This window comes from Bradyrhizobium campsiandrae, assembly GCF_014529705.1.
Classification (GTDB): domain Bacteria; phylum Pseudomonadota; class Alphaproteobacteria; order Rhizobiales; family Xanthobacteraceae; genus Bradyrhizobium; species Bradyrhizobium campsiandrae.
In genome coordinates this window covers 1-56034 of sequence record NZ_JAANIH010000036.1, presented here as the reverse complement: position 1 = coordinate 56034, position 56034 = coordinate 1, and the positions used below count along the sequence as shown (strand labels likewise).

The window sequence follows — 56034 nt, the reverse complement described above, 5'->3', positions numbered from 1 at the left end:
TGGGAGGCCGGACTTTCGGCCAGCCAGATCGCCGCTGAGCTTGGGAATGTCACCCGCAACGCCGTGATCGGCAAGGTGCACAGGCTCGGCCTGTCCGGCCGCGCCAAGAGCCCGTCATCAGCAGCTCCCCGGCCGCGCAAGGCGCGTCCCGCGCAGCACATGATGCGGGTGAGCCGCCCCATCGCGCGCGGCAACACCGCGCTGGCGCAGGCCTTCGAGGTCGAGGTTGAGGCCGAACCCGTGACCTACGACAACGTGGTGCCGATGAGCCAGCGGCTATCACTGCTCGAATTGAACGAAGCGACCTGCCACTGGCCGGTCGGCGATCCCTCGAGCCCGGATTTCTTCTTCTGCGGCGGCAAGGCGCTCTCCGGCCTGCCTTATTGCGCCCAGCACTCGCGCGTGGCGTATCAGCCGGCAGCCGATCGCCGCCGTGCACCGGTCAAGCCGGGCACGCGCTGATTGCAGCTTCAAACGACATCGTCCCGCGACAAGTCGGAACAAATAAGGAAAAGCGCGCCTCGGGGCGCGCTTTTTTGTCGTGCTTACGTGCAGCTCAATCAGCTTTACGTCTGCTCGGCCTTCGCGAAGCGGTCATCGAGGGCGTAGCCGGCGCCGCGAACGGTGCGGATCGGGTCCTGCTCGCGGCCGAGATTGAGCAGCTTGCGCAGGCGGCCGATATGTACGTCGACGGTGCGCTCGTCGATATAGATGTCGCGGCCCCAGACGCTGTCGAGCAGCTGCTCGCGCGAGAACACGCGGCCGGGATGTTCCAGGAAGAACTCCAGCAGGCGATATTCGGTCGGGCCGAGATCGATCGGCCGGCCCGAGCGCGCCACGCGGCGCTTCTCGCGATCGAGCTCGATGTCGCCGAAGGCGAGGACGGTTGCGAGCCGCTCGGGGCTGGCGCGCCGCAGCAGGCCCTTCACGCGTGCCAGCAGCTCGGGCACCGAGAACGGCTTGACGATGTAATCGTCGGCGCCGGTCGCAAGTCCCCTGACACGCTCGCTCTCTTCGCCGCGCGCGGTCAGCATGATGATCGGCAGCTGCTTGGTGTCGGACCGCGTCCGCAGGCGCCGGCACAGCTCGATGCCCGAGAGCCCCGGCAGCATCCAGTCGAGCACGATCAGATCGGGGATGTGTTCCTTGAGGCGGGTGTCGGCATCGTCGCCGCGCATCACCGTCTCGACGTCATAGCCGTCGCCCTCGAGGTTGTAGCGGAGAAGCTCGGTCAGAGCTTCCTCGTCCTCAACCACCATAATGCGTGCGCCCATGGGGTCGTCGCTCCTTAAGTATTCGGAATCGTGGTGGCGAAGGTCGTCATGTCACCCTTCGGCCGCTTGTCGGTGATGGCTTGGCCTTCGATCATGTAGAACACGGTCTCGGCAATGTTGGTGGCGTGGTCGCCGATCCGCTCGATGTTCTTGGCGCAGAACATCAGATGGATGCAGAACGAGATGTTGCGCGGATCCTCCATCATGTAGGTGAGGAGCTCGCGGAACAGCGAGGTGCAGATGGCATCGACTTCCTCGTCGCCCTTCCACACCGCCATCGCCGCCGGCAGATCGTGCGCGGCATAGGCGTCGAGCACAGACTTGACCTGCTGCTGCACGAGGTCGGTCATGTGCTCGAGGCCGCGGAACAGTTTGAGCGGATGGAAATCCGTCTCCAGCGCCGCGACGCGCTTGCCCATGTTCTTGGCGAGGTCGCCGATCCGCTCGAGATCGGTCGCGACGCGCATGGCGCCGACGATCTCGCGCAGGTCGATCGCCATCGGCTGGCGGCGCGCGATGGTGAGCACGGCGCGCTCTTCGATCTTCTTCTGCAGCGTATCGAGCTCGGCGTCGGTGGTGACGACGCGCTGACCGAGCGCGACGTCGCGGCGGATCAGCGCGTCGACGGAATCCACGATCATGCGCTCGGCGATTCCGCCCATCTCGGCGACCAGGCGCGTGAGCTCCTGGAGGTCGGTATCGAAGGCTTTTGCGGTGTGTTCGGAAGCCATGTCCTGCCTCTCCTCAGCCGAACCGGCCGGTGATGTAATCCTGCGTGCGCCGGTCGGACGGCGACGTGAAGATCTTGCTGGTGTCGTCGAACTCGATCAGTTCGCCGAGATACATGAAGGCGGTCTTGTCGGAGACGCGCGCCGCCTGCTGCATGTTGTGGGTGACGATCGCGATCGTGTAGTTCTCGGACAGTTCCTGGATCAGCTCCTCGACCTTGGCGGTCGAGATCGGGTCGAGCGCCGAGCAGGGCTCGTCGAACAGGATCACCTCGGGCCTGACAGCGACGGTGCGGGCGATGCAAAGGCGCTGCTGCTGGCCGCCGGAGAGCGACAGGCCGGAGGCATTGAGCTTGTCCTTGACCTCGTTCCACAGCGCGCCACCGCGCAGCGCCTTCTCGACGCGGTCGTCCATCTCGGATTTCGAGATCTTCTCATAGAGACGGATGCCGAAGGCGATGTTCTCGTAGATGGTCATCGGGAACGGCGTCGGCTTCTGGAACACCATGCCGACGCGGGCGCGCAGCAGATTGAGGTCGAGCTTGGGGTCGAGAATGTTGGTCTGGTCGAGCATCAGCTGACCGGTGACGCGCTGACCCGGATAGAGGTCATACATCCGGTTGAAGATGCGCAGCAGGGTCGACTTGCCGCAGCCGGACGGGCCGATGAAGGCCGTGACGCGGTTGGTGCCGAGCATCAGATTGATGTTCTTCAGCGCGTGGTGCTCGCCGTAATAGAAATTGAGGTTGCGCACCGTCACCTTGGCCGGCGCCTCCGGCAACGGCTGCTGCGACGCCAAATGAGCGTTCGAACTCACGGATACGGACAGATCGGTCATTTTGCGGTCCTCTCGGCGCCGAGGATGCGGGCGCCAATGTTCAGGGCAAGCACGGTGAGCGTGATCAGCAGCGCGCCGCTCCAGGCCAGCTGCTTCCAATAGGCGTAGGGGCTCTGGACGAAATTGTTGATGGTCACGGGCAGATTCGCCATCGTCTTGTTCAGCCCGAGGCTGAAGAACTGGTTCGACAGCGCGGTGAACAGCAGCGGCGCGGTTTCGCCGGCGACGCGGGCGGTTGCGAGCAGCACGCCGGTGATGAGACCGGAGCGGGCGGCACGATAGGCGATCCGCTTGATCACCAGCGAGCGCGGCAGGCCGAGCGCGGAAGCCGCCTCGCGCAGCGCGTTCGGCACCAGCAGCAGCATGTCCTCGGTCGTGCGCAGCACCACCGGGATCACGATCACGGCGAGCGCGAGCGAGCCTGCGATCGCCGAGAAGCCGCGCATCGGCACCACCACCGCGCCGTAGATGAACAGGCCGATGATGATCGAGGGTGCCGACAAGAGGATGTCGTTGATGAAGCGGATCACGGAGGTCAGCTTGTCGTTACGGCCGTACTCGGCGAGATAGGTGCCGGCGAACAGGCCGAGCGGCGCGCCGATACCGACGCCGATTATTGTCATGATCAGCGAGCCGACGATGGCGTTGCGCAGACCGCCTTCGGTCGAGCCCGGTGGCGGGGTGTCGGCGACGAACAGCTCGAGGTTCAGGCCGGCGATGCCGTTGTAGAGCAACGTGAGCAGGATCAGCGCGAGCCAGGTGACGCCGAAGGCGGCAGCCCCGATGCAGAGCCCGCGGACGACGATGTCCTTGCGGCGGCGGCGTGCGTAAATCGGGTTCATGTCACTTCCCCGCCTTCTTTTCCAGCCGCAACAGCATCAGCCGCGCGCCTGCGAGCACGAAAAACGTCAGCACGAACAGGAGCAGGCCGAGCAGGATCAGTCCGGACTGGTGCAGGCCGTCGCTCTCGGCAAACTCGGAGGCGATCGCCGCCGAGATCGTGGTGCCCGGCGCGAAGATCGAGGACGAGATGCGGAACGAGTTGCCGATGATGAAGGTCACCGCCATGGTCTCGCCGAGCGCGCGACCCAGCGCCAGCATGACGCCGCCGATGATGCCGACGCGGGTGTAGGGGATCACCACGCTGCGCACGACTTCCCAGGTGGTACAGCCGACGCCATAGGCCGCCTCTTTCAGCACGGGCGGCACCGTCTTGAACACGTCGACCGAGATCGAGGTGATGAAGGGCAGCACCATGATGGCAAGGATCAGCGCCGCGTTGAACAGGCTGAGATAGGACGGCGGGCCGGCAAAGATCGCGCCGAGCACGGGGACGCCGTCGAAGATCCGGATCATGAAAGGCTGGAACGTGTTGGCCAGGAACGGGCCGAGCACGAAGAATCCCCACATGCCGTAGATGATCGAGGGAATGCCTGCGAGCAGTTCGACTGCCATGCCGATCGGGCGGCGCAGCCATTGCGGGCAAAGCTCGGTCAGGAAGATCGCAATGCCGAGACCCACGGGAATCGCGATCAGCATCGCGATGAAGGAGGTGACGAGCGTGCCGTACATCGGTCCGAGCGCGCCGAGCACGGGCGGATCGGCGGACGGCGCCCAACGCTGCGTCCACAGGAACGCGAAGCCGTATTCCTTCATCGCCGGGAAGGCGCCGACGATCAGCGAGATGATGATGCCGCCGAGAATGAGGAGCACCGAAATCGCGGAAAGCCGCGTGATCCAATAGAAGGTGACGTCGCCGAGCTTGAACGCGCTCAGGGCCTTGGCGCGATCGTACGGGCCGGCCTCGTCGATTACATCGCTCTGAACAGCCATCTCTGCCACGCCGATCCCCTGTACGAAGTCATATACGCTTTTTGTTGGGTTCAAGCCCCGGACCCAGCACGTCACCGGTCCGAGGCCTGGTGTTTGTCGGTCCCGGCTCTGCGGTGCGGCATGGGATGCCGCACCGCCTCCGGGACAGGAGAGGAGAGCGCTTAGCTCTTGATCTCGGCAGCCCAGGTCTTCTCGATCAGCTGAACGACGCTGTCGGGCATCGGGATGTAGTCGAGCTCTTCAGCCGCCTTGCCGCCGTTCTTGAAGGCCCAGCGGAAGAACTTGATGGCTTCCTGCGAGGCCGCCTTGTCGGTGGCCTCCTTGTGCATGAGGATGAAGGTCGCCGCCGTGATCGGCCAGGACTTGTCGCCAGGCTGGTCGGTCAGGATGACGTAGTAGCCGGGGGCCTTGGCCCAGTCGGCGTTGGACGCCGCCGCCTGGAAGGCTTCGACGGTCGGCTGCACCGGCTTGCCGGCCTTGTTGACGAGGCCGGTGTAGGTCAGCTTGTTCTGCTTGGCATAGGCGTACTCGACATAGCCGATCGAGTTCTTGGTCTGGCTGATGTTGCCCGACACGCCTTCGTTACCCTTGGCGCCGACGCCAACCGGCCACTCGACGGCGGTGCCTTCACCGACCTTGCTCTTCCAGTCGGCGCTGGCCTTGGAGAGGTAGTTGGTGAAGTTGAAGGTGGTGCCCGAGCCGTCCGAACGACGGACCACGGTGATCGCCTCCGACGGCAGCTTCACGTTCGGATTGAGCTTCTTGATCGCGGCGTCGTCCCATTTGGTGATCTTGCCGAGATAGATGCTGGCGAGGGTCTCGCCGTCGAACACGAGTTCGCCAGCCTTGACGCCCTCGATGTTGACGACGGGAACGATGGCGCCCATCACCATCGGCCACTGCACGAGGCCGTCCTTCTCGAGCTGCTCGGCCTTGAGCGGCGCGTCGCTGGCGCCGAAGGTCACGGTCTTGGCCTGGATCTGCTTGATGCCGCCACCCGAGCCGATCGACTGGTAGTTCAGACCGTTGCCGGTCTCCTTTTTGTAGGCGTCAGCCCACTTCGAATAGATCGGGAACGGGAACGTCGCACCGGCACCGGTGATATCGGCAGCAAAGGCTGCCGTCGTCGTTGCGGCGACCAAGCCGGCAGCGACGATCGTCTTGAGGAAATTCATGCTGGTCTCCATACAGGGGAGCGAAGCGCCATCCGCGCCCGATCGCGCTCCCCGTGCCGCCCCTTTAGGAGCGGTCAGCTGAGCTTTTACGAAGGTTTCGTGACAGTCGGATGACAGGCCCAAGCAACTGAAATCGCTTGATTTATCGCCTACACTAAAGTCTTGGCCGGGGGAAAACAGGCGGTGAAAGTGGCGCCCTGTTTGGGCACGCTTTCGATCAAAAGACGGCCGCGATGACGGTTAAGAATATGTTTCACCAGCGATAATCCGAGGCCGGTTCCGCCCTGTGAACGACTGTCGCCGACGTCCACCCGGTAGAAGCGTTCGGTCAGCCGCGGCAGGTGCTCGGGGGCGATGCCGGGGCCGAAATCGCGCACCATGACCCGCACTTCCTGAGTTCCGTCGGTCACCGGCGTGGCGGTCAGCGACACAATGACGCGCCCGCCCGAGGCGCCGTATTTGAGCGCGTTCTCGATCAGGTTTTCGAACAGCCGCAGCAGCTCCTCCCGATCGCCCGCGATCATCACCGGGGCGTCGGGCAGATGGGTCTCGACCTCGACCTGGCGCTCGCGCGCCAGCGGCTCCAGGCCGTCGGCGACCTGACGGATGATCGGCAGCAGGTCGACCAGGGTGTCAGGCCGCACATGGGCCGACAGCTCCACCCGCGACAGCGACAGCAGGTCGTCGATCAGGCGCGCCATGCGGGTCGCCTGATTGTGCATGATGCCGAGGAAGCGCTCGCGCGCCTTGGGATCGTCCTTGGCCTGGCCCTGCAGCGTGTCGATGAAGCCGGAGAGCGCCGCCAGCGGCGTACGCAATTCGTGGCTGGCATTGGCGACGAAGTCGGCGCGCATCTCCTCGACCCGGCGCAGCGGCGTCTGGTCATGGAAGGTCATCAGCATGCATTTGTCGGCGCCGCCGAAATTGGTCGGCACCGGCACCGGGGTGATGATCAGCTCCATCCAGCGATCGACCGGCACATGGTCGAGGTAGGTGGCGCGCCGCGGCTCGGAGGTCGCAATGGACTCGCGCAGCGCGGTGATGATCTCCGGCGAGCGCAGCGCGAATTGGGCGAGCTCGTTCTTGCGCAGCGCCGGCGCGAGCTGGGCGGCGGCGGCATTGAGATGGATGACGCGGCCGGCGCGGTCGAGCAGCACCGCCGGATCCGGCATCCCGGCGACGACCGCGGCCACGGCCGCGCTCTCGACCGGATTGACCCGCCTGACGTCCTCGCGCGAGGCAGCGGTATCATGCAGCCGCCACGGGATCAGCGCCGCCGCCGCGATGCAGAGAAACACCGATGCTGCCCGGACGGCCGACAATTCGCCGAGCGAGACCACCACCGACAGCGCCAAGGCGGCCGCGATCAGGATGACGGTCGAATGCCTCAGCCGGTCGGACCAGGGCTGCGCGGGGGGAGACGATGGGGCATCGATCGCCATCGTGGCGGACTTCTCCTTAAGGGCTGGCGCCGGTCAGGCACCGCTGTCGCTGCGCTTTCTCACATAAGCGGCCTCAGGCGGTGGACCTGGATCGAGCTTGAGCGCCGCCTGCTGCAGGCGCTTGGATCGGGCACCGATGATAACCTCGCGAAACGTCAGCAGGATTACAGAGATGACGAAAGGGGAGAGATAATAGAGGACCCGGAACAGCAGCATGCCCCCGAGCAGCTCCTCGCGATCCATCTGCCAGAGGCCAACCAGCATGGCGGCATCGAACACGCCGAGCCCGCCGGGCGAATGGCTGGCGAAGCCGAGCAGCGTCGCCGAGACGAAGATGACAGCGACGACGACGAAGCCGAGATTGGGCTCGTCGGGAACCAGCACATACATCGCGAGCGCGCAGAAACCGAGATCGATGATGCCGATCGCGATCTGGAGCAGCGTCAGCGGGCCGCCGGGCAGTACCACGGTCCAGGGGCCCCGTCCGACCACCCGGGGCTGGGTCCAGACCCAGACCACATAGCCGACCAGCGCGGCGAGGATCATCATCGCCAGCGTACGGTTCAGCCAGGGCGGCAGCTGGTCGATCGCGGCGGCCGCCTCCGGATGATAGGAAATGCCGAGACCGAGCACCGCGGCATTGCCGAGCCAGAAGGTGAGGCCGGCGAGAAAGCAGATCTTTGCGACGTCGATCGCGTTGAGGCCATAGGCCGAATAGATGCGATAGCGCACCGCGCCGCCAGTGAAGACGCTGGCGCCGACATTGTGGCCGATTGAATAGCTGGTGAAGGCCGCGAGCGCGTTGATGCGATAGGGCACGTGAGCATGGCCGATCGCGCGCACGGCAAACCAATCGTAGAAGGTCAGGGTGAAATAGCCCGCGCTGACGAACAGCGCCGCCATCGCAATCTGGCTCAGCTCGGTGCTCTTGATCGCCTCGATCACCTCGTTGCGATCGATACCGCGCAGCATGTGGTAGAGCACATAGCAAGCGATGCCGATGACCGCGACGCTGATCACAACTCCAAGCTTATGCAGGATTTGCTTCTGGCGCAGCAACGTCATCGCCCTGCGTATGGCTTCCAGCATCTAGACCTCGAACAACGCTTCAGCGGCCGGGGTGGCCGGCGAACAGGCGGGTGACGCACAGGCACTCAACGAACAAGCCGTCGACGAACAAGCATTCGACGAACCCTTGCCGCCGGCCCCGGCATCGCGCATGCCCCCCGTCCCTCCACTAGCGCGTTTTGCGGCGGAGTGGAATTCGCCAATGTGAACAAAATCACGTGCCTTCAATATTTTAGGCAGGTCTGCGGCCTCGTGATGCACTGTTTGGCGCTTTCGGCGGCAAGCTCGACGCGAATCTCCACGGCAATCCTGCGCAGCCGCCGTGAAGTTTTGATGATTTCGACCGGACAATGTTCCGTCACGCCTTAAGTCGAAATCAATCTATGGGCTGCATCCGCCCCTTGAAAGAGGGGCAAGCGGGGCTGTCGTTCACGGTCTTCCGATCTGCCGAACACCCCGCCGCCGATGGTCAGGGTGCATGGCAACATCACAGAACGGCCGCGGGTTGGCTGCGCGAGACCACCCAATAGCGCAGCCACGCCCCGATGGTGCAGCCGACGAGGTAACAGGCCAACATGACCAGGCCGAGGTCGAGCCAGTAGCCGAAGCGGCCCGGGACGACATGGGCAAGCGAGGCCGCGACCAGGCCCGCGACAAGCGCCGCAAGCCAGCGCGCGGTGACCTTCGAGGTGCCGTTGCCGCGCTGGACCACCGAGATCCAGCCCATGCAAAAGCCGAGCAGAACCGAGCCGATCAGCCAACCCATGTGAAACGAGACGAGATAGGGCATCGTCACCTCACCAGAAATTCGATGCGGCGGTTTTGCGCCTTGCCGTCGTCGGTGTCGTTGCCGGCGACAGGCTGCGTGCTGCCGTAACCGACTGCGGAGAAACGGTCCGCCGGCAGGCCTGCCTTGACCAAATAAGCGATCACGGCCTCGGCGCGCTTTTCAGACAGCGCCTGGTTGAAGGCATCCTCGCCGTCGGCATCGGTATGGCCGGCAACCTCGATATTGGTGGTCGGGCAACGCAATGCCGTCTCGATCAGATGGTCGAGAATGCCGGCCGAGTCGGGATCGATGTCGGCGCGCTTGCTCTCGAAGCGGATCTTGCCCTTGGCCAGCAGTTCCGAGAACAATTGCTGGCAGACGGTGCCGTCGACCGGCCCCGCCGCGGGCTTCACGGTGATCTCGGGCTTGTACTGCCAGGTCTTTGGAAAGTCCTTGCCGAGGCCGGCGCGGATGTCGTTGGCCGCGCCCTCGTACAGCGCATCGCCCGACAGCTTGACCTCGCGATCGGAGACCACGAGCGTCCCGGTCGACAGCCGTGACAGCGCGCCGAGCGCGGCCACCACGGCGGTGTTGAAGGAGCCGGGCGCGCCGATGCTGGCCTTGAGATTGTCGACCACCTTCTCGCCAAAGAATTTTCGCGATGCGCTGGTCGCGATCGCGGCGTGAACGTTGTTGTCGGGCACATAGCCGGTCAGCGTCACGGTGGCGGCAACCGGATCCTTGTAGGCCTGGAAGATGTAGGGCGGCGCCTTGATCTCGTTCGCGGCGATCGAAAAACCCTCGGGCAGGTTCTTCAGCGCCGCCGCAATCGCCTCGCGGCCGCCGAGATCCCGCGCCATGCCTGACAGGGTAACCTTGGTGTCCGAGATCGTGATCTTGCCGTCCTTCAGCTTGCCGATCTGGTCGAGCAGCAGCATCGCCGCAGCCTCGAACCGCGGGGGCGCGCCGCGCGCCAGGCCCATCTGATCGGCGACCTCGCTCCCGGCCACCTCCTTGCGTGCCGCCTCGGTCAGTCGCGCCTTCATCGACGGCAGCGGCGCGGAGCCGGACAGCGTCACCCGCACCACGTCACGCTCGGCATTCCAGACGAAGGGCTTGGCTTCGGGAACCAGGCGGGTCCGGTCATCGACCAGCCGCACGCCGGGAACCATCTCGACCGTCAGCACGGCGTCACGGCGCCCCTCCTCTGAGAAGGCATCCGCCGCCAGGCTGACGTCGCGGCCGTCGACCGCAATCCGGGTCTTGTCCAGCACGGTGTCCTTGAGCGCAGCCGAAGAGCGGGCCGACAGGTCGGCCTCGACAGGCAAGGTGTTATTCCAGGCCGCAAATCCCCACATGACGGCCAGGGGAATCAGCCCCGGCCACCATTTGCTGGCCCACCTGAAAAGCTTCTGCATTCGACGACCCGAACTCTGGAACCGGAGACAAAACAAACCCTTGGCAGGCTGTCAAACCGGAAATGGGGCCCTTTCGGGGACCGCTCGTGGACAATTGGAATAACTTTTTCTTCAAGGGTCATTCCTTAAGTTGGGGGCGGAATGCCCAGGGGCGGCCGGCCGGTCATGAGACAACTCCGTAACAACGTCATTCGCGCCGGGCTGGGTGCACTTTACTTCAGCGGGGCGCATCATCTGCTACGTCCGCTGCTGTCGGGCGTCGGCGCCATCTTCATGCTGCACCATGTCCGGCCGGCCCGTGAGGGCGCGTTCCAGCCGAACCGGCATCTGGAGGTCACCCCGGACTTCCTGCGCGTGGCCCTGTGCCATTTGCGCTCGCGGGAGATCGATATCGTCAGCATGGACGAACTGCACGAGCGGCTGGTCCAGGGCCGCTTCGGCCGCCGCTTCGCGGCCTTCACCCTCGACGACGGCTATCGCGACAACAGGGATCATGCCCTGCCGGTGCTGCGCGAATTCGACGCGCCCGCGACCATCTACGTCGCCAGCGACTTCGCCGAAGGCACCGGGCGGCTGTGGTGGACGGCGCTGGAGGCCGTGATCGCCAAGGCCGAACGGATCGAGGTCAGAATCGGCGATTCCGCGCTGCGGCTCGATGCGACGACGCCCGTTGCAAAGCAGGCGGCGTTCGATCGCCTGCACGACTGGCTGCGCGCACTACCGGGCGAACACGATTTGAAGCGCGAGATCGAAGCGCTCTGCGCCGCGCATGGTGTCGACATGGAAGCGCTGTGCCGCAGCCTCTGCCTGTCCTGGGACGAGCTGAAACGGCTTGCCGCCGATCCGCTTGTTACGATCGGCGCCCACACCATCAGCCATTGCAATCTCGCCAGGCAGAGCGAGGAGATCGCCGCGCAGGAGATGGCCGCGAGCCGGCTCCGGATCGAGCATGCACTGGAACGCGAGGTGCTGCATCTCGCTTATCCCTATGGTGACCGCGAAGCGGCAGGGACGCGCGAATTCGCGCTGGCCGCATCCGCCGGCTTCAAGACCGCGGTGACGACACGGCCCGGCATGCTGTTTGCCGAGAACGCCGGCCACATGACCGCGCTGCCGCGCGTTTCGCTCAACGGAAATTACCAGGATGCGCGCATCCTGCCGGTGCTGACCTCGGGCGCCGCGACCGCGATGTGGAACGGCTTTCGCCGGATCGCGGCAGCGTAGCCTCACCCACAGCTGTCAGACCCCCCTCCCACCATTCCTTGACTCCCCTCCCCCCGGCGCTCAAAACGTCGCCAACCCAGGGGACGCGTCAAGGGAGGCACCATGTCCAACGATCTGTTTTCACTCAAAGGCCGTATCGCTCTCGTGACAGGCGGCTCGCGCGGCATCGGCAAGATGATCGCGGCCGGATTCCTCGGTGCCGGAGCCGCGAAGGTCTACATCACCGCGCGCAAGGCCGGTCCCTGCGAAGCCACCGCGAAGGAGCTATCGGCGCAATATGACGGCGAGTGCATCGCGCTGCCGATCGACATCTCGACGGTCGAAGGCTGCAACAAGCTCGCCGGCGAAATCATCAAGCTGGAGCCCAAGCTCGACATCCTCGTCAACAATGCCGGCGCGGCCTGGGGCGCGGAGTTCGACGAATTCCCCGAAAGCGGCTGGGACAAGGTGATGGACCTCAACGTCAAATCGCTGTTCTTCCTGACCAAGGCGCTGGCCAAGCCGCTGCGCGCGGCCGCCTCGCACGAGCGGCCCGCCAAGGTCATCAACATCGCCTCGGTCGACGGCATCTTCGTCAATCCGAGCGAGACCTATTCCTATGCCGCGAGCAAGGCCGCGGTGATCCATCTGACGCGGCGCATGGCGACCAAACTGATCAAGGACAACATCAACGTCACCGCGATCGCGCCGGGCGCGTTCAAATCCGACATGAACCGCGCCGCGCGCGACCATTCGGACGAGGTGGCGAAACGGATTCCGTCGCGGCGCATCGGCACCGACGAGGACATGGCGGGCGTCGCGATCTATCTCGCATCGCGCGCGGGGGATTACGTAGTGGGCAACACCATCGCAGTCGATGGCGGCGTGGTGTACGCGAATGCCGGGCTGGAGATCGCGGGGTAGGCGCCGGGGTAGCGCAGCCGCCTCAAACTCCGGTGTAGTCCCGGCGCAGGCCGGGACCCATACCGCGGAATCCATCGATTGCGATCGGTAGAAATACCGAACGGCAAATCTTCGCCAAACTACTTCCTGTGATTATAGGTCCCGGCCTTCGCCGGGACGACAGCGGAGTGGGAGCAGCGTCGCGCCCTTACGACTCGATCTTCACGTATTCGAAATCGCCCGGCTTGTTGTCGATGCCGACCTTCGGCGGCGAGATCCAGGAGGCGAACTGGCCGACCTCGGTGACGGGCTGCATCAGGGAGGTGATGAAGTCGCCGTCGCTGGCCGAGGGCAGCCAATCGTCCCTGCGCTTTGCCCAGGTGGCGTCGTCGATCAGAATGCCGTCGGGAGTCGCATGCACGTCCTTGAACTCGCCGATGTGCCGGTGGAAGGCGACGTTGGGCAGGGCCAGCTTGAAATCGTAGCCGGCGCTCGAGATCACCTTGTTCCAGCGCAGCATGCCCTTGACGCAATCCTGGCTGTAATCGTCGCGCAGGCGCATGTTGAGCGCGGTCAGCGCCGGCTCGTCGACCAGCTTGATCTCACCATTGATCAGCTTGAGCACCGGATAGGTCGAATTCTTGAGCTGGTGATCGTCCTCGATCTGGGTCTCGTGATAGCGGCCCTTGATGCCGGCGTTGAAGGCGTTGGCCGCGTTGGTCGAGACCTCCGAGCCGAACAGGTCGAGCGACAGCGTGTAGTGCAGGTTCAGCTTCTTCTGGATGGTCGGCAGATCGATGACGCCGAGCGCGCGCACTTTCGCGATGTCGGTCGGATCGGTGATGCCCGCCGCCTTCATCGCATCGCAGGTGCGCTGCACGACGCGGGTGATGCCGGTCTCGCCGACGAACATGTGGTGCGCTTCTTCGGTCAGCATGAAGCGGCAGGTGCGTGACAGCGGATCGAAGCCGGATTGCGCAAGGCTGTGCAGCTGCATCTTGCCATCGCGGTCGGTGAAGTAGGTGAACATGAAGAAGGACAGCCAGTCCGGCGTCGCCTCGTTGAAGGCGCCCAGCATGCGCGGCGCATCCGCATCGCCGGAGCGGCGGCGGAGCAGATCGTCGGCTTCCTCGCGGCCGTCGCGGCCGAAATATTTCTGCAGCAGATAGACCATCGCCCAGAGATGGCGACCTTCCTCGACATTGACCTGGAACAAATTGCGCATGTCGTAGAGCGAGGGCGCGGTCTTGCCCAGATGGCGCTGCTGCTCGACGGATGCAGGCTCGGTGTCGCCCTGGATCACGATCAGGCGGCGCAGCATGGCGCGATGCTCGCCCGGGACCTCCTGCCAGGCCGGCTCACCATAGTGCTCGCCGAACGGCACGGCGCGATTTTCTTCCTGCGGCGCAAGCAGAATGCCCCAGCGATATTCGGGCATGCGGACATAGTCGAACTTGGCCCAGCCGCGCGGATCGACGGAATAGGCGGTGCGCAAGTACACCAGCGATTCCTGGAAGCCTTCCGGGCCCATGTCGCTCCACCAGTCCATGTAGCCGGGATGCCAGCCTTCCAGCGCCTTGAGCACCTGGCGGTCTTCGGCGAGATTGACGTTGTTCGGAATCTTGGTCGAGTAGTCGACGTTCATGATGTTCATGTTCATGGCCGCTTCTCCCTAAACTCGGGTCATATCGAATTTCGGCTTCTGGCCGCTGCCGTAGCGGCGCAACGCGCCTTCCTCGCCGACCGCGTTCGGGCGCTGGAAGATCCAGTTCTGCCAGGCGGTCAGGCGCGCGAAGATCTTTGATTCCATCGTCTCGGGACCGACGAAGCGCAGGCTCGCTTCCATGCCAGTGAGACTGTCGGGCGAGAAGCTGGCGCGCTCCTCGAGAAACACGCGAACCTCATCGTCCCAGTCGATGTCGTCGAGGGCGAAGGTGACGAGGCCGAGTTCTTCCGCCTGCTCGGCATCGAGCGCAGTGCCGAGCGTTGCTTCTGCGCGCTCGACATCGGCAGGATCGGCCTGGAAGCGCGACTCCAGCCGCGTCAGACCATGGCTCATCGGATAGGGGCCGAAATTCATCGCGGAGAGTTCGATCGACGGCGGCGGGCGATTATCGCCCTGGCGCGTCCCGATCAGCATGTAGGAGCGGTCGGCGGCGAAGACGAGCTCGGCCAGCGTGCCGGCAAAGCAGGAGCCGGGCTCGACCAGCGTCACTAGCGTGCGCGAGGTGACGTCGATGCGCTTCAAGACGCGCTTCCAATAATGCCTGATCTCGTTGACCAGCCAATGCGACTTGTTGGCTTCGAGGAAGGCGTCGGATGCAAGCACATGAGCGCGCTCGCCATGGCTCTTGAACACGAGCATCGCGATTTCGAGCTCGTTGATGCGCAAATGCAGGATGGCATCGTCGAGCTCGCGCGCCACTTGCAGCGGCCAGAACGACGCGCCCTGCGCCATCATGCCGTCGATGTCGGCAGGCGGCGCGGTCTCCGGCGCCTTGATCGAGATCGTGGCGATGCGGGCGGCGCGATCGATGTCGACGCTGACGAAGCCGTAGCGGAGGCTGGTTTCGTCGATCACGCGCTTGAGCGGGGTCAGTGCGACACCCTTGCCGCTGCCGGCGCGCTTCGATTTGCCGGCGAACTCCCTGGCGCGCTCGGCGATCCTGGCCTCGAGCTTGGAGTTCGGCGCGATCTCGTCGACCAGGCGCCACTGCACGGCGCGCTTGCCCTTCACGCCTTCCTCGATGGTGCAGAAAAAGTCAGCGTGGTCGCGGCGCACCTTGCGCTTGTCGACGACGCGGGTGAGGCCGCCGGTGCCCGGCAGTACCGCGAGCAGCGGCACTTCCGGCAGCGCGACAGCGGACGCGCCGTCATCGGCGAGGATGATGTGGTCGGTGGCGAGCGCCAGCTCATAGCCGCCGCCGGCGGCGGACCCGTTCACGACCGTGATGAAGCGCTGGCCGGAATGCTGGGACGAATCCTCCATGCCGTTGCGGGTCTCATTGGTGAACTTGCAGAAATTGACCTTGTGGGCGTGGGTCGAGCCGGCGAGCATGCGGATGTTGGCACCGGCGCAGAACACGCGGTTCTTGGCCGAGCGCATCACCACCACCTTTACTTCGGGATGCTCGAAGCGCAGCCGCTGGATCGCGTCGGCGAGCTCGATGTCGACGCCGAGATCGTAGGAATTGAGCTTGAGCAGATAGCCCTCGAACAGGCCGCCATTCTCGTCGACGTCCATGGTCAGCGTCGCGACGTCATCATCGACCGCCAGCTTCCAATGCTTGTAGCGGGACGGTTCGGTCTGGAAATCGATGAATGTCGCGCCGCCTGCGAGGCGCCGATCTTCCCCGGCCATGGGCCACCCTTGAGCTCGTCTTGGTTTTAACGTTAGATGCACAATAGTGCATCTACTCCTGCACGTCTAGCCCATATCTGGGCTTTGTATGCACTTTGCTTCATCCGGATAACCACTCGCACAGGCGCCGAGGGATTATGCCGCCTGAAGCCCGCGATCATCCCGCAGGGCGGCTTTTGCAAATTGCGCGATCGCCTCCAGCGTCACATCAGGCGCTTCACGATGCGGGGAATGCCCGGCGCCGGGAATGATTTTCAGATCGACCGGGCAGTAACACTCCTCCTGCGCGATCTCGACCTGGCGCAGCGTCCCGTACTGGTCATCCGCGCCTTGCACCACGATGACCGGCACGCGGATATAGGCGAGATATTCCGAGATGTCCCAATCGCGGAATTTCGGATCGAGCCAGGCGCCGTTCCAGCCATAGAAGGCGTTATCGACATCCTTGTGCCAGCGCGCGAGCTTTGCCCTGAGGTCGGTGGTCTCATAGGTCGTCTTGATCGCGGCGATTGATTTGACAGAAATGTCCTCGACGATGAAGTGGGGCGCGATCAGCGCGATGCCTTGCAGGCGATGATCCTGATGTGAACCGGCATAAATCGCCGCGATCGAGCCGCCGTCTGAATGGCCGAGCAGCAGGCCGCGCTTGAAGGGAATCAAGTCCAGGACCTTCGGCAGCATTTCGAGCGCTTCGCGCTGCATGTAGTCGAGCGGACGCGGCAGGGTGACGGGGCTCGACTGACCGTAGCCCGCGCGCGAATAGGCGAAGATGCCGGCGCCGGTCGCCTGCTGCAGCTTCTCCGGGAAGTCACCCCACAGGCCGACGGAGCCGAGGCCTTCATGCAGCATGACGATGGTGGGGGCGTCGGCCGATTGCGGCGCCAGCCAGATATATTCGAGGCTGGCGGCGCCGATGTTGAGGAGGCCGGTGGGGGCGAGGTTGGTCATGATTGCGCTCTTCTCTCTCCATCGTCATGCCCGGGCTTGACCCGGGCATCCACGTCTTTCCTCGATTGCTGTGGCACGTGGATGGCCGGGACAAGCCCGGCCATGACGAGCCGTTGCTAGTTCGCCCCTTCCCGCAGCTTGAACCGCTGGATCTTTCCGGTCGCGGTCTTGGGCAGCGAATCCACCACGTCGATCCAGCGCGGATATTTCCACGGGCCGATCTTCTGCTTGACGTGCTCCTTGAGCATCTCCTGCAAGTCCGTCGGCTTCGCACCCGGGCGCAGCACGACAAAGGCCTTCGGCTTCAACAGGCCTTCCGGATCGGCCTCGGGTACGACGGCGGCCTCCAGCACCGCGGGATGCGTGATCAGCGCGCTCTCGACCTCGAAGGGCGAGACCCAGATGCCCGAGACCTTGAACATGTCATCGGCACGGCCGCAGAACGTGTAGCGCCCCTCGGTGTCGCGGACATATTTGTCGCCGGTGCGGGTCCACGGGCCCTCAAACGTGCGGCGGCTCTTGTGGCGCTGATTCCAATAACCCTCGCCAGCCGAGGGCGCATCAACCAGGAGCTCGCCGACCTCCCCGACAGCAACCTCCTGCCCGGCCTCGTTGACGAGCCGCACCGCATAGCCCGGCACCGGTTTGCCGGAGGAGCCGTATTTGATGTCGCCGGGCGCGTTCGACAGGAAGATGTGCAACAGCTCGGTCGAACCGACGCCGTCGAGAATGTCAACGCCGAACCGCGCCTTCCAGCTGTTGCCGACGGACTCGGGAAGCGCCTCGCCGGCCGAGGTGCAGATGCGCAAGGCCTTGCCGGCGCGCTCGCTCTTCATCGCCTCGTCGTTGAGCATCGCCGCGAACAGCGTTGGCACGCCATAGAAGATCGACGGATTGTAGCGGTTCATCAGGTCGAACATGCGCGCCGGCGTCGGCCGCTCGCTGTTGAGGATCACGCTGGCGCCGACCGACATCGGGAAGGTCAGCGCATTGCCGAGACCGTAGGCGAAGAACAGTTTTGCCGCGGAGAGGCAGACGTCGCTCTCGCGGATCCCGAGTACCTGCCTGGCGTAGGTGTCGGCGGTCGCCTGCAAATTCGAATGGATGTGGCGCACGCCCTTGGGCATGCCGGTCGAGCCGGACGAATAGAGCCAGAACGCGGGCTCGTCCGGATGCGTCGCGGCGGTCGTGAACTGGTCGCTCTCGCCTGTGATCTCTTCCGCGAGTTGCTTGTGGCCGTTCTGCTTGGTGCCGGAAACCACGACATGCTCGAGATCAGGCATGCGGCCGACGACGTCCCTAATGACGGGATAAAGCGCTTCGGACACGAACAGCACGCGCGCGCGGCAGTCGGCGAGGATGTAGGCGTATTGATCCGCGGTCAGCAGCGTGTTGAGCGGCACCGGCACGATGCCGGCGCGGATCGCGCCCAGGAATACGATCGGGAAATCGACCGTATCGAGCATGATCATCGCCACGCGCTCCTCGCGGCGGACGCCGAGCCGGCGCAGCATGTTCGCCGCACGGCGGCTCTCGCGCTGGAGCTCGCCATAGGTGAGCCGCGAGACGGTGTCGTCGAAGGCGAGCTTGTTGCCTCTCCCTTGCTCGACGTTACGGTCGAGCAGCCAGGTCACCGCGTTGTAGGATCCCTCGCTCACGGTCGTTTCCCCCGAATTTAGAATTATAATTCATAGAAAGACACTGCGACAGCTTGCTGTCAATGCTATCTGGCACTATGTTTCATTAAAACGCGCCGCAGGACACCTGTAAAGAAGGCTCATGACCGACAGTCCCGACGCCGAATCCCGCTTTCTCGAACAGCTCGGCCAGCGCGTGCGCACCATGCGCGCGCTGCGCGGCATGTCGCGCAAGGTGCTCGCCAAGGTATCGGGGATTTCGGAGCGCTACATCGCGCAGCTCGAGAGCGGCAAGGGCAATGTCTCCATCGTGCTGCTGCGCCGCGTCTCCGACGCGATGGGCGCGCATCTCGAAGATCTGTTGCCTTCACCTGATCCGACGCCGGACTGGCAGATGTTTCGCGACCTCTTGCGCAAGGCGACGCCGGCGCAGATCGCGCAGGCCAAGGATGTGCTGGCCGGGGGCAGCGCCACCGCGCCGCGACGTGCGCCGTTCTGCGGCATCGCGCTGATCGGCCTGCGCGGCGCCGGCAAATCGACGCTCGGCCGGATGCTGGCGAAGAAGATCGGCTGGAGCTTTGTCGAGCTCAACAAGGAGGTCGAACAGCAGAACGGCCTCTCGGTCGCCGAGATCATCGCGCTCTACGGCCAGGAAGGTTTTAGGCGCATGGAGCAGGCGGCGCTGCAACAGCTGCTGGCACGCAACGAGCTGATGGTGCTGGCGACCGGCGGCGGCATCGTCTCCGAGCCTTTGACCTTCGACCAGATCCTGACCTCGTTCTACACGATCTGGCTGAAGGCCGAGCCTGAAGAGCACATGGCCCGCGTTCGCCGCCAGGGCGACCTGCGTCCGATGGCGGATGATCGCTCCGCGATGGCGGAGCTGCGCAACATCCTGCTCAGCCGCGAGCCGCTCTATTCGCGCGCGACGGCGGTGGTGGATACCGCCGGCCTTTCCATCGACGCTGCGGCCGCGCGGCTGATCGACGCGGTACGGCCGGTGCTGCAGAACGAAGCGCGCAGCTTTGGGCTGCGGAGCGTGGCGCTGTAGAAATGGCCTCCGGCGACGTCACCATCACGATGTTCGAGCGGATCGGCGGCCGTGCCACGATCGACGCCCTCGTCGACCGTTTCTACGACCGCATGGACACGTTGCCGGAGGCGAAGATCATTCGCGCCATGCATGCGGACGATCTCGGCCTGATCCGCGACGTGCTCAAGCGTTATCTCACCGAATGGACCGGCGGCCCGAAGCTCTACACTCCCGAGAAGGGCCATCCGCGGCTGCGCCAGCGGCATATCGGCTTTGCCATCGGAGACGCCGAACGCGATGCGTGGCTAAAGTGCATGCGCGGCGCGATGGAGGAGACGGTCACTGATGGCGCCGCGCGGCAGGACCTCGACAAGGCGATATCCGGCCTCGCCGACTGGATGCGCAACCGCTAGCACCACTCACAACAATTGCGATCGCACCGCCTCCGCGCCCTCGCGCAGCAGCGGCAGGAAGCGGTCGATCAGTTCCTGCGCCGGCACGCGGTCGACATGGGCGCCCATGTTGATGGCAGCGACGATCACATCGTCGTACCGGCGCACCGGCACCGAAATCGAACGGAAATGCGGCTCGGCTTCGCGGTCAACCAGCGAATAGCCCTGGGCGCGGTCGGCGGTGATGCGCGCGAGCAGCGCCCTGGGATCGGTCACCGTCTGCGGCGTCAGCGTTTCGCGCTTCATCGCCTCGAGGCGCACGAGCAGATCGCCATCGCCCAGCTGGCCCAGCATGGCGCGGCCGACCGACGTGCAGAATGCCGGCAGCCGGTAGCCGATCTCCAACCCGCCGGAGAACATCCGCGCCGGGCTGCTGCGGGCGACGAACACCACGTCGTCGCCGTCGAGCACCGCGAGCGAGGCGATTTCGTTGGCCGCGGTCGCGGTGCGATCGAGCACGGGCTGCAGCACCGCGACGAGCTGGTTGGAGCGCAGGTACGAGGCCGCCAGCGTCAGCACATGCGGCGTCAGCGAGAACAGCTTTCCGTCGCCACTGACGTAGCCGCCGCGCTGGAGCGTGAACAGCATGCGCCGCGCGGTGGCACGCGGCAGCTCGGCGGCGCGGGCCAGATCGCTGAGCGTCATCGGGCCTGCATTGATGCCGAAGCATTGCAGCAGCCTCAGGCCGCGATCGAGCGCTTCGACAAAATCCGTCGCGCGCTCGTCGGGCTCGTTCCGCTTCAGCTTGGGCATGGCTCGGGAAGGTCCTTGCAAAATAGTGCTTGCCGCTGCTTCAAGGCATGTCATAATTCGCCCATTCGTTCAATAGGCGAACAAAACCGCTCTCCAGAAAAGGACGCGACCGCCATGATGAGCCAGGAGCAGAACGATCTGATCACCCGCACCGGGCCTAAGGACCCCTGCGGCAAGCTGATGCGGAGCTACTGGCAGCCGGCGGCCCTGGTCGATGAACTGGAAGGTGCACGGCCGATTCGTCCCGTCAAACTGCTCGGCGAGAATCTGGTGCTGTTTCGCGATGAGAAAGGACGCTATGGCCTGATCGACCGTCATTGCGCGCATCGCGGCGCAGACCTTGCCTTCGGACGGCTCGAGCACGGCGGCCTGCGCTGCGCCTTCCATGGCTGGCTGTTCGACGCATCAGGCCAGTGCATCGAGACGCCAGCCGAGCCGAAGGATTCAAAGCTCTGCCAGAACATCCGCCAGCGCTCCTATCCGGTGGTGGAGAAGAGCGGCATCCTCTGGGCTTATCTCGGTGAAGGCGAGCCGCCGGCCTTTCCGGAGATCGATTGCTTCGTCGCGCCCGGGACGCACACCTTCGCGTTCAAGGGCCACATGGCCTGCAATTGGCTGCAGGCGCTCGAAGTCGGCATCGATCCCGCGCACGCCTCCTATCTGCATCGCTTCTTCGAGGACGAAGACACCTCGACCGCTTACGGCAAGCAATTCCGCGGCGCTTCCGCCGGAAGCGACCTGCCGATGACGAAGATTTTGCGCGAATACGACCGCCCGATCATCAATGTCGAGCACACCGAATACGGCCTGCGGCTGATCGCGCTGCGCGAGATCGATGCGGAGCGCACTCATGTACGCGTTACCAACCAGCTGTTCCCGCACGGCTTCGTCATTCCCATGAGCACGGAGATGACGATCACGCAGTGGCACGTGCCCGTCGATGACGAGAACTGCTACTGGTACGCGATCTTCACCAGCTACACGACGCCCGTCGACAAGAAGAGGATGCGCGACCAGCGGCTCGAACTCTACGAATTGCCGGATTACATCTCGCGCAAGAACAAAGCCAACGATTACGGCTTCGATCCGCACGAGCAGCAGACCGCGACCTATACCGGCATGGGCAACGACATCAACGTCCACGACCAGTGGGCGGTGGAATCGATGGGCGCGATCCAGGACCGCACCAAGGAGCATCTCGGCTCGAGCGACAAGGCAATCGTGCAATATCGCCGGCTGCTGCGGCAGGAGATCGAGAAGGTCCAGGGCGGCGAGAAGCCGATGCTGTTTCTGGACGAGGCCAACGCGCGCAGCATCCAGGGCCCGGCAACCATGGACGGGATCGGGCCGACGCGCGGCTGGGAGACCTATTGGATGGAAGTCGACGTCAAGCGCCGCCGCGGCGCGCCGTGGACCGCGCCGGTGCCGAAGGAGATCGCCGATAACGTGCATCGGCTGACGGCGGCGGAGTGATGGCCTTGGTACCGGTCTCTCCACCGTCATTGCGAGCGCAGCGAAGCAAGCCAGGAATGCATCCGCGGAAAGATTCTGGATTGCTTCGTCGCAAGAGCTCCTCGCAATGACGGAGAATGTGGCAGGTGTCTTGCACATGTCGGACAGCGGTGATTGAGGAGTAGATGAGGTGACTTTCGTCGCGCGTCATGCGCTGTGGTCGGATGAGCAGGCGGACGCGGCAGCGCGGATGCGCCGCATCGTCGAGGACAAGAACCTCGAGGTCATCCGCCTCGCCTTCCCCGATCAGCACGGCATCCTGCGCGGCAAGACCATCATCGCCTCGGAAGCGATCGCAGCGCTGGAAAGCGGCTGCTCCATCACCACCACCATGCTCGCCAAGGACACCTCGCACCGCACGGTATTTCCGGTGTTCACGTCGGGCGGCGGCTTCGGCATGAAAGAGATGGAAGGCGCGGCCGACGTGCTGATGGTCGCTGATCCCACCACGTTTCGCGTGCTGCCCTGGGCGCCGACGACGGGCTGGGTGCTGTGCGATCTCTATTTTGGCGACGGCCGCCCGGTGCCGTTCGCGACGCGCGGGCTCTATCGCAAGGTGCTTGATGAGCTTGCTGGCCGCGGCCACGATTTCGTCGCGGGGCTCGAGGTCGAATTCCACATTTTCAAGCTGGACGATCCGCATATGCGCCCCGAGGACGCCGGCCAGCCCGGCACGCCGCCCTCGGTGAGCCTGCTCAGCCATGGCTATCAATATCTCACCGAGCAGCGCTTCGATCAGATGGAGCCGGTGCTGGAGATCCTGCGCCGCGACATCGTCGCGCTCGGGCTGCCCCTGCGCTCGGTCGAGGTCGAGTTCGGACCGAGCCAGTGCGAATTCACCTTCGCGCCCAGGAAGGGCCTGGAGCCGGCCGACAACATGGTGCTGTTCCGCTCGGCCGTGAAGCAGATTGCGCGCCGGCACGGCTATCACGCCACCTTCATGTGCCGGCCGAAACTGCCGAATGTGTTCGCCAGCGGCTGGCACCTGCATCAATCGATCGTCTCGCGCGCGAGCGGCGACAATCTGTTCATGGCCAGGGAGACCGGCCAGCCGCTCAGCGAGTTCGGGCGCGCCTATCTTGCCGGGCTGCTGGACCACGCCCGCGCAGCGACAATGTTCACCACCCCGACCATCAACGGCTACAAGCGCTACCGCTCCTATTCGCTGGCGCCGGACCGCGCGATCTGGGGCCGCGACAACAGAGGCGTGATGATCCGCGTGCTCGGCGGCGCAGGCGATGCCGCGACGCGCCTCGAAAACCGCGTCGGTGAACCCGCAGCCAATCCCTACCTCTATATGGCCGCGCAGATCCTCTCGGGCCTCGATGGCGTCGACCGCAAGCTCGATCCCGGCCCCTCCGCCGACACGCCCTACGAGACCAAGGCGCCGCTGCTGCCGAAATCGCTGCGCGACGCGGTCTCGGCGCTGAAGGACGACCCGTTCTTCCGCGACAAGTTCGGCGCCGAGTTCGTCGACTATTACACCCATATCAAGAACGCCGAGATCGACCGCTTCCTGTCGGAGGTGACCGATTGGGAGCACCGCGAATATTTCGAGATTTTCTGATCACGGGGCCGAAGGCGCCTTGGGCTTCTGCCTGAGGTACAGATAGGTCGGCACGAGACCAAGCGCGACGATCGCGACCATCACCCACCATCCGCGCTGGAACGCCACGAGGCGCTCCGGCAGCGTCGACGGCGAGCCGATGATGGCGACGAAGATCGCGACGCCGACCGCAAGCGCGGCCTGACGGATCATGTTGATCACGCCGGAGCCGGTCGCGAATGACGAAGGTGGCAGGCTGGCGGCGCTGACGCCCATCAAGGTCGGGAACGTCAATCCGACGCCGATGCCGGTCGGGATCATGCCGAGGATCACAAAGGCCGGATGCGGCTCGGGCCCGATCAGGGTTGCCCAGGCGACCAGACCGGCCGCGAACACCACGATTCCTGCGGTGACGACCGGCGCGGCGCCGAACCGCGCGATCAGGCGCCCGGCGAACAGCAGCGAGGTGATCGGCACCATCAGCGGTCCCGGCGCGATCGCGAGGCCCGTCTGCAACGCCGACCAGCCCCAGGCCGTCTGCTCCCACAGCGCGACGGAAAGCAGCATGGCGCCGAAGGCGGCCGAATAGGGCGCCATCACCAGAGCGGCGCCGGTGAATGGACTATTGCGAAACAGCGCCAGATCGATGAAGGGATTTTCGAGGCGGAAGCAGCGCCAGACGAACACCGCCAGCAGGATCGCGGCGGCCGCAAAGCTGTAGCCGATCGCCGGCGCGCGCAGGCCCCAATCGCTGACCTTGACGATGGCGAAGACGAGCGCGCCGATGCCGGCCGTCACCAGCAAAGCGTCGAGGAATCTCGGGCGGGGTGCGTCATGGCCCTCGATCTCCGGAAGCTTCCACCAGCCGATCACCAGGGCAATGAGGCCGATCGGCACGTTGACGAAGAAGATCCAGCGCCAGTTGACGGCGACCAGCACACCGCCGACGACCGGTCCGAGCGCTGCGGCGAGGCCGCCGATCGCCGTCCAGGTCCGCACCGCGCCGCCGCGCTTCTCCGGCGCGAACACCGCCAGCAACAGACCGAGCGAGGTCGGCGTCATCAGCGCGGCGCCAGCGGCCTGTACGAGACGGAACGCGGTGAGAATCGCGACATTGTTGGCGGCAGCGCACGCCGCGGAGGCGACGGTGAAGAGGCCGACGCCCAGCAGGAAGCTGAGATTGCGGCGGTGGCGCTCGGCCAGCCGGCCGAAGAACACCAGCAGCGCTGCATAGGCGATGGCGTAGCCGTTCAGCACCCACGACATGTCGTCGAGCGAAGCGCCCTTGAATTCCTGCCCGATGCTGGGCAGCGCGACATTGACGATGAAGAGGTCGAGATTGGCAAGGCAGATGCCGACGCAGACGATTGCCAGAACCATGTTCGGCGATGTCGCCTTGCGGGGCTTTGGCGGCTGCGCGAGGTCGTCAAGCGGCATCGCGCGCACAAAGGCGCCGCGGTCGAGACTGTTCATGGACTATGCCTTTTCCGTCGGAGTTCTGGTGCGGTCGACCGTCAGCGAGGGATCGCCGGCGATGCCGGCGAGAACGTTTCGCAGCTCGGCGGCAGCACGCTTGCCGAACCCATTTTCGAATGTCTCCTGCGCCGCGAGCCAGAGCGGCCGCGCATCGGCAAGGCGCGTGCGCCCCGCCCGTGTCAGCTTGACCAGGCGGCTCCGACGATCGACCTCATCGCGCTCTAGCGTGACCAGACCGTCGCGCTGGAGCGGGCGCAGGTTCTGGCCGATGGTGGACTGGTCGATCACCAGCGCCTCGGCGAGGTCGCCAATCGACGGCGGAGCGTCGCCGCGGCGATGGATTTCGGTGAGAAGGGCGTATTGCGTGGAACGGAGGCCCGAGGGCTCCAGGGCAGCGTCGTAGAACAGCGTCATGTGCCGCGATGCCTTGCGCAAGGCCGCGCAGTTACAACGGTTTCGTTCGACAACAGGCAGCTCTTGCTCAGCCATCACGCCCCATTATCGGGATATCCCGATATTCTGATAGAAGGGATATCCCGATAATTTGGAAGCGTCAACGGGCGTATTTCACTCACGTCTCACACCCCCGTGAGGCGGTTTCGCCGCGCCCCGTCCGACGACATCGAGACGCGGCCGGATGAAGCCATTTTCCGCACTCCTCGAAAAACCCCGGAAAGATGCGGGGGCTAGCGTACGTGTCCATGATCAACAATGGAGTTCGATCATGTTGGGTCAATTGTTCAGTCTGATCTATCGCCTGTCCTGCCGGACCACCCTGATCGAAATCGGCACACACCGTCTCGCCCGCTGACGGCCCGCAAGTCAGGTCAGACGGATTGACCGAATGAAGGGGATTTTCATGCGCAAGCTGATCCTGATCGCGACATTGTCGCTGTTGGCGAGCCAGGCTTATGCCGGCGGTTCGCGGAGCCTGAGCCTTGCCGCGACCAATGCGAGCCAGGCGGCCGAGCAGCCGGCGACGACGGCTCCGCCGCAGGCCACGCAGGCTCCGACCGAGGCGCCGCCCGCAAATGTGCAGACGGCGACGACCACGCCGGCTCCAACGCTTCCGGCCACGCCAACGCAAACCGCTACCGCGCCGGTCGCGACGCTCGCTCGGCCGATTGCCGAGACGTCCAAGCCGAAGCATCACGAGCCGTCTACCGAAGCACGCGTAATCCGCGAGTTGCATCGGCACGGGATTTATTGGTGAGAGCCGTCGCTCTTTCCTCATTGCGCGCGTAGCGAAACAATCCAGACTGCCACCGCGGAGAGATTCTGGATTGCTTCGTTACGCTCGCAATGACGTGGAGAGCGAGGGCTAAATCCCCAAATATTTGTGTTGCAGATCCGGCTCGGCCATCAGCTGGTCCGACGTGCCGCTCCACACCGTCTTGCCGCGCTCGATGATGAAATGGCGATCGCAGATCCGGGCGAGGTGGTCGACGTTCTTGTCGACGACCAAAATCGATTGGCCGCGGCTCTTCAGCAACGACAGGCAGTTCCAGATCTCTTCGCGGATCAGCGGCGCGAGGCCTTCGGTGGCTTCATCGAGGATCAAGAGCTTCGGATTGGTCATCAAGGCGCGGCCGATGGCAAGCATCTGCTGTTCGCCGCCGGAAAGCTGGTTGCCCATATTGGCGGCGCGCTCGGCGAGCCGCGGGAACAGAACGTAGATCGCAGCGAGCGTCCAGGGATTGGCGCTGCCGAAGCGATCGGCGGCGGCGGCGACGAGATTTTCGCGCACGGTGAGGTTCGGGAAGATCTGGCGCCCCTCGGGCACGAGCCCGATGCCGAGCTTGGCGATCCGGTACGACGGCAATTGCCGCACGTCCGTGCCCGCAAAGCGGATCGCGCCCGATCGTGCCGGCGTCAGCCCCATGATCGAGCGGATGGTCGTGGTCTTGCCCATGCCGTTGCGGCCCATCAGCGAGACCATCTCGCCCGGCTTGATCGACAGCGACAGGCCGAACAGCACCTGGCTGAGGCCGTAGCAGGTCTCGATGCCGTCGACGTCGAGCAGGGTGTCAGCCATCGTTGCTTCAGCCATGGTGTGTCACCACATGCTGGTCGCCGAGATAGGCGCGCTTGACGTCCTCGTTGGCGCGGATCGCGTCGGGATCGCCGGAGGCGATGACGCGGCCATAGACCAGCACCGAAATGCGGTCGGCCAGCGCGAACACCGCCGGCATGTCGTGCTCGACCAGCACGATCGAGACCTCCTTGCGCAGCTCCTGCAGGAGTTTTACCATGCCCTGGGATTCGGTGACGCCGAGACCGGCCATCGGCTCGTCGAGCAGCAGTATCTTCGGTTTGCTGGCGAGTGCGACCGCGAGCTCGACCTGGCGCCGCTCGCCATGGCTCAGCTTCGACACCAGCACATCGGCGCGATGGGCAAGACCGACGCGATCGAGCGCGGCATGCGCGGCATCGCGGAGGCCCTTCTCCTTGCGCGCATTGGCGAAGAAGCGGAACGAGGTGCCAGCATGCGCCTGCGCCGCCAGTGCGACATTGTCGGCGGCGGTGAAGTCGAGCAGCAGCGAGGTGATCTGGAACGAGCGGGCGAGGCCCAGCGCGCAGCGGCGATAGGCCGGCAGGTAAGTGATATCGCGGCCACCCAGCGAGACGCTTCCCGCGTGCGGCGCGAGATGTCCGGTCAGCTGGCTGATCAGCGTGGTCTTGCCGGCGCCGTTCGGGCCGATGATGGCGTGCAGCTCTCCCGCCGCGACGTCGAGCGAGACATTGTCGGTCGCGGTGATGCCGCCGAAGCGACGCACCAGCTTTTCGACGCGGAGCAGAGGTTCAGCCACGACCGACCCTCCCGAGCAGGCCCATGATGCCGCCACGGCCAAACAGCACGATCAACAGCAGCAGCGGGCCCATGATCAACGCCCAATATTCGGTGATCTGCGACAGGACCTCTTCCAGCAGCAGATAGACCACCGCGCCCATGACCGGGCCGAACAGCGTGCCCATCCCACCCAGGATCACCATCACCATGAGGTCACCGGAGCGGGTCCAGTACATCACGGCGGGGCTGACGAAATCGGTGTTGTTGGCGAGCAGCGCGCCGGCGAGGCCGCACATCGTCCCTGAGATGACGAAGCAGACCAGCTGGTAGCGCTTGGCCGGAAAGCCGATCGCCTGCATGCGCTGCTCGTTGGAGCGCAGGCCCTGCACGACGAGACCGAAGCGCGAATTGACGATACGCCAGATCAGGAAGATCACGCCGAACAGGCAGGCCAGGCAGAGATAATAGAACTGCGTACGGTTGCCCAGGTTGATCAGGCCGGAGAAATCGCTGCGCTTGTAGACGGTGAGTCCGTCATCGCCGCCATAGCGCGCCAGACCCGAGGCGACGTAATAGGCCATCTGCGCGAAAGCGAGCGTGATCATGATGAAATAGACGCCGCGGGTACGCAACGACAGCGCGCCGATCACGAGCGCGTAAGTAGCGGAAGCCGCGAGCGCGACCGGAAACTGAATCCAGCCGGAGCCGACGCCTTCCTGCGCGAGCATGCCCACGGCATAGCCGCCGATGCCGAGATAGGCGGCGTGGCCAAAGCTCATCATGCCGCCAAAGCCCATGATGAGGTTGAGGCTGGCCGCTGCCAGCGCCAGGATCACGATGCGGGTGAACAGCGTCAGGATGAAGATATTGCCGGACAGATACGAATAGAGCGGCAGCAGCGCGAGGCCCGCCAGCATCAGGGCCGTGACGATCTTGCTCACGCTCAAACCCTTCATCGACGCAGGCTCTTCATCGGCGATGGGCCGGAAACAGCCCCTCCGGCCGCACCACCAGCACGATCGCCATCAACAGGTAGATCAGCATGGAGGACAGTGCGGGCGCGGCGGTGGAGGCAGCGGCGCCGCTCAAGACCTGCCGCAGCAGATTGGGCAGGAAGGCGCGGCCGAGCGTGTCGATCATGCCGACGAAGATCGCGGCCAGGAAGGCGCCCCGGATCGAGCCGATGCCGCCGATCACGATGATGACGAAAGCGAGGATCAGGATGTTCTCACCCATGCCGATTTGCACGGTGAGGATCGGCGCCTGCATCAGGCCGGCAAGACCGGCGAGCGCCGCGCCAAGGCCGAACACCAGCGTGTAGAGCAGCTTGATGTTGATGCCGAGCGCGCCGATCATCTCGCGGTTGGAGGCGCCGGCGCGGATCAACATGCCGATGCGGGTGCGCATCACGCCGAGATAGAGCAGGAGGGCCACCAATAGCGCCACGATGATGATCGCAAGGCGATAGGCGGGATAGTGAATGCCGGGCAGGATCGGCACCGGCACGGTGAGCCAGGCCGGCAGCGGCAATGCGAGACCGGCCGGCCCCCAGATCAGCCGCACCGCTTCGTTGAAGAACAGGATCAGGCCGAAGGTCGCGAGCACATGATCGAGATGGTCGCGGCCGTAGAGATGCCGCAGCGCGCTCATCTCCAGCACGATGCCGAGCACGAGCGTCGCCCCTAACGCCAGCAGCGCGCCGAGCAGGAAGCTGCCGGTCCACGCCGCGAAGGTCGCGGCGAAATAGGCCCCCATCATGTAGAGCGAGCCGTGCGCGAGGTTGACGAGATCCATGATCCCGAACACCAGCGTCAGGCCGGCGGCAAGCAGAAACAGCAGCAGGCCGAACTGCAATCCGTTCAGGAACTGTTCGACGACGAGCAGCATCAGAACTCTCTCAGGCGCACGCGGACACGCGCCGATGTTCGAACACAGTCGCCATCAGTCAAAGAGCTCCCCCTGCCTCTCCTCGAGGCGGAAAAATGGGTAATGGCAGTATCGTTCCGAGGCAAGAGTGATTCCGCGCAGGACATGCACTTTGTTGCATGCCGATGCATGCGATCGAACTGGCCTTGCGAAGCCAGCCTTGGAGTGCCGCGTTGCAAGAACGCTGCCGCGCAGGGTGGGGCAGCCTGTCGCACCCAGACGATGACCCTCCCCCCGTTGTCGGGGAGAGGATGCGTGCGAACGGGAATGAACGATCGATCCGTCTAGTGCGACGTGACCTGGCGCAGGAGATTGTCCGGCTCGTTGAGCTCACTGTTGGCCGTCGAGGCCTCCAGCGCCGCCATTCGGAACAAATAAGCCAGCGTCGCCAGTCCGGTGTCTTCGGCCATCTGCGCCAGCTCGAGCGCCATGTCGGACATGTAGCCGAGATTCTCGTCCTTGGTTTGCGCCATGATCTGGCTGTCTCGCATCAGGTTCGACATCTCAGGCGCTCTTTCGTTGCGCGGCGGTGCGGCCGCAGAGGTTGGCACGGGCGATGCAATCGAGACGCGGTCCGTCTTGATGGACGACGCTCTTCATCCCGATACGGTCGCGGACGACGTTGAGCGATTCCTGGCGGACCTCGATGGTCGCGGCCATGGTCCAGGAGTTCTCGATCAACGCCGGCAATCCCAGTGGGGTGACGACGAAGCCGATGTCGTGGAAACGGGGCAGCCACCATGTTTCCATCACCAGAGAGAGCCGCTCGATGCCCTGATCGAGGCAGAACTCCTGCGCCGCCGCCATCAGTTGTAGGTTGAACGCGCCATCGCGGCGCTCGCGCGTGACGAAGAAGCGTGACCATTCCCAGATCTGTGGGTCAGCAGGACACCCCCGCACCGCAGCAAGATGGGGAAACACCTCGCTGATCATGGTCGGCTTGGTGGTCGGATACAGGCGGGAGCCACCCAGCACGCGGCGATTCTCGAGAGCCAGCAGATAGATCGCATCCTCATTATCGTAGGCGTCGATCTCGCGGCTGTCGGGCTTGCGCAGTCCCTCCCATTTCCGCTCTTCGACGAAAATCTCGTGACGGATGCGGAAATGCTGCTCGAGAACGTCTTCATAGAGGTGCCGATTGACGGCAGAAATGACATGAATCATGAGGTCCCCCTTAGTTTGAAATAGGGGCAGCCTCAGCGAAAACGGACAGATCGACTATTGGGAAATTTCCCAGTAGGCCACAGCCTTCAGGGATTGATGATTCTCTGGCGGATTGCGATCGCAACCGCATGCGTCCGGTTGACGGCACCGAGCTTGCGCGCCGCGGTTGCAAGATGCTCTTCCGCCGTGCGTTGGGTGATGTTCAGGATTTCGCCGATCTCCCAGGCCGACTTGCCCTGCGACGCCCAGGCGATCGCCTCGCGTTCGCGCGGGGTCAGGCGCGCCGACGGATGCGGCGACGGCGCAAGCAGACGGCGGATGTGATCGAAGCCATACATCGCGATCAGATGCAGCGCCGGCTTGCTGCGGACGTTGAGATCGAGATGGACGCCTCCGAGCGAGACGCCGGCCTCATAGCCGGTCAGCCCGTGGATCGGCACGACGAAGCCGCGCGACATGCGGAAATCGGCAGCGCGCCGCATCACCTCGACCGCACCCGGCTCAAGCTCGGCATCATAGGGCGCTTCCGACCATTCGAACGGATTGACCGTCTGGCGGCACTTGCGGATCACGGGATCAACGCGATCGTAGCTCTTCGCGGTGTAGAGGCTGAACCATTCGGCCGGCCATTTCTTGGCCAGCACCATCTGGGAAAAGCGCTGATCGGGATTCGGCAAGCCGGTGACGATGATGTGCTCGAAGCCGTAGCGGCCGAAGGTGAGTGCGAGCGCGTCCATCGTGTCCGGGACCCTGTCATAGGTTCCCAGCCCTTCGATGAAGTCCAGTGCTTCGCGGCCATAATCCACGGCGGACATCGGTGCGTTTCCTGCCCTCGCCGCCTCCGTATAGCACGTCTTGGGGCGCTGCCTCAATTCATCGGGTCCGTAATTTCCCGGTGTGCCGCCGGCACCGAGATTTAATCTACTTGTGGAAGAATTGACGTCCGGTTACACCTAAGACGTCTAAAGCGGGAAAACCACGATGGAAGACGAGAACATCGCCCTCAACAGCGTGCTCGGCCTGGAATTGAACCGCGTGTTTTTCGCCGTCCGCGATACGGCAAACAAGCAGAAGATCATCGAGTTCGCGCGGGACGTGCTGCAAAGCGAACGCCCCAAGCTCGTCGAGAGCGCTTCGCCGGAGAGCCCGGCGAGCTAGAACGCACATGCAGCAGACGGCGCCGATGCGACAAATCGCACGACGATGCGCTTCCATTTGAATCCGCTGATTTGCGCCCAATCAATCCGGCCGTTGCTTTTCCTTCTCCCCTTGTGGGAGAAGATGGCGCGAAGCGCCGGATGAGGGGTTGCTTCCGCAAACGCCTGGTTGAGTTCGTGGAGAGAGACCCCTCACCCGTCCCGTCCCTCGTGCGGCGAGCACCCCCGTCTCCCAAGGGGAAAGGGTAAGACAGCGGCACCAAGATCGTCTCTCGGGATATCCTGCTCATGATGACGTTGCGCCAGGTTGAAGTGATCCGTGCCGTGATGGTGACGGGCACCATTGGCGGTGCCGCAAAACTGCTTAACGTCTCGGCGCCGGGGATCAGCCGCCTCGTCAAATACACCGAGCGCTCGCTCGGCATCCGCTTCTTCCAGCGCCAGAATGGCCGGTACTTCCCGACACCGGAAGCCGAGAACATCTTCGAGCAGATCAACGGCGTCTACAAGAAGGTCGACGACCTCTCGGAGATCATCTCCAAGATCGGTCGCGGCGGCTTGTCGGAGCTGCGCGTCGGCTCGGTGCCGAGCATCTCGCAGGTGATGGTGCCGCGCGCGATCGAGCGCGTCCGCCGCCGTTACCCTGATCTCGGCATCGACATCAACATCCTCAAGCTCGAGGAAGCCATCGACTATCTCATGCTCGGCCGCGGCGAGTGCGTCGCGATGAGCTACCGGCTGGAGCATTCCGGGCTCGACTTCATGCCGCTCGCCTCGGGCGAGCTCTATTGCATCGTGCCGCCCGGCCACGAGCTGGCCGGCCGCAAGCAGGTCTCGGCCGCCGAGATCACCCGCTATCCACTGATCGGCATCGATCCCAACGATCCCTACGGCCGGATCATGGCCGAGATGTTCGCGCGCCATAAGCTCGACTACAACATCACCATCCGCGCGCGGTTCGGCACCACGGTCTGCGCGCTGGTCAAGGCTGGCCTCGGCATCGCCATCATCGACCAGTTCACGGTCGCCCACGGCGGCTATCCCGGCATCGAGCTGCTCAAGATTGCCGAGCCGACCCGGTTCGACACCTACATCGCGGTCAAGCGCGGCGCGCCGCTGTCGCTGCATGTGGAGTATTTCATCGAGTCCCTGCGCGCCGAGATGCGCGCGGTCGAGCCGTCCCGCAGCAACGGCAAGGCCGCGCCCGGGCGCGCGCGGAAGAAATAACATTATGTTAGGTTTGCTGGATAAAAGGGTAATTGTGTTAGGCGAGGGAAAGGCTATCGTCCCCGCTTGGACTTGCGTGAATTTCGCGGCTAATGGCCGGAAATCGGGGTACTCACCAGGCGATCGTCGATCATGTCAAATCGCGGACCTGCCGCATCCAAGAAAGTCCTGACCGGCCTGATCGGCGCGCCGATTGCCCATTCGGCCTCCCCTGCCATGCATGAGCGCGCCGCCGAGGCGCTCGGCCTGCGCGGCCATTACCAGCTCATCGAGGTCGCCGGCGCGGATGCGACCGGGCTCAGCATGATGCTGGAGGGCGTGCGGCGGCTCGGCTTTGCCGGCGTCAACGTCACGTTCCCCTACAAGGAGGCGGTGGTCCCGCTGCTCGACGAGCTCGCACCGGCTGCCGCGAGCATGGCCGCAGTCAACACCGTCGTCGTCAAGGACGGCCGGCTGATCGGCCATAACACCGACACGACAGGCTTTGCGCGTGCCGTCAAGCCGCTGCTGGCTCCTGCCGGAAACGCGGTGGCCGTCATCGGCACCGGCGGCGTCGGCAAGGCCATCGCCTTTGCGCTGGCAAGCCTGAAAGTGGCTGACCTGCGCATCTTCGATAGCGAGCCGGCGCGGGCGGAAAAACTCGCCGTGCTGCTGGCCACGCATGGCGGCGCGCGGGTCGCTAGATGCGTCGAGGACGCACTCGACGGTGCGACCGGCCTCGTCAACGGCACGCCCGTCGGCATGCTGCCGAACCGGGACACCCCGGTCGCGGCTTCGCTGCTGCGCGAAACCCTGTGGGTTGCGGACGCCGTCTATTCGCCGCTGATCACACCCTTGCTGGCCGCGGCGCGCGCCAAGGGCGCGCGGATCATGACCGGGCGCGAGCTTGCGATCTACCAGGCCGCCGACGCCTTCGAATTGTTCACAGGCCTTGCCCCGTCGACCGAAGTCATGGGAGAGGCTTTTGACGCCGTGATGGCCGCGCGCAGCGCCGCCTATCAGGCGGCTTGAGGCGAAGCGGCCGGACACAAGGTCGCTTGCAAAGATGAAACGGGAGGAGAGGATGATGAAATCGACGCTATTGGTGGGCGCGCTGCTCACCGCAATGACGACCACGGGCGCCTTCGCACAGGCGATCAAGCTCGCCGACGTCGCCGAGCTCTCGGGCGGCGGCGCCACCGTCGGCACCAACTGGAAGAACGGCATCGACCTCGCGATCGAGGAGATCAACGCCAAGGGCGGCATTCTCGGCCGCAAGCTCGAGGTCACCCATGCCGACTCGCAATCGAACCCGGGCGTGGCGCGCGCGCAGGTGCAGAAGGCACTCGACGCCGAGCCCTATGTGCTGCTCGGCCCTGGCTATTCCGGCTCGGTGAAGGTCACGGCCCCGCTCGCCGCCGAAGCCGGCATCGCCCAGATCATGGGCGGCGAAGCCGCCGAGTTGACGCAAGCCGGCAACAAGTTCCTGTTCCGCACCTCGTTCGGCCAGCAATCCTCGATGCCGAAGGTCGCAAAGTACATCCACGACGACATGAAGGCGAAGTCGGTCGCGGTGGTCTGGGTCAACAACGACTTCGGCCGCGGTGGCCGCGACGTCGTCATCAGGGAGCTTGAGCGCCTTGGTTCGAAGGTGGTCGCCGATCTCTCCACGGAAGCTGGTCAGGCCGATTTCGCCGCCGACGTCGGCAAGATCAAGGCTGCCAATCCCGACGCCGTGTTCGTCTACCTGAATGAAGAAGAAAGCGCGCGCATCCTCAAGGAGCTGAAGCGCCAGGGCGTCACCGCGCCGCTGATGGGCGAGACCACGTTGATCGGCCAGAAGGTGATCGAGCTCGCTGGCGATTCAGCCAATGGCGCGCGCGGCCATGTCGGCCTCACCACCGATGCGCCCGTCGACCTCATCAAGGGTTTTCGCGACCGGTTCTCGAAGAAGTACAACTACGTTCCCGATCATAACGGGTTGAAGGGCTATCTCGCCGTCTACATGGTGAAGGCCACCACCGAGAAGATGGGCAAGGTCGATTCCAAGGCGTTCGCCGACTCGCTGCACGGCCTGACGATCAGGGCAGCCGACGAGCCCGGCATCCTGATGGACGTCAGCTTCGATGCGAACGGCGACATCGATCGCCAGAGCTTTCTGGTCGAGGTGGTCGAAGGCAAGCAGGTGGTGAAGCAGGTGCTGCCGAAGGTGAAGTGAGTACTGCGGTCTTTCAGCTCTCCCCGCGCCTGTCTCGCCGAAGCTTTAGCGAAGGCGGATGCGGGGAGAGGAAAGAGGGGAAGATGTCCAACCTATTCGACCTTCTGGTCGCGGGCCTTGCCACCGGCGCGATCTATGCGCTGGTCGCGGTCGGCTTCACGCTGCTGTGGCAGACCTCGCAGACCATCAATTTCGCGCAAGGCGAGTTCGTGATGCTGCCGGCGTTTTTGATGCTGGCCGCGATGCATGTCGGCGCGCCATTCTGGCTCGCGATCATCCTCGGCATCCTGCTCTCGATGATCCTGCTGGGCCTCGCCTTCAAGCTGCTGCTGGTCGACCCGATGATGCGCCACGGCGTGCTGCCGCTGGCGATCGCGACCATGGCACTCGCCATCGGCATCAAGGAAGCCGTCAAGCAGTTCTTCAGCGCTGAGGCTTCGCCCTTCCCATCGATCGTGCCGACCGGCGATGTTTCCGTGCTCGGTCACGCCGTGTCGCTGCAAAGCATCGGCGTGTTGGTCGTCGCGATCCTGGCCGTCTTCGGCCTGACCACGCTGCTCAACCGCACCTCGCTCGGTCACCAGATGCAGGCGGCGGCCCAGAACCCGACAGTCGCGCGCATCATCGGCGTGCCGGTCGAGCGCATGATTTTGCTGACGTTCCTGATCAACGCCTTCCTGGTGGCACTGGCCTCGCTGCTGATCACGCCAATCTATCTGGCAAAATTCTCGAGCGGCGAAGTGCTGGGCCAGGCCGCTTTCATCGCGGCGATCGTCGGTGGCTTCAACCAGGTGCGCGGCGCCATTGCCGGTGGCCTCTTGATCGGCGTGCTGGACAATCTCGCGGCAGCCTATGTCTCGACGCAATATCGCGCCGCCGTGCCGATGATCTTCCTCATCGTGGTCATCCTGTTCCGACCGCAAGGATTGCTCGGCCGTGCCGAGGAGCGCACGGTATGAACGGCTTCGCCAGACCGTTGAAGATCGCGCTCGGCCTCATCGTCGTCGCCGGCCTGATCATCGTGCCCATGAACTTCAACCGCTATGGCCTGTTCATCCTGAGCCAGTGGGCGGTGATGACCATCGCCGCGATGGGTCTCAATCTCACGCTCGGCTATGCCGGCCAGGTCTCGCTGGCGCAAGGAGCGTTCGTCGGCATCGGTGCTTATGCCGGCGCAATCATGACCACGCATGGCTGGCCGCTGCCGGTCGCGGTCCTGGTCGCGATCGTGCTCAGCTTCGGCGTCGGCTGGGTGCTCGGCTATCCCGCGCTGCGCGTGCAGCACCACTACCTTGCCTTCGTGACGCTCGCCTTCTCGACGCTGGCCTTCCTGGTGTTCCGCAACGAGAGCTGGCTCACCGGCGGCATCTACGGCATCTCCAACATCCCGCGGCCTCACATCTTCGGCATCGCGACCAACAAGCCGCTGCCGTTCTACTATGTCTGCCTCGGCTCGCTCGCGATCGTTTCGCTCGCCGTCTGGTGGCTGATCCGCTCCCCCTGGGGCCGCGCCTTCGTGGCTTTGCGCGAGAATCCCTTGCGCGCGCAATCGCTCGGCATCGACACCCGCCGCTACACGCTGATGGCGTTTGCGATCGGCTCGGCGCTTGGCGGCGTCGCCGGCGCGCTCTATGCGCCGCTGACGCAGTATATCGACCCTGTGCCGTTCAACCTGTCGCTCTCGCTCGACCTGCTGATGATGGTGATCGTCGGCGGCGCTGGCTTCTATTTCGGTCCGTTCCTGGGCGCAATGATCGCGGTGCTGCTGCCGGAATGGCTGCGCTTCACCGAAGGCTATTATCTGATGCTCTACGCGATCGCGGTGATGGGATTGCTGATTTGGTCGCCGACAGGCATCCTGGGGATTCTCGACCGCCATATGGCCGCACGGCGCACCAAGGCAGCCTCGGCGTTGCGCGCCGTCGCCAAATCCCGCCTGGAGACGGCGCAATGAGTGCGGTGCTCGAAGTTACCAATATCAAGAAGAGCTTCGGCGGCATCAATGCGGTCGACGGCGTCTCCTTCGATGTGTGCGAGGGCGAGATCCTCGGCCTGATTGGCCCGAACGGCTGCGGCAAGTCGACCTTGTTCAACTGCATCCTCGGCCAGCTCACGCCCTCAGGCGGCGAGGTGAAGCTCGACGGCAAGGTCGTCACCGGCTTGCGCCCATCGGAGCTCAACAAGCTCGGCGTCAGCCGCACCTTCCAACTCTTGCAGGTCTTTCCAAAGCTCTCGGTTCGCGAGAACCTGATCCTCGCGGGGCAGGAGCACCAGGGCAACATGGCCTCACGCCTGGTTGGCCGCTCCGACGCCGGACTGACCGATGCCGCCGACCAGATGATCGGCTTCTTCAAGCTCGATCATCTGGCCACGGAACCTGCCGGCGGCCTCTCCTACGGCCAGCAAAAGCTGCTCGACGCCGCCATGGCCTTCATGGGCGGCCCGCGCCTGGTGCTGCTCGACGAACCTGCCGGCGGCGTCAACCCGTCGATGCTGGCGGATCTGAAAGAGCGGCTGGTTGCGATCAACCGCGAGAAGAACGCCACTTTCGTGGTGATCGAGCACAACATGGAATTCGTGATGTCGCTATGCTCGCGCGTCATGGTGATGGCGGAAGGCAAGGTGCTGGCGATGGGACGGCCGGATGAAGTGAGGAAGAACCCGGCCGTGATCGAAGCCTATTTGGGACATTGACCATGAGCGATCCGATCCTCTCGGTTCACCATCTCGTCGGCGGCTACGGCAAGATGACGATCCTGAACGGCACCACATTCTCGGTGCCGCCGGCGACCATCACCACCATCATCGGTCCCAATGGCGCCGGCAAGTCCACCGTATTCAAGGCAATCTTCGGCCTGCTCAAGCTGCGAGACGGCAAGATCAGTTTTGCCGGCCGCGATGTGACGAATTCGAGCCAGCGCGCGCTGCTCAATGCCGGCATCTGCTACGTGCCGCAGGGCCGCAATATCTTCCCGGAGCTCTCGGTCCGCAGCAACATCGAGCTTGGTGGGGTCTCGGCCGGGAAAGGCATCGATCTGCCCAAGCGGATCGAGGCAGCGCTTGATCTGTTTCCGGCACTTCGGCGCAAGTCGGCGCAGCAAGCCTCGACGCTGTCGGGCGGCGAGCAGAAGCAGCTCGAGATCGCCCGCTCGCTGCTGCTCGAGCCGAAGCTCGTCCTGATCGACGAACCCTCGATCGGCCTGTCGCCGCTGATGGTGCAGCAGACCTTTGATATCCTCAAAAGCCTGCGCGACCGCGGCGTCACCATCCTGTTGATCGAACAGAACGCCCGCTCGGCGCTGGAAATCTCCGACATCGGCATCGTGCTCGAGCTCGGCCAGACCCGCATGGTCGACAAGGCCGAGCGTATTTTGAACGACCCACGGATCGGGCAACTGTTCCTTGGGGGCGCAATGGAGGACAACGCAGCATGACCAAGCGCTCGATCGCAACCGTGTCCCTTTCAGGCGCGCTGGACGAAAAGCTGCGCGCCATCGCATCCGCCGGATTCGACGAGGTGGAAATCTTCGAGAACGACCTGCTGTCGTTCGGCTCAAGCCCGCGCGAGGTTGCGCAGCTCTGCAAGGACCTGAACCTGAGAATCTGCGCGTTCCAGCCGTTCCGTGATTTCGAGGGCATGCCTGAGCCGCAGCGCTCGCGCAATTTCGCTCGCGCGATGCGTAAGTTCGATCTGATGCAGGAGCTCGGCACCGATCTGCTGTTGATCTGCTCCAACGTCTCCCCGGCCTCGCTCGGCGGCATCGACCGCGCCGCCGACGATTTCCGCGAGCTGGGCGATCACGCCGCCAAGCGGGGCTTGCGCGTCGGCTACGAGGCGCTGGCCTGGGGCCGGCACGTCAACGACTATCGCGACGCCTGGGAGATCGTGCGCCGCGCCGATCATCCCGCGATCGGCGTCATCCTCGACTCCTTTCATGCGCTAGCGCCGGGCTTCCCCGTGCGCGCCATGGCCTCGATCCCCGGCGACAAGATTTTTCTGGTGCAGCTCGCCGACGCGCCAAAGCTCGAGCTCGACATCCTGTCGTGGAGTCGGCATTTCCGCTCCTTCCCCGGCCAGGGCGATCTGCCGGTCGGCGACTTCATGCAGGCGATCGCGGCGACCGGTTATGCCGGGCCTTGGTCGCTGGAGATCTTCAATGATCAGTTCCAGGCAGGCTCCGCGGCACAGACCGCGGTCGACGGCCTGCGCTCGCTGATCCTGCTACAGGACCAGCTCGCACCCGATTGGCCCAAGCTCGTCGGCGAGCCCCTGGCGCCAAAGGCCAAAAGCCGCGGCACCGGCTTCATCGAATTCGCCGTCAACGAGACCAAGGCCGGCGAGCTCGCACAGCTGTTCTCGCAGCTCGGCTTCCGCAAGACCGGCGAGCATCGCAGCAAGGCTGTGGAGCGCTGGTCGCAAGGCAAGGTCGAGCTCGTGATCAACTCCGAGACCGACGGCTTTGCGCATTCGCATTACGTCACGCACGGCCCCGGCGTCTGCGCCATCGCGCTCGATGTCGACAATGCCGGCCTTGCCATGCAGCGGGCCGAGACGCTGAAGGCGCGCACCTTCTACCAGCCGGTCGGGCCGGGCGAGCTGGAAATCCCGGCGATCCACGGCGTCGGCGGCAGCCTGCTTTATTTCCTCGATCAAGCCGGCAAGAACTGGGACACGGATTTCGAGCCAGTCGCGAGCGAGGCAAGTGCGGATGCGCTGCTCGCGGTCGATCACATCGCGCAGTCGATGCCCTATGACGAGATGTTGTCCTGGCTGCTGTTCTACACCGGCATCCTCGACCTCAAGCGCTTGCCGCAGATGGAGATCGCGGACCCCCGCGGCCTCGTGCAGAGCCAGGCGCTCATCAATGGCGACCAGAGTCTGCGCTTCGTCGTCAACGGCTCCTCCGCCAACCGCACGCTGCCGGCGCGCTTCATCTCGGAATTTTTCGGCTCAGGCGTCCAGCACGTCGCCTTTGCCTGCGAAGACATCTTCGCCACCGTCGCCGCGATGCGCGCCCGCGGCGCCGGCTTCCTCGATATCCCTGACAATTACTACGACGATATCGAAGCCAAATACGACCTCGCCCCCGATGTCATGGCCAAGCTGCGTGCCAACCACATCCTCTACGACCGCGAGGGCGACGGCGAGTTCTTCCAGGTCTACACCCACATTTTCGACGAGCGTTTCTTCTTCGAGATCGTCGAGCGGCGGAGCTACCAGGGATTTGGCGCGGCAAACGCCGGCATCAGGCTGGCCGCGCAAGCCCGCGAGGTCCGGCCCGCGAGCATGCCGAGAGTGTAGACTGCAACCACGCCGTCATTGCGAGGAGCGAAGCGACGAAGCAATCCAGAGTTTTCCCGATGAGGGATTCTGGATTGCTTCGCTTCGCTCGCAATGAGGGAAGAGAGAGCGTCACCTCACTTCATCGGGCACTTGTCGTGGAAGCGGTCCTGATCGTCGGTGACGATGGTGGCGACGGTCTTCAGCGTGAGTTCGCCGCCGGCGCCCTTCACCACGTCCTGCAGATAGAAGTTCTGGATCGGGATGTGGTTGTTGCCGTATTTGAACGCGCCGCGCAGCGATTTGAAGTTGGCCTTTTCCATCTCTGCCTTCATCGCATCCTTCTTGGCGGTGTCGCCGCCGACGGCCACCACCGCGCTGTTGATGAGCTGCGCTGCGTCATAGGCCTGCGCGCCGTAGTAGCTCGGGCGGGCGCTCGGATATTTCGCACGGTAGTCGGCCACAAACTTCTTGTTCTGCTCGTTCGGAAGATCGTTCACCCACTCCTGTGCGCCGGGCACCCCGAACGCATTCTCCTTCTGTAGCGGCAACGTCGTCTCGTCGACCGTGAAGGCGGTATAGAGCGGCATGGTGCTCTTCATGCCGGCCTGGACATATTGATTGAGGAACTGCGCGCCGGCCGCACCGGGATAGAACACGAAGATCGATTCGGCGCCCGAGGCGCGGGCCTTCGCCAGTTCGGCGGAGAAGTCGAGCTGGCTCGGCCAGACCGTGTATTCCTCGCCCTTGACCTCGCCCTTGAACGTGCTTTTCAGGCCCGCAAGCATGTCCTTACCTGCCGCATAGTTCGGGCCGATCAGGAACACGCTCTTGACGCCGTTCGCATTCATGTAGAGGCCCATGGCGGCCGGCGTCTGGTCGTTCTGCCAGGAGGTCGAGAACACGTAAGGGCTGCACAGCTCGCCCGCGAGCTGCGACGGGCCGGCATTGGCCGAAATCAGGAAGGTCTGCGAATCCACCGCGGTCTTGAGCGAGGCGAGCAGCACGTTCGACCAGATGTAGCCGACGAGGAAATCGACCTTGTCTGACTGCACCAGCTTCTCGGTCTTCTGCTTGCCGACATCAGGCTTCTGGCCATCGTCCTCGTAGATCACCTCGACCGGCTTGCCGCCCATCTTGCGTCCGAGGTGATCGAGCGCGAGCTCGAAGGAATTGCGCATGTCGTTGCCGATCACGGCGGTCGGGCCGCTGAAGGTCGAAACGAAACCGATCTTGATGGTGTCGCCGGCGAATGCCGGATTTGCCAGAACCAGCGCCGCCGCGCCCGCCAGCCAGAATGCCGTCCTCATAACCACTCCCCTCCTTAATTATTGATCCCGGAGGCGGGGTGATCGCCGCCGCCGGGTCAGTCTGTATTGAACGCAAAATCTGTCGCACCGCCAATGGCTCGGCGCCTACCTCTGCACCATATTTCGCCCGAATTGCCGATGGCAAGAAATATAATTCTACTCACTCCAGCGGTGGCTGCGGCCCTTTTTCGCGGGGAATATCGACACGCCACGCCTATTCCATCATTGAAGACCGCTATTGGACCGCGGCGCACAATCCGCACTTAAATGAGTGAGAACAGCAACGAGATCGAGGGTGCATCATGGCCGCAACTCCCCATCGCGTCGTCATTGTCGGCGCCGGCTTCGGCGGGCTGGAGACGACCTACCGCCTCGCGGGCGCGCCGGTCGAGATCACGCTGATCGACCGCCGCAACCACCATCTGTTTCAGCCACTGCTCTACCAAGTCGCGACCGCATCGCTCGCGACCAGCGAGATCGCCTGGCCGATCCGTCATCTCATGCGCGATCGGCGGGAGGTGACGACGCTGTTTGCGACGGTCAGCGGCGTCGACGCCGCGCGGCGATGCGTGCTGATCGACGACGGCAGCGAGGTGCCCTACGACACGCTGGTGCTCGCCACCGGCGCGCGCCACGCCTATTTCGGCCACGACGAGTGGGAGACATGGGCGCCCGGCCTGAAGACATTGGAAGATGCCACCACGTTACGCCGTCACATCCTGGTCGCGTTCGAGCGCGCCGAGCGCGAAACAGATCCGGCGAAGCGCGCGGCGCGGCTGACTTTCGTCATCGTCGGCGCCGGTCCTACCGGCGTTGAACTCGCCGGCACCATCGCCGAGATGGCGCATCACACACTGCCCGCCGACTTCCGCAATATCGACACGCACAAGGCGCGCGTCGTGCTGATCGAGGCTGGGCCGCGCGTGCTGGCGGGCTTTCCGGACGAACTGTCGGCCTATGCGCAGGCCTCGCTTGAAAAGATCGGCGTCGAGGTCGTGCTCGGGCAGGCCGTTACCGAGATCAATCGTGAGGGCGTCATTTTCGGCGGCAAGCTGCTCGAGGCGAAGACCCGAATCTGGGCCGCCGGCGTGCGCGCCTCACCCGCCGCGGAATGGCTGGGCGCACCAAGCGATCGCGCCGGACGCGTGCAGGTGGAAGCCGACCTCACCATATCAGGCCATCCCGAGATCTTTGCGATCGGCGACACCGTGAGCATCAACGCCTGGGACGGCAAGCCGGTACCCGGCATCGCGCCGGCGGCCAAGCAGCAGGGCAAGCACGTCGCGGCGACCATCAAGGCGCGACTCCGCGGCGCCCCGACCGCACCGTTCCGCTACAAGCACGCTGGCAGCCTCGCCCAGATCGGCAAACGGCTCGCGGTGATCGACTTCGGCAAGATCAAGCTGCGCGGCACCATCGCGTGGTGGATCTGGGGCATCGCTCACATCTACTTCCTGATCGGCCTCCGCCACCGCCTCAGCGTCGCGCTGAGCTGGCTCTGGATCTATGCACGTGACCAGCGCGCGGCGCGGCTGATCACACAGGGGAGCAGCAAGGTGGTGGGGTGACGCTTCTTCGCCTTCTCCCCGCGATCGGCAGGAGTCACCGCGCAGACCGCGGCGCTGTCATAAGCCGTCAAGTGGTTAACGCTGAAAAATATGCATGGCCGCGCGCGGCTCGTGGCCTTGAAAGCCGGGATCGCCGTCACCTAATCCGCCGCGCAATGAATAACAGGAGGCATCCATGTTCGTCATGGATCTTGTCGCCGCACACCCCTTTTCGACGATCATCGCGGTTGCAGCATTCGCCTATGTCCTCGGAAGCATTCGTGTCGCCAATCAATATGAACGCAGCGTCGTGTTCCGGCTCGGCAGGTTCAACCGCACCGCCGGCCCCGGCCTCTACCTCGTCTGGCAGATCATGGAATGGCAGACCAAGCTTGATCTGCGCACCATCACCGCGAATGTCGAGCAACAGGAAGGCATCACGCGGGACAACGTACCGATCAAGGTCGATGCCGTGGTTTGGTATCGCATCGTCGACCCCGAACGTGCGGTGATGGAGGTCAAGGCGGTTTCGAACGCTGTCGTCCAAGTCTCGCTGACAACGCTACGGGCCGTACTTGGGCAACATACGCTGGATGAAATCCTCAAAGCTCAGGATACCATTGCCGACGTCATGCAGCGGGCGATCGACGCCACCACCGAGCCCTGGGGCGTCAAGGTTGAATTGGTCCAGATGAAGAGCGTCGAGATTCCGCCGAGCATGCAGCGCGCACTGGCGCAGGAGGCCGAAGCCCTGCGCGAGAAGCGCGCCCGCTTGATCAAGGCTGAAGCCGAGCTCGACGCTGCCGAGCAGCTGCGCCAGGCCGCCGAAGTCATCATGCAGAACCCGGCCGGCCTCGAACTCCGCCGCATGCAGATGATCACCGAAGTCGGTGCCGAGCAGAACACGATGACGCTGGTGATGATGCCGAGCGAGTTCGTCTCGATGGCACGAGGGATTGCAGATGCAGCGAAGACGATGGCCGCGAAGGAGTGAGCAGGATCGCGATCGTCGGGAGCGCCTGGTCCAACGGCTTTGTTGGTCCCTCCCTTATTGGTCCCTCCGCTGTATTGTTTTCGCCGCCAGCCACGTCAGGCTGGATCGTAACCGGCAGATCGTCGAGCTCCCGCAGCGTATCCGGGGGCGCGAGATTGCCGACGCCGCGACGAGCTATGGCGTCTTGCAGACGAAATTCGCGGCGTCCTCGCTGTCGCCCTGGCCGGAATACGCGGCGTAGCTCGGATACGGGCACAGCGGTCGCGTTCGGCCTTGGCTCCAGGACGCCGGGACTTCCTTGTTGGCGGAACTGGCCGACGCGATGATGCGGTCTGGCGCCTTGCCCTTCTCCACCCAGTCGATTAGCGCCGTCAGCGCATCGAATTTGTCGAGGGTGACGCCGCCACCGCAATGCGTTTCGCCGGGAATCGTGAACAGGCGCGCGACTGCGTCGGCGTGCCCCTGCAGGTTCTTGTTCAGCCGGTCGTACCAGCGGATGGTGTCGTTCACCGAGAACACCGGATCGGCCTGGCCATGATAGATCAGCATCTTGCCGCCGGACTTCTGGAGCGATGCGAGCTTGGGATCATCGACGTCGGGCGGCGTCATGAAGTCCATGGCCGATTCCGTGAAGGTCGCGTCCTTGGCGAATATCTTCGGGGCGTCCTTCTCGAAGTCGTAGGCCTTCAATGCCTCAACCAGCTTCTCGTTGCTGCCTTCGACCACGACTGGCGGTGTCGAGAAGATGTAGTTCAGCGACGCGGCTCCCATGGTGGCGATGATCGGATAGTTGTTCCAGGGCGCGATGGGACTCTCGACCTTCCAGGTACGCCAATTGCCCGTGCCGATGCCGCCATCGAGAGGCCAGTTGGAATAGAGCGCCTCACCTTTCGAATTCTTCGGTCCAGCGAGGCTCATCTTCAAGGCATCGACCTTGGCCTCGGACAAACAAGCGCTGTTCTGCCCCGGCACGCAGACCAGACTCTTGAGATCGAACGCCTTCTGACAGGCGGCGAGATTGGCCGTCAGCCCATCCTTGACGCCATCGAGTGCGTCACAGGCTTCGGTAATGCGCGAGGAAACGAGCTGAGCGTCCTCCTTCGTGATGGACTTGCGCAGATCGGGATCAGCTTTCAGGAAGGCCTGCACGTCCCAGGCGTGCTGGATCGCAGCGCGCGGCAGGTCGAAGCCAGGATTGCCGACGAGGAAGCCGTCGTAATTTTCCGGCATGCGCGACGCCGCCACCATGGCGTGACGCCCGCCGTTCGAGCACCCCGCCATATAGGAGCGATCCGGCTTGCGTCCGTAATGCAGGGCGATGATTTGCTTTGCGACCGGCGACAGCGTCATGTCGGCGGCATAGCCATAGTCGCGCCGCGCCTGCGGATCGAGGCCGAACGCCGCGCCGGCGGTCAGGCCCAGCGACTTGTTCGCGGGGTCCGAGCCGGAATGGCCACTGTTCGACGACAGCACCGCAAAGCCGCGCGCCAGCGGGACTGTGCCACCAGAAGCCAAGCCGTCGGGCAGGCTGCCAAGGGCGGGCACGACCACACCGTCATTACCGCCATTCACCTGATGCAGGAAGCGCCCGTTCCACTCGGCCGGCAGTCGTAGTTCGAACCCAATCGCATAGGATTTCCCGTCGACGCCGGTGCGCTGGTTGGCAAGCCCCGTCACGATGCAATGCTTGGGGAGTCCGTTGGCCGCGTCCTGCGCTTTGGACCCGGTGATCTCGACGCCGGAGATGCCGAGCGACGCCGTGGTGACCGGCGAGCAGGCCTCGCCCTCGGCGCGGCCCAGCGCGGTCGATCCCAGAAGCGCGGCCAGCGCAGCAGTCGATATCAAGCCAGCCCTCATGGCGGCCCTCCCATTTAATTATATTCTATAATTATTACCTCCATCTCATAGTTTGGCAAGTGCCGGGACCGGTGTCCCGGACGTACCGCGGCGGGTTCATCCGGCGCAGGCGATCCACTCCGCCGACGCATCGTCATTCAACCGCGCCACCGCGTCCGCACGCCGCGCCAGCACGGCGCGCTGGTTGATGTAGCCCTTGTCGGTGATCTCGCCGCCGTCGACCGACGGCGGCTCGGCAAGCAGCAACGCGCGCGTGGCATGGCCGGACGAATTGGGGCCCTGCTGCCTGAGCTTTGCGAGGCCCTGTGCGATCGCGGTCCTCACCTTGTCATGCGTCAGCACATCGTTCGCAGCTGCCGCCTCGGGCAGGCCGGCATGCGTGCGGCACGCGGCAATGTTCGGAAACACCAGGAAGCGAACCTCATCGCCGCCGTGACCGGCGACGACGATATCCTGCGCAAGCGGCGCCAGTGCGGCGATGCCGGCAAGGCGCAACGTGCCGACGTTGACCCAAGTGCCGGAATTGAGCTTGAAATCTTCGGCGACCCGGCCATCGAAAAACAGGCCGCGCTCGGGCCGATCCGCATCGGCGAGCTTCACCGCGTCGCCGATCCGATAAAAACCTTCGTCGTCAAACGCCTGCTTGGTCAGTTCCGGCGCCTTCCAATAGCCCGGCGTGACATTGGGACCGCGCACGCGGACCTCCAGCTTGTCGCCGGAGCGGATGAGCTTCAGCTCGGTTCCCGGGATAGGCACGCCGATATTGCCGGACCGCTCGGCAAGGAAATGGCAATCGGTGGCAAGGGGCGAGGTTTCGGTCGAGCCCCAGGCCGACACCATCGGCAACGCCCGGCCGACCGTCCTGATCGAGAGCTCCTCCAGCGCATCCCAGAGATTCTGCGGCAGCGCCGCGCCGGCATAGAAGGCGAACTTCACCTCGCTGAAGAAGCGGCGGCGCAACTCCTCATCGTCGCGGAGCGCCGTGATCAGCATGTCAAAGCCGCGCGGCACGTTGAAATAGACCGTCGGCATCACGCTTTTGAGGTTGGCGAGCGAGGTCGCGAACAAGCCGGGCGCCGGCTTGCCGCCGTCGATATAGAGCGAGCCGCCATTGCGCAGCACGAGGTTGAAATTGTGGTTGGCGCCGAAAGTGTGGCTCCAGGGCAGCCAATCGAGAATGACGAGGTCGCTACCGGCCGGATCGAGGAAAGTCCAGGTCTGCGCCTTGGCCTGCTGGCTCGAGGTGAGCATGCGCTGGGTGTTGATGACCGCCTTTGGCGTGCCGGTCGAGCCCGAGGTGAACAGGAATTTTGCAATCGTATCCGGGGTCACCGCGGCGAAGGCCTTTGCGACATCGGGCGTCTCGGCCGTTTCGGCGATGGCCCGGAAGCCGCGAGCATCGGCATCATTAGCGTGGCCGCTGATGATCTGAGCGCCGTGCAACGGCTTGATCGCGGCCAGCGCCGCCGCAAACGGCTTTGTCGCGGAGACGTAGATCGCGCCGGGCTGAAGCAGGGCGATCATGCTCTTGAGCTTGTCGAAATCTTTCGACATCAGCGAATAGGCCGGGGAGATCGCGGCCGAGGGCACGCCGACATGCTGAGCGGCAAGCGCGAGCAGCGCATGATCGATGCTGTTGTCGGACAGGATCGCGAGCGGGCGCTCGGCGCTCAGCCCCTCGGCCAATATCCAGGATCCTATCGCCCGCACCTGCCGCAGCGCCTGCCGATAGGTCACGGTAACCCACGGCGTTTCTGGATTGCCGCGCTCGGCAAGGAAGGTCGCATCGGGCGTCTGCTGCGCCCATTGCTCCAGCCAGTCGCCGATGCAGCGGGCGCTGCCGCGAAGAGGCTCGGGCGAGCGCAGCACGATGCTGCCGTCGAGGCGACGGTCGGCGATGGTCCTGGGCGTTGCGAACAGGCTTGCGGCGCCACCGCGTGCAGCTGACGTCATGGTTTCCTCCTCGCCCGGAAGCCGGGCCCGCAGCTTCGTTCCGGGCCGCTTTGGCCACAATGTTGGTGACGACGATTGTTGTCGTCAACAACAATCTTCCGCGATGAGCTTCAGGGCGCTAAGGTCGCACGGCAGGAGACGTGTTTTGACAGCCACGGCAGCCCGAACTTCCCCCCGCAAGCGAGCGAGCAACGGCGCCACACGGCGGAACGATGCGGACGAGATCGGCCTCGACGCGCTGGTCGGCCACGCCGGCTATGCGGTGCGGCGCTTCCAGATCTGGATCTTTCAGGACTTCATCAAGACGCTTGGGGCGGTCGATATCCGGCCGACGCAATATTCGGTGCTGACCGTGATCGGTGCCAACCCTGGCCTCTCGCAGATGGCGGTGGCAAAACGCCTCGGGATCGAGCGCGCCCGCCTGGTGCATCTGCTCGACAGCCTCGAACAGCGCAGGCTGGTGAAGCGGATCAAGTCGAAGGCGGACCGGCGCTCCCACGCGCTCCACCTCACGACGCAGGGCGAGGCGGCGCTGGCGAAGTTCAAGCAACTCGCCGCGGAGCATGAGCGGCATGTCGAGGACAAGATCGGCAAGGCGAATCGGGAGCGACTGCTTCAGATCCTCGCTGGCTTCACCTGATCCTGACTGCACACGATTTGAGCACATGCTCGTAACGGGGCGTCGACACACGGGTTCGATCAATCCCTGGAATATCTACCAACCTACTGATTACACGATAATATCTGCGGCATCGCAGCTGCCCGGATAATGTACACAATGGCACATCGCTTGCTTCATTCCGGGTAAGACAAGTTGCCGGAGTTTTGTTGCCATGAAGGCTGAACTGGGGGCTGAGCAGCCTGAAACGATCGCCGCGATTGTGGCCGCGCATCGCGCGGGCACGCTGACGCCGGTCCAGACGATCGCGCGGACCTATCAGCGCATCCGTGACCACAACGATCCGGCCGTCTTCATCAGCCTGCGCGACGAGAAGGACGCGATCGCGGAAGCCGAGAAGCTCGCCGCGCGCCAGGATGCCGCCGACCTGCCGCTCTACGGCGTGCCGGTCGCGGTGAAGGACAATATCGACGCGCTGGGCTTTCCGACCACGGCAGCCTGCCCGGCCTTCTCCTACACGCCGGCGCATGACTCGACCGCCGTGGAGCGCCTGCGCGCTGCCGGCGCCATCATCATCGGCAAGAGCAATCTCGACCAGTTCGCGACCGGCCTCGTCGGCGTGCGGTCACCCTATGGCATCCCTCGCAATTCCATCCGGGACGATCTCATTCCCGGCGGCTCGAGCTCGGGATCGGCAACCGCCGTCGGCGCCGGGCTGGTGCCGCTGTCACTGGGCACGGACACCGCCGGATCGGGCCGGGTGCCGGCGATGCTCAACAACATCGTCGGCCTGAAGCCGAGCCTCGGCATGATCTCGACCGCAGGGCTCGTGCCGGCCTGCCGCACGCTCGACTGCATCTCGGTGTTCGCCCTGACGGTCGACGATGCCGCGCTCGCACTCTCGGTGATGGCCGGCCCCGACCAGGCCGACCCATTCTCGCGCGACCGGCCGCTTCAGCCGCTGGCGCCGTTCCCGGCAAGTTTGCGCCTCGGCGTGCCGCGCAACGGACAGCTGATCTTCTTCGGCGACAAGAAGGCGGAGACCGCCTATGCCGATGCGCTGAAGCGCTGGACCGCGCTCGGCGCGACGCTGGTCGAGTTCGATCTCGAGCCGTTCTACGAGACGGCGCGGCTGCTCTACGAGGGGCCCTGGGTCGCCGAGCGCTATCTCGTGATCAAGAACCTGCTGGCCTCAGCACCCGATTCGATTCATCCCGTGACACGCGAGATCACCGCGGCCGGCGCGCGGCTGAGCGCTGCGGAAACCTTCTCCGCACTCTACCGCCTGCAGGGCCTGCGCAAGATCGCCGAGCGGACCTTTGCGAATATCGACGCGCTGGTGCTGCCGACGGCCCCGACCGCCTACACCACCGCGCAGGTGCTCGCCAATCCAATCGAGCTCAATAGCAGGCTCGGAACTTACACCAATTTCGTCAATCTGCTCGATCTCTGCGGCCTCGCCGTGCCCGCATCGATGCGCGCGGACGGCATTCCGTTCGGCATCACGCTGCTGGCGCCGGCAGGACGCGATGGGATGCTCGCGAGCATCGGCCGAGTGTTTCATGCGGATACGAAGCTGACGGTGGGCGCCAAGGGGGTGGCGCAGGCTCTGCTCGCACCGCTGCCGGCGGACAGCGGCGAGGAGATTCCGATTGCCGTGGTCGGCGCACATCTCTCCGGCATGGCGCTGAATGGGGAATTGAAGGCGTTGAATGCAAAGCTGATCGAGGCGACCAAGACTGCGCCGGACTACAAGCTCTATGCGCTTTCGACCACGCCGCCGAAGCCCGGCCTGTTGCGCGTCGAGGCCGGCAAGGGCGCATCGATCGAGCTGGAGGTCTGGGCGCTGTCGTCATCCGCATTTGGCAAGTTCGTCAATGCGATTCCGGCGCCGATGGCGATCGGCACCATCCGATTGGCCGATGGCCGCAGCTTGAAAGGCTTTCTCGTCGAGCCGGAAGCGCTGGGTGAGGCGCGGGACATCACCGGGTATGGCGGCTGGCGAAAGTTCATGGCAGACGCCGCCACGGCGTAGGGCGCCCTACACCGACACCGCGTAGATCTCATACTCCCCGCGCACCAGCTCGATATGCGCGCGCATCGCGGTCGCCGCCCCCTGCTTGTCGCCACGCATGATGGCGACGACGACGCGGTCATGCTCGGCCTGCGATTTGGCCAACCGGCCGAGATTGCGGAACTGGGCGCGACGGAACGGCTGGACGCGCACGCGCGTCGCCAGCGTGATTTCGGCGATGTAGCCGTTCTGCGAGCCGGCATAGATCGCGTTGTGGAAGCGCTCGTTGACCTCGTGGAAACGATCGGGATTGCCGGCGTAACTGAGGACGCGCAGCTCCTCGTGAACGGCTTCGAGACCATGACGCTCGGCCGCCGACATGCGCTCGGCGGCGAGGCCAGCGCAAAGCGCCTCGAGCTCCGCCATCGCCTCGAACATGCTCTTCAGACGCTCGATCGACGGCTGTGCGACCACGGCGCCGCGATGCGGCCGCGCCTCGACCAGGCCGCTCGCAACCAGTTGTCGCAACGCTTCGCGGACCGGCGTGCGGGACACGTTAAAGCGGCGCGCGATGTCGGTTTCGTCCAGGGGGGCGCCGGGGGCCAGAGCTCCGCGCACGATTTCGTCGGCGAGTTGAAGGCGAAGCTCCTCGGCGCGCGTGACCTTCAGCACCGATGGCGAAGCACGGTCGACGCGGGGCACCACCGGCTCGGCCGGCAGCGTCCCGGGCGGAAAATCATCAAGCGTCATTCGATCAGGTCTCTTTCGACTCGTCGATGATGCTGACATGGGCGGCGACGACGCGCCAGCCCTCCGGGAAGCGAATCCAGGTCTGCATCTGCCGGCCGACCTTGCCGGGAGCGGTGTCGCGATAGAACAGGGTGGAGGCGACGGCCGTATCGCGGCCATAGCTGGAGATGACGGTCTTCGCCCTGCGGCGGTTGAGGCCGACCGGCGAGCGGCCGGCGCGGAAACCGGCGATCGCGTCATAACCATAGAGATTCTCGCCGATGCCGTAGCGCAGTGTACGAGGGTCGTTGCGGAACAGCTCGCCGAGCACGGCGACGTCGTTGCTGACGAGGGCCTGCTCGTAGCGCTCGAACGCGGCTTTGACTTCCGCGATCACGTCGGGGAGATCGATCTCCATCTCAAAATCCTCTTAAAATGCCCTTGGGGCCGGCGCGGCGACCACGCCCATCTTTTCCAATGCGTACGCGACGCGTAACGCGATGTCCTCGCGCCAGGGCGCGGCGATGATCTGCACGCCGATGGGCAGCGGCTCGAGCGGCACCGGCACGGCAACAACGGGCAGGCCGATGAAGGAGATCGGCTGGGTGTGGATGCCGATATTGGCGCGCACCGGCAATTCCACGCCATCGAGATTGAAGTTCACCTGCCCGAGCTTCGGCGCCGTGCAGGGCGTCGCCGGCGCGAGCAGCACGTCGACGGATTTGAAGATCTCGGCAAGCTGTGCGCGATACCAGCGGCGGAATTTTTGCGCGCGGTCAACCAGCGCCGCCGGCACCATCGCGCCGGCGATCAGCCGGTCACGCACGGCCGGATCGAAATCGTTCGGGCGCTTGCGCAGGCGATCGAGATGCAGCGAGGCGCCTTCGGTGGTGGTGATGACGTAGGCTGCCGCGCGGGCGCGCGAAGCTTCGGGCACGTCCACGACCTTCGTTGCGCCAAGTGCCTTGGCGACGCGGCTGACGGCCTCGACGGCTTCCGGAAAGACGTTCTTCTGGAAATGGCCTCCGGCGATCGCGATGCGCAGATCCGAGACCGGATTGGCGATCAGCGGCAGCGTCGGCTCCAGCCCGCGCGTCGTGCAAGCACCATCGTCGGGATCAGAGCCCTGCATCGCGTCGTAGGCGAGCGCGAGATCGGTGACGGAGCGCGCGAACGGGCCGAGATGATCGAGGCTCGCGACGAACGGGAACGAGCGCGCGCGAGACAGCCGGCCATAAGTCGGCTTCAAGCCAAAAATGCCACAGAAGGACGATGGCACACGGATCGAGCCGTTGGTGTCGGAACCCAAAGCAATCGGCACCAGCGCGCCGCCGACAGCGGTGCCGGAACCGCCGGAAGACCCGCCGCTCATCCGCGTCGTGTCGTGCGGATTGCGCGAGGGACCGTCGTGAACATTCTCGCCCGTAAAATCGTAGGCGTATTCGCCCATGTTCAGCGCGCCGACCAGCACCGCGCCGGCGGCTTCCATGCGCTCAATCAGCGTCGCATCACGCTTGGCGGGTGCGAGGTCGCGATTGATCTTCGAGCCGGCGCGGGTCGGAAGCCCGGTGACGTCGAACAGGTTCTTCACCGCAAAGGGCACGCCGGCGAGTGAGCCGACGGTCTTGCCGGCGGCGATGTCGGCATCGATGGCCCGCGCTTTTGCGCGGGCGCGATCGGCGGTGACGTCGGTGAAGGAATTGAGAATGCCGTCGTGCTGCTTGATGCGCGCGAGCGCGGCTTCGGTGGCGTCGAGGGCCGACATCTTCCGGCTAGTAACCGCGCCCGCGATTTCCGAGGCCGTCATCTCTGACTTGGTGGTCATGGCAGCATCAGGCCGTGAAGATCGGTGCCGGCTCGGTCTCGTCCGGCAGCGCGAACTCGTCGACCATGCGGCCAAGCCGCAGCGAGACGTCGAGATTGGCGCGGACCGCGGGCCTCCAGGCGTCCTCAACCGGCAGCGCCAGCGCTTTCGATACGGCGTCGATATAGTCGTCCAGCGGTTCGGCCATCACGCTCCCAAACAATCAGTGCGCTCTCAGTGTACCTGCAACGGCGGATGCGGGATCGCCGTCAGCAGCTCCTTGGTGTAGTCGTCCTGCGGATCGCTCAGGACCTTCTCGGAAGTGCCTTCCTCGACGATCCGCCCCGTCCGCATCACAATGACACGATCGCACAACAAGCGCACTACATTCAAATCATGAGAGACGAACAGATAGCTCATACCTAGCCGCGCCTTGAGGTCCTGGAGCAGGTTCAGCACGACCGCCTGCACCGACACGTCCAGCGCCGCCGTCGGCTCATCCAAGATGACCAGCTTGGGATGCAGCGCGATGGCGCGGGCGATGCCGACGCGGGCCTTCTGGCCGCCGGAGAGCTGGTGCGGGAAGCGATCCAGCAGATTGTGCGGCAGGCCGACCATGGTGGCCAGTTCCTCGCAGCGGGCACGGAGCGCGTCACGGCCCCTGATGTCGCCCAATTGCATGATCGGGTCGGCGATGGCGCGGGCGGCGGTGAAGCGCGGGTTGAGGCTGTCGGTCGGATCCTGGAACACCATCTGGATGCGGCTGCGCTGCGGCAGGCGGGCGAAGGCGGCAGGGGCAATGCCGCCAATGTCCTCGCCGTCGAACTGGATCAGGCCGGAGGTCTGGTCCAGGAGGCGCATCACCATCATCGAGGTGGTCGATTTGCCGCAGCCGGATTCACCGACGAGGCCGACGCTCTCGCCATGGCCGACCTGGAAGCTGATGCCATCGACGGCGCGGAACACGTCCGGCTCGACCGGCGGCTTGCGGCCGAACAGCTTTCCGAGCGTGGCGGTGGCGCCCTGGCGGGGATATTCCTTGACCAGCTTTTCGATGAGGAGAAGAGGCTTCGGGCTCTCCGCGACGGCGGCCGCCGCAGCGGGCTCCGCGGGTGCGGCGGGCGTCGCGCCCTCCTCTTCGGGCAACAGATCGCGCAAGGATACGCCGAGCCGCGGCGTCGCGCGCATCAGTTTCTTCGTATAGGGGTGCTGCGGGCTCGCGAAGATGTCGGCGGCCTTGGCGGTCTCGACGACGCGGCCCTTCTCCATCACCACCACGCGGTCGCAATAGGCGGCCGCCAGGCCGAGATCGTGGGTGATCAGGATGGTGGACATCGCGCGGCGTTTTGTCAGTTCGACGATCAGGTCCATCACCGCCTTCTGGGTGGTGACGTCGAGACCGGTGGTCGGCTCGTCGGCGATCAGGAGCTGCGGATTGCAGGCGAGCGCGAGCGCGATGACGACGCGCTGGCACATGCCGCCCGACAGCTCGAACGGATAGGCGTGATAGCGCTCGCGCGGGCGGGCGATCTTGACCTGCTCGAGCGCCTCGATCGCCTTTTCTCCCTGGTCCGAAACCATCGCCTGCTGCACATGGGTGCGCAGCACGTCCTCGATCTGGTCGCCGACCTTGCGGATCGGGTTGAGCGCCGCGCGCGGGTTCTGGAAGATCATCGAGACTTCGCGGCCGCGCAGATCGCGCATCTGGGCTTCGGTCGCGGCCTTGACGTCGATGCCGGAGAACATCACCGAGCCCTCGGCGATCTTGCCGGCGCGGTCGAGGATGCGCATCACCGCATAGGACGTCACCGACTTGCCGGAGCCGGATTCGCCGACGATGGCGAGCGTCTCGCCCTTGGCGACAGAGATGTTGACGTGCTGCACGGCCTTGACGATGCCGCGCCGGGTGGTGAATTCGACGGTGAGGTCCTGGACGTCGAGCAGCGGCTGGGCGGTCATGAGGAACTCCGGTCGCTCAAAGGCGCGAAAACAACCCCATGCACAGTAGAAGCGCGACCGGAATCATTGAGAGATTTTGCGTGTGAGGGAGGCACGACTCTCTCATTCCCTCCCCCCTTGTGGGGGAGGGTTGGGG

53 protein-coding genes (1 of these 53 only partly in view) are annotated in these 56034 nt (G+C 64.5%); 21 read left to right on the top strand and 32 right to left on the bottom strand.

Annotation, left to right across the window (positions count from 1 at the left end; all coding sequences use genetic code 11):
• On the top strand, nucleotides 1-462 hold the 3' portion of the coding sequence (locus G8O24_RS24965; protein ID WP_188103991.1) for a GcrA family cell cycle regulator. Its footprint begins 51 nt before the window's first position; the window shows 462 of its 513 coding nt (coding positions 52-513); its start codon lies off the left edge, out of view; it ends in the stop codon at nucleotides 460-462.
• Between the two features lie 104 nt (nucleotides 463-566).
• Here the strand turns inward: G8O24_RS24965 and phoB are convergent, their stop codons facing one another.
• From phoB to G8O24_RS24915, 10 genes are all read right to left on the bottom strand, one after another.
• Entirely contained in the window at nucleotides 567-1274 is a 708-nt protein-coding gene (gene phoB, locus G8O24_RS24960) for a phosphate regulon transcriptional regulator PhoB (protein WP_092289108.1), read from the bottom strand.
• Nucleotides 1275-1288: 14 nt separating this feature from the next.
• Nucleotides 1289-2005 carry a phosphate signaling complex protein PhoU gene (gene phoU / locus G8O24_RS24955; protein WP_188103989.1) on the bottom strand — a complete coding sequence of 239 codons (717 nt, stop codon included), beginning with the start codon at nucleotides 2003-2005 and terminating at the stop codon, nucleotides 1289-1291.
• 13 nt (nucleotides 2006-2018) lie between these two features.
• Entirely contained in the window at nucleotides 2019-2840 is an 822-nt protein-coding gene (gene pstB / locus G8O24_RS24950) for a phosphate ABC transporter ATP-binding protein PstB (protein ID WP_128968873.1), read from the bottom strand.
• Nucleotides 2837-3682, bottom strand: coding sequence for a phosphate ABC transporter permease PstA (gene pstA, locus G8O24_RS24945; protein ID WP_188103987.1), 846 nt, complete (start codon nucleotides 3680-3682; stop codon nucleotides 2837-2839). The genes pstB and pstA overlap by 4 nt, the downstream gene beginning before the upstream one ends.
• Before the next feature lies 1 nt (nucleotide 3683).
• Nucleotides 3684-4673: a phosphate ABC transporter permease subunit PstC gene (gene pstC, locus G8O24_RS24940; RefSeq protein WP_188103985.1), complete on the bottom strand. Its 990-nt coding sequence runs from the start codon at nucleotides 4671-4673 to the stop codon at nucleotides 3684-3686.
• A gap of 161 nt (nucleotides 4674-4834) precedes the next feature.
• The gene (gene pstS / locus G8O24_RS24935; RefSeq protein ID WP_188103983.1) at nucleotides 4835-5848 is read right to left on the bottom strand and encodes a phosphate ABC transporter substrate-binding protein PstS; all 1014 of its coding nucleotides are present in this window, start codon (nucleotides 5846-5848) and stop codon (nucleotides 4835-4837) included.
• A 149-nt stretch (nucleotides 5849-5997) separates the two neighbouring features.
• Complete coding sequence (locus tag G8O24_RS24930) at nucleotides 5998-7290, bottom strand: ATP-binding protein (RefSeq protein ID WP_188103981.1); 1293 nt, start codon at nucleotides 7288-7290, stop codon at nucleotides 5998-6000.
• A 33-nt stretch (nucleotides 7291-7323) separates the two neighbouring features.
• Nucleotides 7324-8379 (bottom strand): putative bifunctional lysylphosphatidylglycerol flippase/synthetase, encoded by a 1056-nt coding sequence (locus G8O24_RS24925; protein WP_188103979.1) that lies wholly within the window; start codon nucleotides 8377-8379, stop codon nucleotides 7324-7326.
• A 466-nt stretch (nucleotides 8380-8845) separates the two neighbouring features.
• Nucleotides 8846-9148 carry a hypothetical protein gene (locus tag G8O24_RS24920; protein ID WP_188103977.1) on the bottom strand — a complete coding sequence of 101 codons (303 nt, stop codon included), beginning with the start codon at nucleotides 9146-9148 and terminating at the stop codon, nucleotides 8846-8848.
• Between the two features lie 2 nt (nucleotides 9149-9150).
• On the bottom strand, nucleotides 9151-10545 hold the full coding sequence (locus G8O24_RS24915; protein WP_188103975.1) for an OmpA family protein: 1395 nt from the start codon (nucleotides 10543-10545) through the stop codon (nucleotides 9151-9153).
• A gap of 165 nt (nucleotides 10546-10710) precedes the next feature.
• On the opposite strand from G8O24_RS24915, the gene G8O24_RS24910 reads away from it, so the two are divergent.
• Together G8O24_RS24910 and G8O24_RS24905 are read left to right on the top strand one after the other, a co-directional pair.
• On the top strand, nucleotides 10711-11769 hold the full coding sequence (locus tag G8O24_RS24910; RefSeq protein WP_188103973.1) for a polysaccharide deacetylase family protein: 1059 nt from the start codon (nucleotides 10711-10713) through the stop codon (nucleotides 11767-11769).
• A 102-nt stretch (nucleotides 11770-11871) separates the two neighbouring features.
• On the top strand, nucleotides 11872-12672 hold the full coding sequence (locus G8O24_RS24905; RefSeq protein WP_188103971.1) for an SDR family oxidoreductase: 801 nt from the start codon (nucleotides 11872-11874) through the stop codon (nucleotides 12670-12672).
• Nucleotides 12673-12859: 187 nt separating this feature from the next.
• Here the strand turns inward: G8O24_RS24905 and boxB are convergent, their stop codons facing one another.
• The 4 genes from boxB to G8O24_RS24885 all read right to left on the bottom strand — a co-directional run bounded on the left by boxB (nucleotide 12860) and on the right by G8O24_RS24885 (nucleotide 18618).
• Complete coding sequence (gene boxB, locus G8O24_RS24900; protein WP_188103969.1) at nucleotides 12860-14311, bottom strand: benzoyl-CoA 2,3-epoxidase subunit BoxB; 1452 nt, start codon at nucleotides 14309-14311, stop codon at nucleotides 12860-12862.
• A gap of 12 nt (nucleotides 14312-14323) precedes the next feature.
• Nucleotides 14324-16012, bottom strand: a complete 1689-nt coding sequence (gene boxC / locus G8O24_RS24895; RefSeq protein WP_188103967.1) for a 2,3-epoxybenzoyl-CoA dihydrolase — start codon at nucleotides 16010-16012, stop codon at nucleotides 14324-14326.
• Nucleotides 16013-16147: 135 nt separating this feature from the next.
• Complete coding sequence (locus G8O24_RS24890) at nucleotides 16148-16960, bottom strand: alpha/beta fold hydrolase (RefSeq protein ID WP_188103965.1); 813 nt, start codon at nucleotides 16958-16960, stop codon at nucleotides 16148-16150.
• Nucleotides 16961-17076: 116 nt separating this feature from the next.
• The gene (locus G8O24_RS24885; RefSeq protein WP_188103963.1) at nucleotides 17077-18618 is read right to left on the bottom strand and encodes a benzoate-CoA ligase family protein; all 1542 of its coding nucleotides are present in this window, start codon (nucleotides 18616-18618) and stop codon (nucleotides 17077-17079) included.
• Between the two features lie 121 nt (nucleotides 18619-18739).
• Here G8O24_RS24885 and G8O24_RS24880 point away from each other — a divergent pair, with 121 nt between their 5' ends.
• A complete protein-coding gene (locus tag G8O24_RS24880; protein WP_188103961.1) occupies nucleotides 18740-19648 on the top strand; it encodes a helix-turn-helix transcriptional regulator in 909 nt (302 codons plus the stop codon).
• A 2-nt stretch (nucleotides 19649-19650) separates the two neighbouring features.
• Nucleotides 19651-20043 carry a group II truncated hemoglobin gene (locus G8O24_RS24875; RefSeq protein WP_188103959.1) on the top strand — a complete coding sequence of 131 codons (393 nt, stop codon included), beginning with the start codon at nucleotides 19651-19653 and terminating at the stop codon, nucleotides 20041-20043.
• Between the two features lie 6 nt (nucleotides 20044-20049).
• On the opposite strand, the gene G8O24_RS24870 is transcribed toward G8O24_RS24875, so the two are convergent.
• Nucleotides 20050-20835 (bottom strand): IclR family transcriptional regulator domain-containing protein, encoded by a 786-nt coding sequence (locus G8O24_RS24870; RefSeq protein WP_188103957.1) that lies wholly within the window; start codon nucleotides 20833-20835, stop codon nucleotides 20050-20052.
• Nucleotides 20836-20949: 114 nt separating this feature from the next.
• Between G8O24_RS24870 and G8O24_RS24865 the strand changes: the two genes are divergently transcribed.
• Both G8O24_RS24865 and G8O24_RS24860 read left to right on the top strand, forming a co-directional pair.
• On the top strand, nucleotides 20950-22308 hold the full coding sequence (locus G8O24_RS24865; protein WP_188103955.1) for an aromatic ring-hydroxylating dioxygenase subunit alpha: 1359 nt from the start codon (nucleotides 20950-20952) through the stop codon (nucleotides 22306-22308).
• 169 nt (nucleotides 22309-22477) lie between these two features.
• Nucleotides 22478-23914 (top strand): glutamine synthetase family protein, encoded by a 1437-nt coding sequence (locus G8O24_RS24860; RefSeq protein WP_188103953.1) that lies wholly within the window; start codon nucleotides 22478-22480, stop codon nucleotides 23912-23914.
• Here the strand turns inward: G8O24_RS24860 and G8O24_RS24855 are convergent, their stop codons facing one another.
• Together G8O24_RS24855 and G8O24_RS24850 are read right to left on the bottom strand one after the other, a co-directional pair.
• Nucleotides 23915-25366, bottom strand: coding sequence for an MFS transporter (locus tag G8O24_RS24855; RefSeq protein ID WP_202988774.1), 1452 nt, complete (start codon nucleotides 25364-25366; stop codon nucleotides 23915-23917).
• Between the two features lie 3 nt (nucleotides 25367-25369).
• A complete protein-coding gene (locus G8O24_RS24850; protein ID WP_244645986.1) occupies nucleotides 25370-25783 on the bottom strand; it encodes a MarR family winged helix-turn-helix transcriptional regulator in 414 nt (137 codons plus the stop codon).
• A gap of 445 nt (nucleotides 25784-26228) precedes the next feature.
• On the opposite strand from G8O24_RS24850, the gene G8O24_RS24845 reads away from it, so the two are divergent.
• Nucleotides 26229-26582, top strand: a complete 354-nt coding sequence (locus G8O24_RS24845) for a hypothetical protein (RefSeq protein WP_188104049.1) — start codon at nucleotides 26229-26231, stop codon at nucleotides 26580-26582.
• Between the two features lie 108 nt (nucleotides 26583-26690).
• On the opposite strand, the gene G8O24_RS24840 is transcribed toward G8O24_RS24845, so the two are convergent.
• From G8O24_RS24840 to G8O24_RS24810, 7 genes are all read right to left on the bottom strand, one after another.
• Nucleotides 26691-27419 carry an ABC transporter ATP-binding protein gene (locus tag G8O24_RS24840; protein WP_244645985.1) on the bottom strand — a complete coding sequence of 243 codons (729 nt, stop codon included), beginning with the start codon at nucleotides 27417-27419 and terminating at the stop codon, nucleotides 26691-26693.
• A complete protein-coding gene (locus G8O24_RS24835) occupies nucleotides 27412-28179 on the bottom strand; it encodes an ABC transporter ATP-binding protein (protein WP_188103949.1) in 768 nt (255 codons plus the stop codon). The genes G8O24_RS24840 and G8O24_RS24835 overlap by 8 nt, the downstream gene beginning before the upstream one ends.
• Nucleotides 28172-29116 carry a branched-chain amino acid ABC transporter permease gene (locus tag G8O24_RS24830; RefSeq protein WP_188103947.1) on the bottom strand — a complete coding sequence of 315 codons (945 nt, stop codon included), beginning with the start codon at nucleotides 29114-29116 and terminating at the stop codon, nucleotides 28172-28174. Before G8O24_RS24830 ends, G8O24_RS24835 begins: the two co-directional genes overlap by 8 nt.
• Before the next feature lie 13 nt (nucleotides 29117-29129).
• Nucleotides 29130-30047: a branched-chain amino acid ABC transporter permease gene (locus tag G8O24_RS24825; RefSeq protein ID WP_188103945.1), complete on the bottom strand. Its 918-nt coding sequence runs from the start codon at nucleotides 30045-30047 to the stop codon at nucleotides 29130-29132.
• Nucleotides 30048-30370: 323 nt separating this feature from the next.
• On the bottom strand, nucleotides 30371-30589 hold the full coding sequence (locus G8O24_RS24820) for a hypothetical protein (protein WP_188103943.1): 219 nt from the start codon (nucleotides 30587-30589) through the stop codon (nucleotides 30371-30373).
• Between the two features lies 1 nt (nucleotide 30590).
• Entirely contained in the window at nucleotides 30591-31250 is a 660-nt protein-coding gene (locus tag G8O24_RS24815) for an acyl-homoserine-lactone synthase (RefSeq protein ID WP_188103941.1), read from the bottom strand.
• Nucleotides 31251-31336: 86 nt separating this feature from the next.
• Nucleotides 31337-32065, bottom strand: coding sequence for a LuxR family transcriptional regulator (locus G8O24_RS24810; protein WP_188103939.1), 729 nt, complete (start codon nucleotides 32063-32065; stop codon nucleotides 31337-31339).
• Between the two features lie 166 nt (nucleotides 32066-32231).
• Here G8O24_RS24810 and G8O24_RS24805 point away from each other — a divergent pair, with 166 nt between their 5' ends.
• The 9 genes from G8O24_RS24805 (at nucleotide 32232) to G8O24_RS24765 (ending at nucleotide 41133) form a co-directional block, all read left to right on the top strand.
• The gene (locus tag G8O24_RS24805) at nucleotides 32232-32408 is read left to right on the top strand and encodes a hypothetical protein (RefSeq protein WP_188103938.1); all 177 of its coding nucleotides are present in this window, start codon (nucleotides 32232-32234) and stop codon (nucleotides 32406-32408) included.
• A 287-nt stretch (nucleotides 32409-32695) separates the two neighbouring features.
• Nucleotides 32696-33634: a LysR family transcriptional regulator gene (locus tag G8O24_RS24800; protein WP_188103936.1), complete on the top strand. Its 939-nt coding sequence runs from the start codon at nucleotides 32696-32698 to the stop codon at nucleotides 33632-33634.
• Between the two features lie 132 nt (nucleotides 33635-33766).
• Nucleotides 33767-34645 (top strand): shikimate dehydrogenase, encoded by an 879-nt coding sequence (locus tag G8O24_RS24795; protein WP_188103934.1) that lies wholly within the window; start codon nucleotides 33767-33769, stop codon nucleotides 34643-34645.
• Between the two features lie 55 nt (nucleotides 34646-34700).
• Nucleotides 34701-35831 (top strand): ABC transporter substrate-binding protein, encoded by a 1131-nt coding sequence (locus G8O24_RS24790; protein ID WP_188103932.1) that lies wholly within the window; start codon nucleotides 34701-34703, stop codon nucleotides 35829-35831.
• An 83-nt stretch (nucleotides 35832-35914) separates the two neighbouring features.
• A complete protein-coding gene (locus tag G8O24_RS24785) occupies nucleotides 35915-36790 on the top strand; it encodes a branched-chain amino acid ABC transporter permease (RefSeq protein WP_188103930.1) in 876 nt (291 codons plus the stop codon).
• Nucleotides 36787-37785 (top strand): branched-chain amino acid ABC transporter permease, encoded by a 999-nt coding sequence (locus tag G8O24_RS24780; RefSeq protein WP_188103928.1) that lies wholly within the window; start codon nucleotides 36787-36789, stop codon nucleotides 37783-37785. The genes G8O24_RS24785 and G8O24_RS24780 overlap by 4 nt, the downstream gene beginning before the upstream one ends.
• Nucleotides 37782-38525, top strand: a complete 744-nt coding sequence (locus G8O24_RS24775) for an ABC transporter ATP-binding protein (RefSeq protein ID WP_188103926.1) — start codon at nucleotides 37782-37784, stop codon at nucleotides 38523-38525. Before G8O24_RS24780 ends, G8O24_RS24775 begins: the two co-directional genes overlap by 4 nt.
• Nucleotides 38526-38527: 2 nt before the next feature.
• Nucleotides 38528-39265 (top strand): ABC transporter ATP-binding protein, encoded by a 738-nt coding sequence (locus tag G8O24_RS24770; protein WP_188103924.1) that lies wholly within the window; start codon nucleotides 38528-38530, stop codon nucleotides 39263-39265.
• Nucleotides 39262-41133, top strand: coding sequence for a bifunctional sugar phosphate isomerase/epimerase/4-hydroxyphenylpyruvate dioxygenase family protein (locus G8O24_RS24765; RefSeq protein WP_188103917.1), 1872 nt, complete (start codon nucleotides 39262-39264; stop codon nucleotides 41131-41133). Before G8O24_RS24770 ends, G8O24_RS24765 begins: the two co-directional genes overlap by 4 nt.
• A gap of 116 nt (nucleotides 41134-41249) precedes the next feature.
• On the opposite strand, the gene G8O24_RS24760 is transcribed toward G8O24_RS24765, so the two are convergent.
• On the bottom strand, nucleotides 41250-42422 hold the full coding sequence (locus G8O24_RS24760; protein WP_188103915.1) for an ABC transporter substrate-binding protein: 1173 nt from the start codon (nucleotides 42420-42422) through the stop codon (nucleotides 41250-41252).
• Nucleotides 42423-42724: 302 nt separating this feature from the next.
• Between G8O24_RS24760 and G8O24_RS24755 the strand changes: the two genes are divergently transcribed.
• Nucleotides 42725-43990: an NAD(P)/FAD-dependent oxidoreductase gene (locus G8O24_RS24755; RefSeq protein WP_188103913.1), complete on the top strand. Its 1266-nt coding sequence runs from the start codon at nucleotides 42725-42727 to the stop codon at nucleotides 43988-43990.
• Between the two features lie 175 nt (nucleotides 43991-44165).
• Nucleotides 44166-44963, top strand: a complete 798-nt coding sequence (locus G8O24_RS24750) for an SPFH domain-containing protein (RefSeq protein WP_244645984.1) — start codon at nucleotides 44166-44168, stop codon at nucleotides 44961-44963.
• 174 nt (nucleotides 44964-45137) lie between these two features.
• On the opposite strand, the gene G8O24_RS24745 is transcribed toward G8O24_RS24750, so the two are convergent.
• Both G8O24_RS24745 and G8O24_RS24740 read right to left on the bottom strand, forming a co-directional pair.
• Nucleotides 45138-46820, bottom strand: a complete 1683-nt coding sequence (locus G8O24_RS24745) for a tannase/feruloyl esterase family alpha/beta hydrolase (protein WP_188103911.1) — start codon at nucleotides 46818-46820, stop codon at nucleotides 45138-45140.
• 96 nt (nucleotides 46821-46916) lie between these two features.
• Nucleotides 46917-48773, bottom strand: a complete 1857-nt coding sequence (locus G8O24_RS24740; protein WP_188103909.1) for a feruloyl-CoA synthase — start codon at nucleotides 48771-48773, stop codon at nucleotides 46917-46919.
• A 145-nt stretch (nucleotides 48774-48918) separates the two neighbouring features.
• On the opposite strand from G8O24_RS24740, the gene G8O24_RS24735 reads away from it, so the two are divergent.
• Together G8O24_RS24735 and atzF are read left to right on the top strand one after the other, a co-directional pair.
• On the top strand, nucleotides 48919-49413 hold the full coding sequence (locus G8O24_RS24735; protein WP_188103907.1) for a MarR family winged helix-turn-helix transcriptional regulator: 495 nt from the start codon (nucleotides 48919-48921) through the stop codon (nucleotides 49411-49413).
• A gap of 193 nt (nucleotides 49414-49606) precedes the next feature.
• Nucleotides 49607-51427 carry an allophanate hydrolase gene (gene atzF, locus G8O24_RS24730; RefSeq protein WP_188103905.1) on the top strand — a complete coding sequence of 607 codons (1821 nt, stop codon included), beginning with the start codon at nucleotides 49607-49609 and terminating at the stop codon, nucleotides 51425-51427.
• 6 nt (nucleotides 51428-51433) lie between these two features.
• Here the strand turns inward: atzF and G8O24_RS24725 are convergent, their stop codons facing one another.
• From G8O24_RS24725 to G8O24_RS24705, 5 genes are read right to left on the bottom strand one after another with little or no spacing between them, the layout of a single operon-like run.
• Entirely contained in the window at nucleotides 51434-52156 is a 723-nt protein-coding gene (locus G8O24_RS24725; RefSeq protein WP_188103903.1) for a GntR family transcriptional regulator, read from the bottom strand.
• A 4-nt stretch (nucleotides 52157-52160) separates the two neighbouring features.
• Nucleotides 52161-52553 carry an oxalurate catabolism protein HpxZ gene (gene hpxZ / locus G8O24_RS24720; RefSeq protein ID WP_188103902.1) on the bottom strand — a complete coding sequence of 131 codons (393 nt, stop codon included), beginning with the start codon at nucleotides 52551-52553 and terminating at the stop codon, nucleotides 52161-52163.
• Between the two features lie 12 nt (nucleotides 52554-52565).
• Nucleotides 52566-53960: an AtzE family amidohydrolase gene (locus tag G8O24_RS24715; RefSeq protein ID WP_188103900.1), complete on the bottom strand. Its 1395-nt coding sequence runs from the start codon at nucleotides 53958-53960 to the stop codon at nucleotides 52566-52568.
• 7 nt (nucleotides 53961-53967) lie between these two features.
• Complete coding sequence (locus G8O24_RS24710) at nucleotides 53968-54147, bottom strand: DUF4089 domain-containing protein (protein WP_188103898.1); 180 nt, start codon at nucleotides 54145-54147, stop codon at nucleotides 53968-53970.
• Between the two features lie 26 nt (nucleotides 54148-54173).
• Nucleotides 54174-55898, bottom strand: a complete 1725-nt coding sequence (locus G8O24_RS24705; protein WP_188103897.1) for a dipeptide ABC transporter ATP-binding protein — start codon at nucleotides 55896-55898, stop codon at nucleotides 54174-54176.
• Nucleotides 55899-56034 lie beyond the last annotated feature (136 nt).

What these genes read in the sequence shown, in the direction of transcription:
- phoB (WP_092289108.1), bottom strand. Translation starts at nt 1,274, where the DNA reads ATGGGCGCACGCATTATGGTGGTTGAGGACGAGGAAGCTCTGACCGAG.
- phoU (WP_188103989.1), bottom strand. Translation starts at nt 2,005, where the DNA reads ATGGCTTCCGAACACACCGCAAAAGCCTTCGATACCGACCTCCAGGAG.
- pstB (WP_128968873.1), bottom strand. Translation starts at nt 2,840, where the DNA reads ATGACCGATCTGTCCGTATCCGTGAGTTCGAACGCTCATTTGGCGTCG.
- pstA (WP_188103987.1), bottom strand. Translation starts at nt 3,682, where the DNA reads ATGAACCCGATTTACGCACGCCGCCGCCGCAAGGACATCGTCGTCCGC.
- pstC (WP_188103985.1), bottom strand. Translation starts at nt 4,673, where the DNA reads ATGGCTGTTCAGAGCGATGTAATCGACGAGGCCGGCCCGTACGATCGC.
- pstS (WP_188103983.1), bottom strand. Translation starts at nt 5,848, where the DNA reads ATGAATTTCCTCAAGACGATCGTCGCTGCCGGCTTGGTCGCCGCAACG.
- G8O24_RS24930 (WP_188103981.1), bottom strand. Translation starts at nt 7,290, where the DNA reads ATGGCGATCGATGCCCCATCGTCTCCCCCCGCGCAGCCCTGGTCCGAC.
- G8O24_RS24925 (WP_188103979.1), bottom strand. Translation starts at nt 8,379, where the DNA reads ATGCTGGAAGCCATACGCAGGGCGATGACGTTGCTGCGCCAGAAGCAA.
- G8O24_RS24920 (WP_188103977.1), bottom strand. Translation starts at nt 9,148, where the DNA reads ATGCCCTATCTCGTCTCGTTTCACATGGGTTGGCTGATCGGCTCGGTT.
- G8O24_RS24915 (WP_188103975.1), bottom strand. Translation starts at nt 10,545, where the DNA reads ATGCAGAAGCTTTTCAGGTGGGCCAGCAAATGGTGGCCGGGGCTGATT.
- G8O24_RS24910 (WP_188103973.1), top strand. Translation starts at nt 10,711, where the DNA reads ATGAGACAACTCCGTAACAACGTCATTCGCGCCGGGCTGGGTGCACTT.
- G8O24_RS24905 (WP_188103971.1), top strand. Translation starts at nt 11,872, where the DNA reads ATGTCCAACGATCTGTTTTCACTCAAAGGCCGTATCGCTCTCGTGACA.
- boxB (WP_188103969.1), bottom strand. Translation starts at nt 14,311, where the DNA reads ATGAACATGAACATCATGAACGTCGACTACTCGACCAAGATTCCGAAC.
- boxC (WP_188103967.1), bottom strand. Translation starts at nt 16,012, where the DNA reads ATGGCCGGGGAAGATCGGCGCCTCGCAGGCGGCGCGACATTCATCGAT.
- G8O24_RS24890 (WP_188103965.1), bottom strand. Translation starts at nt 16,960, where the DNA reads ATGACCAACCTCGCCCCCACCGGCCTCCTCAACATCGGCGCCGCCAGC.
- G8O24_RS24880 (WP_188103961.1), top strand. Translation starts at nt 18,740, where the DNA reads ATGACCGACAGTCCCGACGCCGAATCCCGCTTTCTCGAACAGCTCGGC.
- G8O24_RS24875 (WP_188103959.1), top strand. Translation starts at nt 19,651, where the DNA reads ATGGCCTCCGGCGACGTCACCATCACGATGTTCGAGCGGATCGGCGGC.
- G8O24_RS24870 (WP_188103957.1), bottom strand. Translation starts at nt 20,835, where the DNA reads ATGCCCAAGCTGAAGCGGAACGAGCCCGACGAGCGCGCGACGGATTTT.
- G8O24_RS24865 (WP_188103955.1), top strand. Translation starts at nt 20,950, where the DNA reads ATGATGAGCCAGGAGCAGAACGATCTGATCACCCGCACCGGGCCTAAG.
- G8O24_RS24855 (WP_202988774.1), bottom strand. Translation starts at nt 25,366, where the DNA reads ATGAACAGTCTCGACCGCGGCGCCTTTGTGCGCGCGATGCCGCTTGAC.
- G8O24_RS24850 (WP_244645986.1), bottom strand. Translation starts at nt 25,783, where the DNA reads ATGACGCTGTTCTACGACGCTGCCCTGGAGCCCTCGGGCCTCCGTTCC.
- G8O24_RS24845 (WP_188104049.1), top strand. Translation starts at nt 26,229, where the DNA reads ATGCGCAAGCTGATCCTGATCGCGACATTGTCGCTGTTGGCGAGCCAG.
- G8O24_RS24840 (WP_244645985.1), bottom strand. Translation starts at nt 27,419, where the DNA reads ATGGCTGAAGCAACGATGGCTGACACCCTGCTCGACGTCGACGGCATC.
- G8O24_RS24830 (WP_188103947.1), bottom strand. Translation starts at nt 29,116, where the DNA reads ATGAAGGGTTTGAGCGTGAGCAAGATCGTCACGGCCCTGATGCTGGCG.
- G8O24_RS24825 (WP_188103945.1), bottom strand. Translation starts at nt 30,047, where the DNA reads ATGCTGCTCGTCGTCGAACAGTTCCTGAACGGATTGCAGTTCGGCCTG.
- G8O24_RS24820 (WP_188103943.1), bottom strand. Translation starts at nt 30,589, where the DNA reads ATGTCGAACCTGATGCGAGACAGCCAGATCATGGCGCAAACCAAGGAC.
- G8O24_RS24815 (WP_188103941.1), bottom strand. Translation starts at nt 31,250, where the DNA reads ATGATTCATGTCATTTCTGCCGTCAATCGGCACCTCTATGAAGACGTT.
- G8O24_RS24810 (WP_188103939.1), bottom strand. Translation starts at nt 32,065, where the DNA reads ATGTCCGCCGTGGATTATGGCCGCGAAGCACTGGACTTCATCGAAGGG.
- G8O24_RS24805 (WP_188103938.1), top strand. Translation starts at nt 32,232, where the DNA reads ATGGAAGACGAGAACATCGCCCTCAACAGCGTGCTCGGCCTGGAATTG.
- G8O24_RS24800 (WP_188103936.1), top strand. Translation starts at nt 32,696, where the DNA reads ATGATGACGTTGCGCCAGGTTGAAGTGATCCGTGCCGTGATGGTGACG.
- G8O24_RS24795 (WP_188103934.1), top strand. Translation starts at nt 33,767, where the DNA reads ATGTCAAATCGCGGACCTGCCGCATCCAAGAAAGTCCTGACCGGCCTG.
- G8O24_RS24790 (WP_188103932.1), top strand. Translation starts at nt 34,701, where the DNA reads ATGAAATCGACGCTATTGGTGGGCGCGCTGCTCACCGCAATGACGACC.
- G8O24_RS24785 (WP_188103930.1), top strand. Translation starts at nt 35,915, where the DNA reads ATGTCCAACCTATTCGACCTTCTGGTCGCGGGCCTTGCCACCGGCGCG.
- G8O24_RS24780 (WP_188103928.1), top strand. Translation starts at nt 36,787, where the DNA reads ATGAACGGCTTCGCCAGACCGTTGAAGATCGCGCTCGGCCTCATCGTC.
- G8O24_RS24775 (WP_188103926.1), top strand. Translation starts at nt 37,782, where the DNA reads ATGAGTGCGGTGCTCGAAGTTACCAATATCAAGAAGAGCTTCGGCGGC.
- G8O24_RS24770 (WP_188103924.1), top strand. Translation starts at nt 38,528, where the DNA reads ATGAGCGATCCGATCCTCTCGGTTCACCATCTCGTCGGCGGCTACGGC.
- G8O24_RS24765 (WP_188103917.1), top strand. Translation starts at nt 39,262, where the DNA reads ATGACCAAGCGCTCGATCGCAACCGTGTCCCTTTCAGGCGCGCTGGAC.
- G8O24_RS24760 (WP_188103915.1), bottom strand. Translation starts at nt 42,422, where the DNA reads ATGAGGACGGCATTCTGGCTGGCGGGCGCGGCGGCGCTGGTTCTGGCA.
- G8O24_RS24755 (WP_188103913.1), top strand. Translation starts at nt 42,725, where the DNA reads ATGGCCGCAACTCCCCATCGCGTCGTCATTGTCGGCGCCGGCTTCGGC.
- G8O24_RS24750 (WP_244645984.1), top strand. Translation starts at nt 44,166, where the DNA reads ATGTTCGTCATGGATCTTGTCGCCGCACACCCCTTTTCGACGATCATC.
- G8O24_RS24745 (WP_188103911.1), bottom strand. Translation starts at nt 46,820, where the DNA reads ATGAGGGCTGGCTTGATATCGACTGCTGCGCTGGCCGCGCTTCTGGGA.
- G8O24_RS24740 (WP_188103909.1), bottom strand. Translation starts at nt 48,773, where the DNA reads ATGACGTCAGCTGCACGCGGTGGCGCCGCAAGCCTGTTCGCAACGCCC.
- atzF (WP_188103905.1), top strand. Translation starts at nt 49,607, where the DNA reads ATGAAGGCTGAACTGGGGGCTGAGCAGCCTGAAACGATCGCCGCGATT.
- G8O24_RS24725 (WP_188103903.1), bottom strand. Translation starts at nt 52,156, where the DNA reads ATGACGCTTGATGATTTTCCGCCCGGGACGCTGCCGGCCGAGCCGGTG.
- hpxZ (WP_188103902.1), bottom strand. Translation starts at nt 52,553, where the DNA reads ATGGAGATCGATCTCCCCGACGTGATCGCGGAAGTCAAAGCCGCGTTC.
- G8O24_RS24715 (WP_188103900.1), bottom strand. Translation starts at nt 53,960, where the DNA reads ATGACCACCAAGTCAGAGATGACGGCCTCGGAAATCGCGGGCGCGGTT.
- G8O24_RS24710 (WP_188103898.1), bottom strand. Translation starts at nt 54,147, where the DNA reads ATGGCCGAACCGCTGGACGACTATATCGACGCCGTATCGAAAGCGCTG.
- G8O24_RS24705 (WP_188103897.1), bottom strand. Translation starts at nt 55,898, where the DNA reads ATGACCGCCCAGCCGCTGCTCGACGTCCAGGACCTCACCGTCGAATTC.